51 protein-coding genes, 2 pseudogenes, 1 CRISPR repeat array and 5 riboswitches (1 of these 59 running past the window's edge) are annotated in these 56,564 nt (G+C 69.2%); of the genes and pseudogenes, 31 read left to right on the forward strand and 22 right to left on the reverse strand.

What is annotated here, in order from left to right; genetic code table 11:
- The 6 genes and pseudogenes from AB0H21_RS38505 to AB0H21_RS38530 form a co-directional block, all read left to right on the forward strand.
- Positions 1 to 234: pseudogene (locus AB0H21_RS38505) on the forward strand (hypothetical protein); the annotation flags it as partial.
- A gap of 847 nt (positions 235 to 1,081) precedes the next feature.
- Positions 1,082 to 2,815, forward strand: a complete 1,734-nt coding sequence (gene ltrA / locus AB0H21_RS38510; protein ID WP_358526643.1) for a group II intron reverse transcriptase/maturase — start codon at positions 1,082 to 1,084, stop codon at positions 2,813 to 2,815.
- Between the two features lie 546 nt (positions 2,816 to 3,361).
- Entirely contained in the window at positions 3,362 to 3,655 is a 294-nt protein-coding gene (locus tag AB0H21_RS38515; protein ID WP_358526645.1) for a hypothetical protein, read from the forward strand.
- Positions 3,652 to 4,188, forward strand: coding sequence for a hypothetical protein (locus tag AB0H21_RS38520; RefSeq protein WP_358526646.1), 537 nt, complete (start codon positions 3,652 to 3,654; stop codon positions 4,186 to 4,188). The genes AB0H21_RS38515 and AB0H21_RS38520 overlap by 4 nt, the downstream gene beginning before the upstream one ends.
- Positions 4,185 to 4,475 (forward strand): hypothetical protein, encoded by a 291-nt coding sequence (locus tag AB0H21_RS38525; protein WP_358526648.1) that lies wholly within the window; start codon positions 4,185 to 4,187, stop codon positions 4,473 to 4,475. The genes AB0H21_RS38520 and AB0H21_RS38525 overlap by 4 nt, the downstream gene beginning before the upstream one ends.
- A 132-nt stretch (positions 4,476 to 4,607) precedes the next feature.
- On the forward strand, positions 4,608 to 4,823 hold the full coding sequence (locus tag AB0H21_RS38530; protein ID WP_358526649.1) for a site-specific integrase: 216 nt from the start codon (positions 4,608 to 4,610) through the stop codon (positions 4,821 to 4,823).
- A gap of 52 nt (positions 4,824 to 4,875) precedes the next feature.
- On the opposite strand, the gene AB0H21_RS38535 is transcribed toward AB0H21_RS38530, so the two are convergent.
- Together AB0H21_RS38535 and AB0H21_RS38540 are read right to left on the reverse strand one after the other, a co-directional pair.
- On the reverse strand, positions 4,876 to 5,085 hold the full coding sequence (locus AB0H21_RS38535; RefSeq protein ID WP_358526651.1) for a hypothetical protein: 210 nt from the start codon (positions 5,083 to 5,085) through the stop codon (positions 4,876 to 4,878).
- Between the two features lie 279 nt (positions 5,086 to 5,364).
- Entirely contained in the window at positions 5,365 to 6,495 is a 1,131-nt protein-coding gene (locus AB0H21_RS38540) for an RICIN domain-containing protein (protein WP_358526652.1), read from the reverse strand.
- A gap of 575 nt (positions 6,496 to 7,070) precedes the next feature.
- Here AB0H21_RS38540 and AB0H21_RS38545 point away from each other — a divergent pair.
- Complete coding sequence (locus AB0H21_RS38545) at positions 7,071 to 8,048, forward strand: ABC transporter substrate-binding protein (protein WP_358526654.1); 978 nt, start codon at positions 7,071 to 7,073, stop codon at positions 8,046 to 8,048.
- 136 nt (positions 8,049 to 8,184) lie between these two features.
- Here the strand turns inward: AB0H21_RS38545 and AB0H21_RS38550 are convergent, their stop codons facing one another.
- Complete coding sequence (locus AB0H21_RS38550) at positions 8,185 to 8,748, reverse strand: nuclear transport factor 2 family protein (RefSeq protein WP_358526656.1); 564 nt, start codon at positions 8,746 to 8,748, stop codon at positions 8,185 to 8,187.
- Positions 8,749 to 8,861: 113 nt separating this feature from the next.
- Positions 8,862 to 9,905 carry a medium chain dehydrogenase/reductase family protein gene (locus AB0H21_RS38555; protein ID WP_358526658.1) on the reverse strand — a complete coding sequence of 348 codons (1,044 nt, stop codon included), beginning with the start codon at positions 9,903 to 9,905 and terminating at the stop codon, positions 8,862 to 8,864.
- 111 nt (positions 9,906 to 10,016) lie between these two features.
- Between AB0H21_RS38555 and AB0H21_RS38560 the strand changes: the two genes are divergently transcribed.
- On the forward strand, positions 10,017 to 10,655 hold the full coding sequence (locus AB0H21_RS38560; protein ID WP_358526660.1) for a TetR/AcrR family transcriptional regulator: 639 nt from the start codon (positions 10,017 to 10,019) through the stop codon (positions 10,653 to 10,655).
- Positions 10,656 to 10,745: 90 nt separating this feature from the next.
- Here AB0H21_RS38560 and AB0H21_RS38565 read toward each other — a convergent pair whose 3' ends face one another.
- Complete coding sequence (locus tag AB0H21_RS38565) at positions 10,746 to 11,087, reverse strand: glycoside hydrolase family 15 protein (protein WP_358526661.1); 342 nt, start codon at positions 11,085 to 11,087, stop codon at positions 10,746 to 10,748.
- A gap of 146 nt (positions 11,088 to 11,233) precedes the next feature.
- Positions 11,234 to 12,700, reverse strand: coding sequence for an Ig-like domain-containing protein (locus tag AB0H21_RS38570; protein ID WP_358526662.1), 1,467 nt, complete (start codon positions 12,698 to 12,700; stop codon positions 11,234 to 11,236).
- Between the two features lie 465 nt (positions 12,701 to 13,165).
- On the opposite strand from AB0H21_RS38570, the gene AB0H21_RS38575 reads away from it, so the two are divergent.
- Positions 13,166 to 13,921, forward strand: coding sequence for a MerR family transcriptional regulator (locus AB0H21_RS38575; protein ID WP_358526664.1), 756 nt, complete (start codon positions 13,166 to 13,168; stop codon positions 13,919 to 13,921).
- Between the two features lie 36 nt (positions 13,922 to 13,957).
- On the opposite strand, the gene AB0H21_RS38580 is transcribed toward AB0H21_RS38575, so the two are convergent.
- The gene (locus AB0H21_RS38580; protein WP_358526665.1) at positions 13,958 to 14,086 is read right to left on the reverse strand and encodes a hypothetical protein; all 129 of its coding nucleotides are present in this window, start codon (positions 14,084 to 14,086) and stop codon (positions 13,958 to 13,960) included.
- 40 nt (positions 14,087 to 14,126) lie between these two features.
- Here AB0H21_RS38580 and AB0H21_RS38585 point away from each other — a divergent pair, with 40 nt between their 5' ends.
- From AB0H21_RS38585 to AB0H21_RS38595, 3 genes are read left to right on the forward strand one after another with little or no spacing between them, the layout of a single operon-like run.
- The gene (locus AB0H21_RS38585; RefSeq protein WP_358526666.1) at positions 14,127 to 14,639 is read left to right on the forward strand and encodes an AAA family ATPase; all 513 of its coding nucleotides are present in this window, start codon (positions 14,127 to 14,129) and stop codon (positions 14,637 to 14,639) included.
- A 1-nt stretch (position 14,640) separates the two neighbouring features.
- Positions 14,641 to 15,381, forward strand: a complete 741-nt coding sequence (locus AB0H21_RS38590; RefSeq protein WP_358526668.1) for an ABC transporter ATP-binding protein — start codon at positions 14,641 to 14,643, stop codon at positions 15,379 to 15,381.
- Positions 15,382 to 15,398: 17 nt separating this feature from the next.
- Entirely contained in the window at positions 15,399 to 15,650 is a 252-nt protein-coding gene (locus tag AB0H21_RS38595; RefSeq protein WP_358526670.1) for an ABATE domain-containing protein, read from the forward strand.
- A 228-nt stretch (positions 15,651 to 15,878) separates the two neighbouring features.
- Here the strand turns inward: AB0H21_RS38595 and AB0H21_RS38600 are convergent, their stop codons facing one another.
- On the reverse strand, positions 15,879 to 16,487 hold the full coding sequence (locus tag AB0H21_RS38600; protein ID WP_358526672.1) for a superoxide dismutase: 609 nt from the start codon (positions 16,485 to 16,487) through the stop codon (positions 15,879 to 15,881).
- Positions 16,488 to 16,882: 395 nt separating this feature from the next.
- Between AB0H21_RS38600 and AB0H21_RS38605 the strand changes: the two genes are divergently transcribed.
- Positions 16,883 to 17,281, forward strand: a complete 399-nt coding sequence (locus AB0H21_RS38605) for a hypothetical protein (protein ID WP_358526674.1) — start codon at positions 16,883 to 16,885, stop codon at positions 17,279 to 17,281.
- Here AB0H21_RS38605 and AB0H21_RS38610 read toward each other — a convergent pair.
- Genes AB0H21_RS38610 through AB0H21_RS38635 form a run of 6 tightly spaced genes read right to left on the reverse strand, consistent with a single transcriptional unit; the run spans position 17,235 to position 26,088 of the window.
- Positions 17,235 to 18,185, reverse strand: coding sequence for an ECF transporter S component (locus AB0H21_RS38610; RefSeq protein ID WP_358526676.1), 951 nt, complete (start codon positions 18,183 to 18,185; stop codon positions 17,235 to 17,237). The two genes, AB0H21_RS38605 and AB0H21_RS38610, sit on opposite strands and share 47 nt — an antisense overlap.
- On the reverse strand, positions 18,182 to 19,786 hold the full coding sequence (locus AB0H21_RS38615) for an ATP-binding cassette domain-containing protein (protein ID WP_358526678.1): 1,605 nt from the start codon (positions 19,784 to 19,786) through the stop codon (positions 18,182 to 18,184). The genes AB0H21_RS38610 and AB0H21_RS38615 overlap by 4 nt, the downstream gene beginning before the upstream one ends.
- A complete protein-coding gene (locus tag AB0H21_RS38620) occupies positions 19,783 to 20,916 on the reverse strand; it encodes an energy-coupling factor transporter transmembrane component T (RefSeq protein ID WP_358526680.1) in 1,134 nt (377 codons plus the stop codon). Before AB0H21_RS38620 ends, AB0H21_RS38615 begins: the two co-directional genes overlap by 4 nt.
- Positions 20,916 to 22,196 carry a hypothetical protein gene (locus AB0H21_RS38625; RefSeq protein WP_358526681.1) on the reverse strand — a complete coding sequence of 427 codons (1,281 nt, stop codon included), beginning with the start codon at positions 22,194 to 22,196 and terminating at the stop codon, positions 20,916 to 20,918. The genes AB0H21_RS38620 and AB0H21_RS38625 overlap by 1 nt, the downstream gene beginning before the upstream one ends.
- Positions 22,193 to 23,044, reverse strand: coding sequence for a hypothetical protein (locus tag AB0H21_RS38630; RefSeq protein WP_358526682.1), 852 nt, complete (start codon positions 23,042 to 23,044; stop codon positions 22,193 to 22,195). The genes AB0H21_RS38625 and AB0H21_RS38630 overlap by 4 nt, the downstream gene beginning before the upstream one ends.
- Entirely contained in the window at positions 23,041 to 26,088 is a 3,048-nt protein-coding gene (locus AB0H21_RS38635) for a hypothetical protein (RefSeq protein WP_358526684.1), read from the reverse strand. Before AB0H21_RS38635 ends, AB0H21_RS38630 begins: the two co-directional genes overlap by 4 nt.
- Before the next feature lie 96 nt (positions 26,089 to 26,184).
- Positions 26,185 to 26,330, reverse strand: a riboswitch (adenosylcobalamin (AdoCbl) riboswitch).
- 142 nt (positions 26,331 to 26,472) lie between these two features.
- A riboswitch (cobalamin riboswitch) is annotated at positions 26,473 to 26,660 on the forward strand.
- A gap of 25 nt (positions 26,661 to 26,685) precedes the next feature.
- On the opposite strand from AB0H21_RS38635, the gene AB0H21_RS38640 reads away from it, so the two are divergent.
- The 8 genes from AB0H21_RS38640 (at position 26,686) to AB0H21_RS38675 (ending at position 32,997) form a co-directional block, all read left to right on the forward strand.
- On the forward strand, positions 26,686 to 26,952 hold the full coding sequence (locus AB0H21_RS38640; protein WP_358526686.1) for an acyl-CoA dehydrogenase family protein: 267 nt from the start codon (positions 26,686 to 26,688) through the stop codon (positions 26,950 to 26,952).
- Positions 26,952 to 27,968 carry an enoyl-CoA hydratase/isomerase family protein gene (locus AB0H21_RS38645; RefSeq protein WP_358526688.1) on the forward strand — a complete coding sequence of 339 codons (1,017 nt, stop codon included), beginning with the start codon at positions 26,952 to 26,954 and terminating at the stop codon, positions 27,966 to 27,968. The genes AB0H21_RS38640 and AB0H21_RS38645 overlap by 1 nt, the downstream gene beginning before the upstream one ends.
- A complete protein-coding gene (locus AB0H21_RS38650) occupies positions 27,965 to 28,057 on the forward strand; it encodes an NAD(P)-binding domain-containing protein (protein WP_358526690.1) in 93 nt (30 codons plus the stop codon). The genes AB0H21_RS38645 and AB0H21_RS38650 overlap by 4 nt, the downstream gene beginning before the upstream one ends.
- 217 nt (positions 28,058 to 28,274) lie before the next feature.
- A riboswitch (cobalamin riboswitch) is annotated at positions 28,275 to 28,401 on the forward strand.
- Positions 28,402 to 28,727: 326 nt separating this feature from the next.
- Entirely contained in the window at positions 28,728 to 29,111 is a 384-nt protein-coding gene (locus tag AB0H21_RS38655; protein ID WP_358526692.1) for a (2Fe-2S) ferredoxin domain-containing protein, read from the forward strand.
- 51 nt (positions 29,112 to 29,162) lie between these two features.
- A complete protein-coding gene (locus tag AB0H21_RS38660; protein ID WP_358526693.1) occupies positions 29,163 to 30,182 on the forward strand; it encodes an ABC transporter substrate-binding protein in 1,020 nt (339 codons plus the stop codon).
- 5 nt (positions 30,183 to 30,187) lie between these two features.
- Positions 30,188 to 31,318, forward strand: coding sequence for an iron ABC transporter permease (locus AB0H21_RS38665; protein WP_358526695.1), 1,131 nt, complete (start codon positions 30,188 to 30,190; stop codon positions 31,316 to 31,318).
- Positions 31,315 to 32,190 carry an ABC transporter ATP-binding protein gene (locus AB0H21_RS38670; protein ID WP_358526697.1) on the forward strand — a complete coding sequence of 292 codons (876 nt, stop codon included), beginning with the start codon at positions 31,315 to 31,317 and terminating at the stop codon, positions 32,188 to 32,190. Before AB0H21_RS38665 ends, AB0H21_RS38670 begins: the two co-directional genes overlap by 4 nt.
- Positions 32,191 to 32,292: 102 nt before the next feature.
- Positions 32,293 to 32,997 carry a (2Fe-2S)-binding protein gene (locus AB0H21_RS38675; protein WP_358526699.1) on the forward strand — a complete coding sequence of 235 codons (705 nt, stop codon included), beginning with the start codon at positions 32,293 to 32,295 and terminating at the stop codon, positions 32,995 to 32,997.
- 158 nt (positions 32,998 to 33,155) lie between these two features.
- Here the strand turns inward: AB0H21_RS38675 and AB0H21_RS38680 are convergent, their stop codons facing one another.
- Complete coding sequence (locus AB0H21_RS38680) at positions 33,156 to 34,088, reverse strand: hypothetical protein (protein ID WP_358526700.1); 933 nt, start codon at positions 34,086 to 34,088, stop codon at positions 33,156 to 33,158.
- Positions 34,089 to 34,159: 71 nt separating this feature from the next.
- Positions 34,160 to 34,252: riboswitch (cobalamin riboswitch) on the reverse strand.
- Positions 34,253 to 34,368: 116 nt separating this feature from the next.
- The gene (gene metE / locus AB0H21_RS38685; protein WP_358526702.1) at positions 34,369 to 36,714 is read right to left on the reverse strand and encodes a 5-methyltetrahydropteroyltriglutamate--homocysteine S-methyltransferase; all 2,346 of its coding nucleotides are present in this window, start codon (positions 36,712 to 36,714) and stop codon (positions 34,369 to 34,371) included.
- Positions 36,715 to 36,864: 150 nt separating this feature from the next.
- Positions 36,865 to 37,007, reverse strand: a riboswitch (cobalamin riboswitch).
- Positions 37,008 to 37,161: 154 nt separating this feature from the next.
- On the opposite strand from metE, the gene cobF reads away from it, so the two are divergent.
- Entirely contained in the window at positions 37,162 to 37,935 is a 774-nt protein-coding gene (gene cobF / locus AB0H21_RS38690; RefSeq protein ID WP_358526703.1) for a precorrin-6A synthase (deacetylating), read from the forward strand.
- Here cobF and AB0H21_RS38695 read toward each other — a convergent pair.
- Together AB0H21_RS38695 and AB0H21_RS38700 are read right to left on the reverse strand one after the other, a co-directional pair.
- Positions 37,932 to 39,206, reverse strand: a complete 1,275-nt coding sequence (locus AB0H21_RS38695) for an MFS transporter (protein ID WP_358526704.1) — start codon at positions 39,204 to 39,206, stop codon at positions 37,932 to 37,934. The two genes, cobF and AB0H21_RS38695, sit on opposite strands and share 4 nt — an antisense overlap.
- 82 nt (positions 39,207 to 39,288) lie before the next feature.
- Entirely contained in the window at positions 39,289 to 39,768 is a 480-nt protein-coding gene (locus AB0H21_RS38700; RefSeq protein WP_358526706.1) for a GNAT family N-acetyltransferase, read from the reverse strand.
- A 26-nt stretch (positions 39,769 to 39,794) separates the two neighbouring features.
- Here AB0H21_RS38700 and AB0H21_RS38705 point away from each other — a divergent pair, with 26 nt between their 5' ends.
- The 5 genes from AB0H21_RS38705 to AB0H21_RS38725 all read left to right on the forward strand — a co-directional run bounded on the left by AB0H21_RS38705 (position 39,795) and on the right by AB0H21_RS38725 (position 42,458).
- Positions 39,795 to 40,319: a CGNR zinc finger domain-containing protein gene (locus AB0H21_RS38705; RefSeq protein ID WP_358526708.1), complete on the forward strand. Its 525-nt coding sequence runs from the start codon at positions 39,795 to 39,797 to the stop codon at positions 40,317 to 40,319.
- 338 nt (positions 40,320 to 40,657) lie between these two features.
- Positions 40,658 to 41,482 (forward strand): TrmH family RNA methyltransferase, encoded by an 825-nt coding sequence (locus AB0H21_RS38710; protein WP_358526710.1) that lies wholly within the window; start codon positions 40,658 to 40,660, stop codon positions 41,480 to 41,482.
- 8 nt (positions 41,483 to 41,490) lie between these two features.
- Positions 41,491 to 41,820, forward strand: coding sequence for a hypothetical protein (locus tag AB0H21_RS38715; RefSeq protein ID WP_358526712.1), 330 nt, complete (start codon positions 41,491 to 41,493; stop codon positions 41,818 to 41,820).
- A gap of 16 nt (positions 41,821 to 41,836) precedes the next feature.
- The gene (locus tag AB0H21_RS38720) at positions 41,837 to 42,232 is read left to right on the forward strand and encodes a hypothetical protein (protein WP_358526745.1); all 396 of its coding nucleotides are present in this window, start codon (positions 41,837 to 41,839) and stop codon (positions 42,230 to 42,232) included.
- 67 nt (positions 42,233 to 42,299) lie between these two features.
- Positions 42,300 to 42,458, forward strand: coding sequence for a hypothetical protein (locus AB0H21_RS38725; protein ID WP_358526714.1), 159 nt, complete (start codon positions 42,300 to 42,302; stop codon positions 42,456 to 42,458).
- A gap of 214 nt (positions 42,459 to 42,672) precedes the next feature.
- Here the strand turns inward: AB0H21_RS38725 and AB0H21_RS38730 are convergent, their stop codons facing one another.
- Together AB0H21_RS38730 and AB0H21_RS38735 are read right to left on the reverse strand one after the other, a co-directional pair.
- A complete protein-coding gene (locus AB0H21_RS38730) occupies positions 42,673 to 46,122 on the reverse strand; it encodes a hypothetical protein (protein WP_358526716.1) in 3,450 nt (1,149 codons plus the stop codon).
- Positions 46,123 to 46,201: 79 nt separating this feature from the next.
- Complete coding sequence (locus AB0H21_RS38735) at positions 46,202 to 46,645, reverse strand: substrate-binding domain-containing protein (protein WP_358526747.1); 444 nt, start codon at positions 46,643 to 46,645, stop codon at positions 46,202 to 46,204.
- Positions 46,646 to 47,093: 448 nt separating this feature from the next.
- Between AB0H21_RS38735 and AB0H21_RS38740 the strand changes: the two genes are divergently transcribed.
- Positions 47,094 to 47,801, forward strand: a complete 708-nt coding sequence (locus tag AB0H21_RS38740; RefSeq protein ID WP_358526717.1) for a hypothetical protein — start codon at positions 47,094 to 47,096, stop codon at positions 47,799 to 47,801.
- A 19-nt stretch (positions 47,802 to 47,820) separates the two neighbouring features.
- Positions 47,821 to 48,498, forward strand: coding sequence for a DUF2637 domain-containing protein (locus tag AB0H21_RS38745; protein WP_358526718.1), 678 nt, complete (start codon positions 47,821 to 47,823; stop codon positions 48,496 to 48,498).
- A 261-nt stretch (positions 48,499 to 48,759) separates the two neighbouring features.
- Positions 48,760 to 49,092: a CRISPR direct-repeat array (repeat unit 28 nt; unit sequence GGACCATCCCTGCGGGCGCGGGGCCGAC).
- Between the two features lie 508 nt (positions 49,093 to 49,600).
- On the opposite strand, the pseudogene AB0H21_RS38750 reads toward AB0H21_RS38745, so the two are convergent.
- Positions 49,601 to 49,734, reverse strand: a pseudogene (locus AB0H21_RS38750) (ATP-binding protein); the annotation flags it as partial.
- 746 nt (positions 49,735 to 50,480) lie between these two features.
- On the opposite strand from AB0H21_RS38750, the gene AB0H21_RS38755 reads away from it, so the two are divergent.
- Both AB0H21_RS38755 and AB0H21_RS38760 read left to right on the forward strand, forming a co-directional pair.
- Positions 50,481 to 50,720 carry a hypothetical protein gene (locus AB0H21_RS38755; RefSeq protein WP_358526720.1) on the forward strand — a complete coding sequence of 80 codons (240 nt, stop codon included), beginning with the start codon at positions 50,481 to 50,483 and terminating at the stop codon, positions 50,718 to 50,720.
- A 107-nt stretch (positions 50,721 to 50,827) separates the two neighbouring features.
- The gene (locus AB0H21_RS38760) at positions 50,828 to 51,910 is read left to right on the forward strand and encodes a transposase (protein ID WP_358526722.1); all 1,083 of its coding nucleotides are present in this window, start codon (positions 50,828 to 50,830) and stop codon (positions 51,908 to 51,910) included.
- A gap of 3,889 nt (positions 51,911 to 55,799) precedes the next feature.
- On the opposite strand, the gene AB0H21_RS38765 is transcribed toward AB0H21_RS38760, so the two are convergent.
- Positions 55,800 to 56,564: the 3' portion of a hypothetical protein gene (locus AB0H21_RS38765; RefSeq protein WP_358526723.1), read on the reverse strand. The gene runs 177 nt beyond the window's last position; the window shows 765 of its 942 coding nt (coding positions 178-942); its start codon lies beyond the right edge, outside the window; the stop codon is at positions 55,800 to 55,802.

Raw genomic sequence — 56,564 nt, forward strand, 5'->3', positions numbered from 1 at the left:
CCGAACGGCTATCCGGCGGCACGAGCCGGACATTACTGGGTGGACCGTGCCCGCGCCGAAGTGTGGACGGCACGCCACGCAGAGGCGATGGAGTCTCTGGAAACCGCCAGACGAGTGGCATCCGATCAGACGCGTTATCACCCAAGCGTGCACGAAACAGTGGCGGCGCTCCTCCGTGCGAAGGCGAAAGCCCCCGACTCGCTGATCAAGTTCGCCCAGTGGTGCGGCGTGTAGTCCCACATCCGCCGGGTGGCAGTCAAGGGCCTTGGTGTTGACAACCGGTCAACGCCAAGGCCCTTCGCATGCGGCCACGATGTGACGGACAGCATCACGACGAACGCAATGCGTGAACAAGGCGGAACCCGCAGGCGTGGCGCCGTACGGGTTCCTTGATCAGGAAGGTGTGCGACACGAAGCCGCACAGTGTGAGCGGGCGCACAGGTTGGAGGATCGATCTATGTCGAGTGTGTAGCCCTGGGCTCGTGCTCAATAGCCCATCCCCGCCCCGACGTGCGCCAGGTCGTCCTGCGGCCTTGGGGTTCGAAGCTCGGGGAAAAGCCGAAGTGCTCCTGATCCATCCAGGGGCCACGGGTGAGGGGAAAGCCGGACGGGTGAACTAGTGAACCTTCGACTGATGTCTCGTAATGATCAGCCTTGGGTAGATGGAGGCCAGACCAAGGTGTAGGGCCCGGCCGTTGGAAGGCGGCGAGTGGCGGCCGTGGGATCTTTCAGCGGCCGCGGGAGCACCGCTGGCCCCGGGATATAGGAGGCACCCACCCCGGTCGCATCTCACAAGCGCGGAACGTGGAAACCCCGTCGGGGTCCGGAGTGGGCTCCGCTTCGGTAGGCCGACTGTAAGGAGGGCTCAATTCTCCGGCGGGACAGGATGCCCAAGAAGCTAATGTCGGCAGCCGAAAGGAAACAGGAAAACGGGCGAGACCGCCACTCCCTTCAGTGGTAGCTCGTATAACTGGCCGGATACCGGTTGGAACCCGGATGCGAAAGCAGGCTGACGTGGGCAGGTGAGCCTTTGAAGAGAATCGGCTCGAACCGGCGGAACCGAAGGACAAGTTAGACACCTATGGTGAACGGACCTGAGGACTTATTTCTGGAATGGGATGCCATTGACTGGCGCTCCCGCGAAGAAGAGGTACGCCGACTACGGCAAAGGATCTTCAAGGCGTCTCAGGAGCAAGACTGGGCTAAGGTCCGGAACTTGCAGAAATTGATGCTACGGAGCATGTCGAACACGCTCGTGAGTGTGCGGCAGGCGACGCAGCGTAATCCTGGCCGCAAGACAGCGGGGGTGGATGGAGAGGTTGCGTTGACCCCTTCGACCCGGGCGCTGATGGCGATGAGGGTTCATCAAAGTCGAGCGTCATGGGATCCGCTTCCGGTCAAGCGGGTGTACATACCAAAGGCTAATGGAAAGCGACGCCCACTCGGCATTCCAGTGATGATGGACCGGTGTCACCAGGCTCGGGTCCGTAATGCACTGGAACCGGAGTGGGAGGCCCGGTTCGAGCCGAAGTCCTATGGCTTCCGGCCCGGCCGTAGCTGTCAGGACGCCATCCGGGTTCTTCACACTGTCTTGGCGAACCCCAAGGCCAAGCGCGTGTGGGTGCTGGATGCGGACCTGTCGGCGGCCTTCGACAGAATCGATCATGACCTGCTGCTGGCCGCTCTTGGCTCGTTCCCCGCCAGGGAAATGACCCGGGACTGGCTGCGTGCGGGGGTGATTGAGCCAGGAAAAGGTTTCGCCACTACCGACGAAGGGACTCCTCAGGGTGGCGTGATCAGTCCGCTATTGTTGAATATCGCTCTCCATGGGCTGGAGGAAGCTGCCGGTGTCCGATACCGCGTTTCCGGCGATTACGCGGGGAAAACTCGATCGGGCAGCCCGGCGCTGGTTAGATACGCCGATGACTTCGTGGTCTGCTGTCATACAAGAGAGCAGGCCGAAGATGTTCAAAGGCGGCTCGCCACGTGGATGGCACCCCGGGGACTGTCCTTCAATCTGGAGAAGACGAAAATTGTACACCTCGACGAGGGGTTCGATTTCCTCGGGTTCACCGTCCGGAGGTATCCCAATGGCGCGACTTTGACCAAGCCGAGCAAGCAGGCAGTGATACGGGTTCGCAAAGAGCTCGCGGCAGAGATGCGTAGGTTACGCGGATCTAATGCGGGGGCGGTACTCGCCCAGCTCAATCCACTTATCCGTGGTTGGGCTGCCTATTATCGAGGAGCGGTGTCCAGTGCCACGTTCCGGGTACTGGACGACTACATGTGGAAGCTCACTTACAAGTGGGCTACCTACACCCACTCCAAAAAGCCGAAAAGATGGGTCATCGCCCACTACTTCGGCAAGTTCAACAAGTTCAGGAATGACCGGTGGGTATTCGGCGACCGCAACAGCGGAGCTTATCTCATCAAGTTTTCCTGGACCCCCATCGTCCGGCACATTGCGGTTCTGGGCAGAGCCTCTCCAGATGACCCCGCCCTGAACGAATACTGGGCCGAACGGCGGCGAAAGGTCAAACCTCCGCTTGACGGCTATACGCTTCGCCTGCTCACTGAGCAGGATGGGCGTTGTCCCCTATGCGGGGAACCCTTATTGTCCCCCGATCAACCACCACAATCTCCACAACAGTGGGAACGATGGTGGTTGCAAGTCACCCGTAAAGCGATAGCCGCCAGCTATCTCACCCACTACGGAAGACATGGCCCGCTGGACGGCAACCGGACCCGACTGGTGCACGCTCACTGCCACCGTCGAATCAAAAGGCGTGAACAGGACACAGGACGACAGACCTGAGCGCCCGATGGGGCTTGCTTGAGCCGGATGCGGTGAAAGCCGCACGTCCGGTTCTGAGGGGGGAGGGGGGCAGCAATGCTCCCCTCCTACCCGACCCTCCTGGCCCATGTCCATGACTAGAGGCATTCGCGTCATCCGCGTCCGCTGGGGCGCGGATGCTCCGCCGTTGCCGCTCGGGTGCCGCTGGTGTGGACATCCGCCGTACGCCCACGACGCCTCCAGCCTCCCGCACCGCCGTCACCACCAATGGGAGCAGCCGACCCTCGCGCAGATGCGTCGGCGCCTGGACGCCCGGCGGCGTTTGGGCCTGTGCGCGTCCCTTCCGGCGGTGGCGGCCACGCGTCCGCTGATCGTCGAGCCGCCCGCCACCGCGCGGCGCGGCAGGCACGCACGGCCAGTCCCAGCGGCCGTCCAGTACGAGCGGCGCCACTTCCCCGGCACGGCAGGGGCTGGGCGACGAGAGCCGTACCAAGGGAAGTTCGACCGATCCAAGCAATTGAGTCCAGAACTGTACCGATCTGAGCCGTACCGGCATGGAGCGGCAGCGTGAGCGGGCGGGAAGCGGGGCGGCACAGGGTCGGTGGGCCGCAGGTGCGGGTGGAGCCGCGGAGCTGGGATCCGGCCAAGAAGGCGGCGGCCTCGCAGGTCGATCAGATGGAGCCGGGGTGGTTCGTGTCGTACGGGGTCGGGAGTCGGCGGTTCGTTGCGATCGCGACGTGGCGGGCTCCGCAGCCGCTGAGGGTCGAGGCGGGCTCGGTCGAAGAACTGCGCGAGCTGATGCGTGAGGCTGAGTTGGGGGCGATGGCGGGGTTGGGGCGATCGTGGGCGTGGGTGGCGTGAGCGGTTCCGGCACGCACGCCTGCGAGCCCGTCGAGCCCGTCCGCTCTCGGGAGCCCGTCCACTCTCTGGAGTCGGTCCGATCGGTGGAGTCCGTCCCGCCCGTCCAGGCCGTCGAGCCTGTCGAGTCCGTCCGGTCTGTGGAGTGCGTCCGGTCTGTGGAGTCCGTCGAGCCCGTCGAATCCGCTGCGTCCGAGGCCGGGTGGCGTGACCCGTACGGATTGGGGCCGGACGCGCGGATCTCGGTGGGCGGCTACTTCCCGCGCGTCACCGGGCGGCCGGGGGAACCGCCGGGCTCCTGCACGACGGGAGGTGACAGGCCGTTGTACGCGGTCGCGTTCGTTGTGCCGTCCAGGGTCGAGCACGCCGTGGCCTGGGCGCTTGCCGTTCCCGGCGTGGTGGCCACTGCGGCGTGCACGGCTCAGGTCAGGGTGGCCGGCATTTCCGGGTCGCGGGTGATCTGGATGCCGGGCGTGATGATGTGCGGCGACTGCGCCGTGGTGGTCGGTGGGGCGAGGCGGGGTGGAGTGCTGTGACGCTCAGCGCGACGGACGGCAGCGCCGGGCACGGGCCTCATGTGCTGGAGCCGCAGCCGGATTGCGTACAAGTCCAGTGGCAGGCCGCGACTCAAGCCGAGGACCGGCGCAGGGTGCTGCGGTGGACGTGTGAGTGCAGGCCGATGGTGTACTACCTGGTCACGGCCGGTGGACAGGGCTACATCGAACGGACGGGGCCCGGTGCGGCGACGGTTCAGACGGCTCGGATGCGGCACGTGCAGGTGGCGGATCTGTGGGAGTTGATCTGGCTGGGACGTGCCCGATGATGGCGCGGCGTCGTGACACCACATGGCACGAGGAGTTTCTCCGCTTGGTGAACGACGGCCTGACCTTCAAGGCGGCGCTCGGCAAGCTCGGCGTGAGCCCTGCCACCCTCAACAAGCACTTCCAGGCCGACCATGCCTTCCACGCCAGGGCCAGACGCGGGCGCACCCGCCGTTTCCGCCCACATCCTGCGGCACACCTTGGCGACCAACCTCCTGCGCGCGGGCGTCGACATCGTCGTCGTCGCCGAACTCCTCGGCCACACCCGCCTCGACACCACCCGCCGCTACACCCTGCCTACCCACACCGACCTCGAAGACGCCGTCAGCCATCTCCCCACCGATCAGTAGGGCCACCGCTGAACTGGGCGAACTCAATCGCGTGTACCTGGCTGCACGAGTCTTACCGACACCCCGGGACGCGGTCATCGACCAGCGTGACGTCCAGACCTGACGCTCGGATGCGCTGTCGGACCAATTCCGCGTCCGCATCCTCCAGCGCGGTGATGTTCACTGGGGTCGAGACGATCTCGACCCCAGGCTGATTGCTGAGGCTCTGATGCACCGCAATCGTCTCATCAACACGTCGCAGCAGGTCAACGGCTTTGGTCATGTCCGCCAGCGTAGAGAATCGACACCGGCCGAGCCTCACCTTTGCGCGATGGTGGGGGTATCCGGCCACGATGTCAGACCCTGTGTGCCGCCAGTCCCACATGGCGGCCGGGACATGTTCGGGAGCGGAGGGCCCTGGAGGCTGAGACTGCGAGGGATTCTCCTCAGGCTGACTCGGTCCTTGAGCGGCAACCGAACGGCCGGTGACGAGAAGGGGGCCTGGTGGGCTTGCCTTCTGGTCGCCGGCCGTTCGGTTGGTCGCTCCGCGGTCGCTGGGCGCTCAGGTCAGGCGTGATCGGTACTGCTCGAGTTCCTCTGCGGCCTGCTCCGGCCAGGCGTCGGAGATGGCCACTTTGTCGTCGCAAACAGTCCACTCCATGACCGTGGTCCCGTCGAGGCGTTCCAGGACGTACTTGTCCTCGCGGTACCAGATCGCCTCGGCGACTCTGATGCCCGGGCCGTAGGTGCGCGTGATCGTCTTCTCCACCCAGGACTCCGTGATGTCCTCGCTGGTGGTGGTGACCTTCATCTGGTGCGCGAAAGTGGTGCTGATGGAGGAGCCGAACCCCTTGAACCCGAACGACGCCTCGGAACTGACCGACGTGCTGGTGGTCTCCTCCACCTCCGTGGAGTTACGGCTCGACAGGCCGACGTAGGTCGTCTCCTTCTTCTCGTGCTGCGAGGCGCCTCCGTGCTCGTAGTAGTAGACGCGCTTCCAGTAGCCGTACCTGCGCAGGATGTAGTACGGGTTCTCCCGCCCCTGGCGCTGTCGGTTGTATGACTGGTCGGTGATGAACGGGAACGGATAGGCGAAGTTGGCGATCTCGACGGGGTCGGTGGTGTCCGAGTCCGTGGGCGCGAAGTCGGTCATTCGGTGGATGTCGCCGATACCTACGTCTTCGAAGGTGGGCAGGTTCAGCACGCGCTCGAACTCGTCCTCGACCTCGAACACCCACTGCTGCGACTTGGCGCCGGATGGGTTGTTGGTGTCTTTGTGCTGTTCCACCCACTCCCCTTTTTCTTTGGAGTACCCGTAGATGTTCATGAGATGATTGCTCTTCTGGTTCCGCACCCGGTACGTGTCATCGGACACGTGCTCGAGTAGCCAGGTCTGGCTCGGGGCTGTACTGGGCGACTGCAGCTTGCGGTACTGCTCCACCGGCTCCGTCTGCTCGGTGCTGTTGTCGACGATCTTCATGATGAAGCCGCTGTTCTTGTTCGCGAACAGGTAGGCCCCGTAGTCCAGGGGGAAGACGTGCCAGACCTTCGCGTCATGCTTCGCCCCGCCGTCCTCCATGGGCCACTGCTCCAAACGCGCCCCGGTCTCTGTGCTGTTGGACTTGACGTTGAGGTAGTAGCCGCTGTTCACATTTTTGATCCGGTAGGACCGGCCGGCCTCGATGACGGACATGGGTGAAACTTCCCTCCACTCGATGATCACTACAATGAGAATCCAATCAGGAACATTGCGTGATCACGCGTGGGCTCGCCCGACCTCGCGGCAGGCCCCCACCCCACCCTCGCCGCCCTACGCACCCCAGGCCGCGGCCGCGAACTCCTCAGTCATCCCACGGATGAGCGCAACACCAAACCTCACGCAAGCTCTCAGACTGATGGGAAAACTGGACCAACCTGTCCCACGCGACTGCACGGTCCGGCCCCCGACACCTCCTGGCACCCTCGGCTGCCGCCGCTCCTGGCCGCCGGGCTATCGGTCGCGCAGGCGGCCAAGCGGATCGGGAAAAGCCCTATAACCGTAAGAAATCACCTGAAGCGGTTTCCTGATCTGCACACCGCTGCGAACAGGGCCGCCGGGCAAGGCCCCGGGGCTGACTTGGCGTCTCAGGGCTAACCCCCACTCAACCTACTCATGAGTTGTTGAGAAGGTGTCGGCCCGTCCGGGCGCGGAGGTTGACGAGGTGTGACGGCGGCCATACGCTTCTTGCTACCTACTTGAGTAGGTAGGTATTGGAAGAAGGAAAGCTCATGCGTCGTTTCATAGCAGCCGCTCTGATGGTCGCTCTGAGCGTCCCCGCCCTCGTGTCCTGCGGCGATTCCGCCTCCGACGATGGATCCGACGCCGGCGCCGGGGGGACCGTGCCGGTCACCTTCGCCGCCCTGTCGATCGCCCAGGCCGCCCCCCTCGTCCTGGGTGAGAAGCGGGGCATCTTCAAGGACAACGGGATCGACTTCAAGATCGAGTTCGTCGAGCCGGCCGCGGTGATCCCGGGGGTGGTGAGCGGGCAGTACGACGTCGGCCTCCTCAACGCGCCGGCGGTGCTCGCCGCCCGCGCCAACAAGGTCCCGGTCAAGTCCGTGGCCACCGCGTCGGCCACCACCGGTGACCCGGCCGACTTTCCCATCCAGATCGTGGTTCCCGTCGGCAGCGCCATCAGGTCACCGAAGGACCTTGTCGGCAAGAAGGTGGCCACGGACACCCTCTACCAGCTACCGGACCTGGGCATGCGCAGCTCCCTGATGGCGTCGGGCGTCGACCCGAAGTCCCTCGACATCGTCGAGATCCCGTTCCCTGACATGGGCACCGCCCTGCGGGAGGGCAAGGTCGACGCCGCTGCGATCAGCGAGCCGTTCGGTACCATCCTGCGCGACTCCGGCGCGATCAGAGACCTGCTGTCCACCAGCATCGGCCAGCCCGAGGGGTCCCCGCAGTCCGTGATCGTCAGTTCGGAGCGGTACATCGGCAAGAACCCGAACGTCATCGCCAAGTTCCAGAAGGCGGTCGACGAGGCGCTCAAGTACGCCGCCACCCACGACGACGAGATGCGCGCCACGCTGCCCGGCTTCACCAAGTTGGACGCCAAGCTCGCGGCCGCGATCCGGTTCGTGCCGCCGTCCGGTGACGACACCCTGGAAGGGTGGCAGGCATGGGCGGACATCCTGGTCAAGACGGGGGTTGTCAAGGCACCCATCGATGTGAAGGCCGCGTACGTTCCGGTCGGCTGAGTCATCTCCACGATGGAGGGGCCGACGCCTTCGGTGTGACACCTGTCGCCGACCGTGATCCGGTGCCGTCACCGAATCGTCGTCAAGAGCGCTTCCCTGCCGCCGAACCCGGTCCGATCAGCTCACGATCGCGGTCTCAGGCGGAGGGGGCCCAGTCCGCCGGCAGGCCGGACTGGCGCAGCACCTCGGCGCGGCTGTAGTAGTCGTCGTTGTTCTTGATCTTCGCGCCCTTCAGGCGCATGACGGTGACCGCAGGTACCGAGAAGGCCGACGGTGCTCCCACGAGGTGCCCGTTGAAGGTCCAGCCGATGACGACCTCGTCGCCGTGCCGGTAGGCCCACCTGAGGTCGCCGTGCAGGTTCTCGATGGACGAGGTGGTGATCGTCACCCATTGGGCGACGCCTTCGGGGCCGGTGAAAGAGGCGCCGAACGCGTGGTCGGTGTAGGTGCCGTCCGCCGTGAACAGGGACGCCAGCTGTTCGGCATCGCCCGCGTTCCAGGCGTTGAGCCAGCTCTTGGCGATGCGCGGCGCGGATTCCCCGTACGGGAGACGGTCGTGACCGGTCTGCCCGGCGGCGGGCGGTGGGACGGGGGCCTGCGAGTGGGCGGCGGTCGCGCCCACCGCCAGCATGGCGGCGGTGCCGAGTGCGACGGCGGCGGTGCGAAGAGAGGTACGGCGGACGCGGTAGGTGCGGGACATGGCATCTCCTGGGATGGGATGGGGGCGGAAACGGGGACGGTGACCTTGTCGGCCGTGACACGCGGGGGTACGTGCCGTCAGGTGGCGGGTGGTCGGGGCAGGGGACCGGGATGTCACGCGTCGGGCACGAGGACGACCTTGCCGGTGACGGTGCGTGATTCGGCGAGCGTCAGCGCGGACGCGGCGTCGGAGAGTGGGATCCTCGCGGCGATCTGCGGGACGAGGACGCCGTCGGCCAATAGCCGCAGCACCTGGGTGAGGTCCTCACGCAGCCGGTCGCGGAAGGCGTCGGCGCGGCGTCGGCCCGCCCAGAAGTTGTAGAAGTAGGCGCTCCTGCCGTTGGGCAGGTGGTTCCACAGGACGAGGCGGGCGAACAGCTTCAGCACCGGCAGCTGGGAGTTGCCGTCCTCGTTCTTGGTGGTGGCGGTGCCGTACGACACGAGGGTTCCGCCCCGGCGCAGTAGCCGCCACGACTCGACCAGGCCGGCGCCGCCGACGTGGTCGAACACGGCGTCCACACCGTCCGGCGCGAGTCGCCGGATCCGGTCGTACATGTGGGGGTCCCGGTAGTCGACCGGGGTCGCGCCCAGTTCGCGTACGGTCTCGTGGTGGCGCGCGGACGCCGTGCCGATCACGGTGATCCCGGCGTGGCGGGCCAGTTGCACCAGCGTCGTGCCGACGCCGCCGTTGGCGCCGAGCACCACGATCGTCCCGCCGGGGCGGACCCTGGCCATCTGGTGCAGCATCTGCCAGGCGGTGATCCCGTTGACGAGGAGGGTCTCCACGGCGGCCGGGTCCGGGCCCTCGGGTACGGGCACCAGGTCCGCGGCGTCGACCTGCAGGTGGCTGGCCCAGGCACCGATCTTGGTCACCGCGGCGAACCGCTTGCCGATCATCGTGGCGTCCACGCCGGGGCCGGCCGCGATGACCGTGCCGACCAGGTCGTAGCCGGGCACGAATGGGAAGGGCGGCTGGTCGTAGTACTTGCCGCGGCGCATCTGCTGCTCGGCGAACGAGACGCCGGTGGCGTCCATCCGGAGCACGACCTGGCCCGGGGCCGGGGGCGGCAGGGGCCGGGTGCGGACCTGCAGCCCGGTCGGCTCGACCTTGCCGGACAGGACGATCTCGGTGACGGACGCGGTGGCGGTGTCGTTCATGGGGGGCTCCTAGCTGGCGGGCTGCGATCACCTACGGCCGTAAATATACGGATGTAAACTAACGAGTGCAAGGTCTCTTGGCGGCTAACCTTCACGCTGTAAGGTCACGGCATGGAGGACACGAAGACCGCACCGAGAACGACCCGCGCCCGCAACCGCCGGGGCGAGGGCGGGCGCCTGCGCGACGAGATCATCACCGCCGCCATGGAACTGCTCGAGGAGTCCGGTGACGAGCGCACCGTCACCCTGCGGTCCATCGCCCGGCGGATCGGGATCTCCGCGCCGTCGATCTACCCGCACTTCCCCGACCAGCCGGCCATCATGCTGGCCGTCGTGCGGCAGGCCTTCGAGGAGTTGGACCGTCAGCTACGCACGGCCGGCGCGCACGTCGGCGACGACCCACGACAGCGCCTGCACGCGGTCTGCCACGCCTACCTGGACTTCGCTCGGAACCACCCTGAGCGCTACCGCACCATGTTCGGCGGCCTCTGGATGCCGACGCTCGGTGACACCCTGACCGAGAAGGACCTCACCACGCTAGGCTCGGCGAGTCTGCGACTCCTCGCCGAGACCCTCGACGACTGCGCGGCCGCCGGAGTCGCCGACAGCACCGACCCGCCCAGCGACGCGATCGCGCTCTGGCTCGGCCTGCACGGCCTCGCCCACCAACGGGCCGTGACCCGCGTCTTCCCCTGGCCGAACGACATCGCCGAGCGCCTCATCACCGCCCTCGCCCACCTGCGGGACTAGATACGATCAGGCATCGCGGCCCCCTGCACCGCTGAGATCCTGCGAGGGTGGCGTCACGTGCTCGGACCCGCCGTCCGCCCCTGGAATCCGTCATTCTTGGGCGCTGATGGTGGCGGCGGTGTTGATCAGGGCGACGTGACTGTACGCCTGGGGGAAGTCGCCGAGCTGACGCCGGTCGGTGACGTCGTATTCCTCGGAGATGAGCCCGAGGTCGTTGCGCAGCGACAACAGCCGCTCGAAAAGGCGCCGGGACTCCTCGCGCCGGCCCAGGCGGGCCGGCGCCGGCGCGTGCACGTCCCGCCCCTGGCCGGGGCCGGCAGCCACCGGCCGGCACCCGGCGCCCAGCAGAGCCGCGAAGCAGGAGTCGGAGTCGAACCGGGGCAGGCACAGCCAGTCCACGGACGGCAATGCCCAAGGAGCAGGCCTCGGCACGCCGGGACGGTCGCGGCACCCGTTGGTAGCGACCCGGCCGCCCGGCGGCGTTGGCCGGCATTGATGGCGAGCTGGACCTCTGGTCTCGTTACGGTTCAGCCCATTGCGCGATCCCCGTATGGGCGATGGTGAGGCGGTCGTTGGGGTCAGGGTGCGTAGGCGGTGATCAGTCTGGCTTGCCGGGTCGGTGTTGTCTGGGCTGGGCTCGGGCAGCGTGGGGTCTCGAAGACGACGCCGTCCAGGAGGTTGCCGGTCGCCGGGTTACCGCCTGCGGTCGACACTGACTCGAAGGAGAACCGGGTCACGGTCTGTCCCGGCGGGACGACGTAGGTCCCGGTGTAGCGGCGCCAGGCGGTGTTGCCGTCGGTGATGTCGGGTGAGGAGGCTCCGGCGGGGGTCTGGGCGACGGTCGCGCCGGGGGCGCCGATGAGCACGTGCATCGTGTCGGTGCCCGCGACGCCTCGGTGATACAGCGACCAGGTCATGACGGTTCCGGGAATGGTGGGCAGGTCCTGGTACAGCGTGGAGAACATGTTGGCGTTGAGTTCGGCGAACTGCTGCCCGTCAGCCGATGGGACCCCGCCGTAGCCGGTGCGCCAGAACTCCACCAGGTTGTCGGTGGCGGTGGTGTGCCAGCCGATGGCCGGGTTGGTCGAGGCGTCGGGGAGCAGCTGGAACCCGGTCACAGGTGGCGCCTCGAAGCTGCCGTTGGTCAAGGTGACGGGTGTGTCGGTGCACGGGACGGTGACGGTCACCTTGGCGGTGGCGGTTCCGCAGGCGGTGGTGATGGTGTAGGTGAAGGTGTCGGTGCCGACGAAGCCGGGGGCGGGTGTGTAGACCACGGTGTTGCCGGAGATGGTCGCGGTGCCACGGCCGGGGGCGGTGACGTTGCTGATCACCGGTGCGGTGCCGGTGTCGTTGGCCAGAACGGGCACGCTGACGGGTTTGCCCTGGGTGGTGGCGGTGTCGTCGGCGGCTGAGGTGGGCGAGATCGACTGGCCGTTCACGATCTGGATCGGCGGGGCGGGTGTGTTGTTCCCGAGTTGGCCCGGGGCGGCTATGACGCTGCTGATCCCGCTCGGCCGGATGGTCATGCTGCCTCCGACGGTGCCCTGGCGGACCCGGAAGGTGATGACCTTGGCGGGCGGGTCGGTCTTGGAGCCCGGTGAGGTGATCGACAAGGTGGTGCCGTTGATGGTGCCGGTCCCCGACTGGCCGACGATGTCGGCGTTGGCCAGCAGGGACGACAGGTCCCAGGTGGTGGTGTAGGTGCGCACCAGCAGCGGCCACTGCGCCGTGCGGTGGGTCAGGGTGAGGGTGAAGGTGCCGCCCGGCGTGATCTGCCCGCCCCACAGGGACGGAGAGGTGTCGACCGAGACCGACCCGCTGCCCAGCCGCATGCCGAGCGCGTTCTTCCAGTAGTAACTGACCGGGTAGGTCGCCTGCCCCTGCCGGACGCAGGGCGTGGAGGCGGTTCGGGAGACCGCATTCGTCGCTGTGGTGGCGGCCTGCGCACCGGTCCGGGCGGCCACCATCTGCGTCCCCGATACGGCCAGCAGGGTCAACAAGGCGCAGGCCAGCGCGGTGGGCGCGGATCTGGGTCGTAGTGACATCAACACTGAACTCCGCTCTGTCGTGAGGGGTGTCCTCGTAGATCGACTTCACTGCGGACGCTACTATGTGCATTCGATCAATCACCCAAAGTGCTGGACGTTGCGATCTCCGTGTCGCCCCCGGCATGACCGCGACCCGTGGAATCGACCCGTGGCTCAACCCAAGGTGCACGACACCTACGACGGCAGCCTCGGGACCCGGGGCCCTTCCTCGGCACCGAGACCGGCCCCATCGGCAGGCTCAAGGAGAAATTCACGTGATCGCGCAGGGGTGACCGGGCCGCGTCCCGGGCGGGCGGCTCACCGGCACCCGCCGCTCCGTAGCGGAGCAGCCCGTTCATGACGCGGAACACCGCTCCTCCTCCGTCGGCGGCGCCTCCAACCTTGACACTGCCCTAGGGGCATGGTTTCCACTTGAGGCGATCGGCGATCCGGCCGGCGAACGAACACACGGAGGAACCCGAGGTGGCGTGGAGCACCCGCCAGCTGGCCGAACTCGCGGGCACGACCCTGAAGGCCGTGCGCCACTATCACGAGATCGGGCTGCTCGACGAACCCGCACGCACCTCGAACGGCTACAAGCAGTACGAAGTGCCCCACCTGTTGCGTCTGCTGCAGATCCGCCGGCTCGCCGACCTCGGCGTGCCGCTGAGCCAGATCCCCGCCATGAGCAGCGCCGACGCGAACCAGAAGGATGCACTGCAGGTGATCGACGCCGAACTCGCGGTCACCATCGAACGCCTCCAGCGCATCCGGTTGGAGATCGCAGCGCTCCAGCAGCACGGCACCCCTGCAGCCGAGCTCCCGGTCGAATTCGGAGCCATCGCGAACAACATGACCGAGACCGACCGGTCGCTCATCATGATCTACTCGCGCGTCTTCACCGACGGCGCGATGCGCGCCTTCCGAGAGATCTTCCAAGCCGAGCGGAGCGAGGTCGACGAAGAGTTCGCCCAACTGCCGCCGGACGCCGACCTCGCGACCAAGCGCCGACTCGCGGAACGACTGGCCCCAGAGGTGCGGGAGCTCTACGCGAAGTATCCCTGGATGCACGACCCTGACCTGCAGGCATTCCAGGGCAACCCCGCGCTCCTGCAGAACACGGTCAACCGTGCCATCGTCGAGCTCTACAATCTCGCCCAGCTCGAAGTCATCTACCGTGCGCATCTCCTGGCCACCGGGCAGACCGACGAACGACTCGACGCACGCGAACAGAGCTGACGAGCGACCGCATCAGCCCGAAGGGAAAGGGCGATTTCACACGATGATGACCGCGGTGACCGCCACCGAGATGCCGAACGTCAGCCACCACAGGCCCGCCACCCGGCGGGCGCCCTCACCGTGCGGGTTGAGCGTCGACTGACTCGACCGGCTGCATGCGGTCACCAGCATCAGGGCGGCGCCCAGTCATCAGCCGCAGGACGCCGTGAGTGCGCCCAGGTGGGTGAACTCGGCGGTGACCGGGCGGCCCGGTTCCAGTGGTGAGAGAGTCCCCGGCGGGCCGCTCGGCGTCCGCGGTCGCGCAGGCCGCGGGCGAGCGCTCGACCAGGCGGCTACCGACGTCGGAGCGCTTCCGTCAGTTCACGTCGAAGACCTTGCCGGTCTCGACCGGCCGGACGTCCACGCCGCCGACCTGTCCTACGGGCAGCAGAAGCTGCTCGGCCTGGCGGTCGCGCTGTCGACCCGCCCCGCCGTGCTCTGCCTCGACGAGCCGCTCGCCGGGGTCAGTCCCGCCACCGTCGACCTGCTGCTCGACGTGGTACGCGACATCCGCGCCGCCGGGGTCGCGCTGCTGCTGGTCGAGCACAACATCGAGTTCGTGCGCGAGGTCAGCGATCGGGTGACCGTGCTGGCCGCCGGGGCGGTCGTCGCCGGCGGCACGCCGGACATTCTGGACGGCGACAAGCTGGTGTTCGAGACACTGATGGGAAACGCCTGAGATGGCCCAGATCGACGCCACCCTCGCTCTGCGAGTGGAGAAGCTGGTCGTGGGGTACGGCCGGGCCGCGCCCGTGCTGCGCGGGCTGGACCTGCGCGCCGACGGTGGTCAGGTGACAACGGTCATCGGGCCCAACGGCGCAGGGGAGTCCACGTTGCTCAAGGCACTGGCCGGACACGCGCGGCCCCGCTCGGGCCGGGTGCTCGTGCGCGGCATCGAGGTGCAGGACATGGCGGCCGTGACCCGGGTGCGGCACGGCGTCGGCTATTGCGGCCAGGGGCGCGTCAACTTCGCCCGGCTCACAGTGGAGGAAAACCTGGCCCTGGCGGGCTTCTCTCTGCCGCGCGATGTCCTGCGGGAACGGCTGCGCCAGGCACGGGCCGACCCGTTGGTGGACGCGCGGTGGCGGTCGAGAGTGGGCGACCTGAGCGGCGGCCAGCAGCAGAGCGTCGAGATCGCCATGGCGCTGATGACCCGCCCATCAGTGCTGCTGCTGGACGAGCCCTCGCTCGGACTGTCACCGGCGGCGCGGCGGGAGGTATTCGCCCGTGCCCGGAGCGTCGCCGACGAGGGCACGTGTGTGGTAGTCGTTGAGCAGAACGTGCGGGCGGCCACGGAGGTCACCGACCGGCTCGTTGTGCTCGACCGGGGCGTGGTCGCATTGGCCGGCCCTCCCAGGCAGATCCTGTCGGACGAGCGGCTGCGCACCGTCTACGTCGGTGGCCTGCATGCCCGTCCCTGACCCGAGGGAACAACTCAGTGACGGCGCCGTTAGCCAACGAGAGACTGCTCCGGAAGCTTCTCGTCTTCAACCTACGTCCCGGCCGGCTATGCCTGGACATGGTGGCGACCAAGGCGGACTGGACCGGCATCGGCTTCGAGCGGGTGGCCACGCCGGAACGGCTGGCGCTGTGGCTGGCGGCTGTGCGCCTGCCGCCCCTCGCCGCACCGCCCGACACGGCCGACCTGGCCGCCTTCCACCGGCTCAGGGACTCCGTCTACCGGCGCTGACCAGAGGCGCTGCGCGGTCGAGCCATTCGTCGCTGCGGTCGGGCTGCGGCCACGGCGACGCGGCGTTCGTCGTTGAGCGCTCTTGTCGGGCGGGTGGTCCGGTGACGGGCGGCCGTCGATGATTGATCGTTGGTGGCCCGGCCAGGTTCGGCGCGACGGCCTGTGGTGGATAGCGCTCGGAAGGATTGCCCCGCGCTCACAGGCCGTCGCGGTCAGAAGGGGCCTGGGTCAGGCCGTGCCACCGCGTGCGGCGTCGAAGCGGGAGATCACGTCGGTCCAGTTGATCAGGGACCAGAGCTTTTCGACGTAGTCGGGGCGGACGTTGCGGTACTGCAGGTAGTAGGCGTGTTCCCAGGCGTCGAACACCAGCAGCGGGGTGGTGTTGGCGCCGACGTTGCCGTGGTGGTCGTAGACCTGCTCGACCACCAGGCGGCGGCCGAGCGGCTCCCAGGCCAGGACGCCCCACCCGGATCCCTGGACGGTGGAGGTCGCGGTGGTGAGCTGCTTCTGGAACGCCTCGAAGGACCCGAAGTGCTCGGTGATGGCGTCCGCGAGCGCGCCGTCGGGACGGTCACCGCCGTCCGGGGACAGGTTCTGCCAGAAGATCGTGTGCAGGACGTGCCCGGACAGGTTGAAGGCGAAGGTCTTCTCCAGTCCGACCAGGCCGCCGAACTCGCTCTTGTCGCGGGCCTCGGCCAGCCTGTCCAAGGTGTCGTTGGCGCCCTTGACGTAGGCCGCGTGGTGCTTGGCGTGGTGCAGCTCCAGGATCTCTCCCGTGATCGCCGGCTCCAGGGCGGCGTAGTCGTACGGCATATCCGGCAGCGAGTACTGACCCAACAGTCTCTCCTCAGCCCTCGGTCATCCTCTATTGCATGCTTATTGCAACTACCTTAGTAGTGCAGAAGGGCTGATCGCCAAGGAGGCCGTGATGTTTCCGGGACAGGAGAGCCTGTACGCGCCGATCGGCGATCGCGAGGCCACCACCCCGGATCCTCTCCGACCTGGCCATCACCCAGCTCCTGGCCTGGTGGGCGGATGCAGAGGGGACGATCCACCGCCTGGAAGCGGCCGAACCGCCCGCCTGAGGACGCGGTGAACCGCCCTTACCGCCGACCGGCGACGGTCGCCATCGAGGCGAGGTCGTCCAGCGCCCGGCCCAGGTGTGGGTGTACGGCGAGGGCATCGCGCACGATCGGGTCGGTCGCCTGGAGAAACGCCAGGTGGCGGATCGCATGGGCCGCGACGTTGTCAACCTCGATGTGATCGGGCGTAGGAGCGGCGGGGGCCGACCCGGTGGCCAGGCGCGGGTCGGTCAGCGCGCGCTCATCCAGGCCGTACTGGACCTGGAGTCCGAGATAAACAAGTGGGCGGCCGACACCGAGGAGGACGACGGCGGTGTCGAGCAGGCGCGCGCCCTCCTGCGCGGCATGATCGCCCGCCTCGCCCTCCTGGTCGACCTGCGCGATCCCCGCGAACGGCTGACCCCTCTCGTGAACCCGCTGCTGACCTTACGCGGCGAACTACGGGTCGCGGGCGCGTACGAATTCGCCGACACGGTCCGCGACGCCCTCGCCCGCGTCGGCGTCACCGTCCAGGACACCCCCAACGGCCCGCACTGGTCCGCATCCTGACCCTCGAGACCGTGGCCGCAGGGTGGTCTCGCGTTGGGTCGGCGACTGAGGAGTGGACATGTCTTCCACCCAGGCGTGAGAACTTGTGGCCGGCGCCGAAGGACGCCTTGCGGGAGGCGCGGCGCAGTGTCGCCAGGATGGCCGGGCCGAGGACGATGATGGCGATGGTGTTGGTGATGGCGCGGCCGGTGTCCCAGCCGCCGGTGGACGTCAGCAGGGTGAAGACGGCGAAGCGGTGCAGGTTCTCGCCGACGGGGTCGCCGGGGACGTAGGAGATGTGGCCGTCGTGGTAGGGGACTTCGGCGCCGGTGATGAACGGCCAGAACCACAGGTTCATGAGGAAGCCGAACAGGTACGCCACGACGATGCCATAGGCGACGAGCATGGCGATCTCGGCCTTCCCGCTGACGCGGCGCGGCAGGAGCCCGGCGCCCATGCCGATCCAGGCCGAGCACATCATCTGGAACGGCAGCCACGGTCCCACGCCGGCGGTGAGCAGCGCGGACGCGAACAGGGAGGTGCAGCCGAGAACGAACCCGAAGCCGGGGCCGAAGACCCGTCCGGCGAGCACGAGCATGAAGAACACCGTCTCGATGCCGGCGGTGCCCGCGCCTAGGGGCCTGAGCGCGGCGTTGACGGCAGACAGGACGCCGAGCATCGCCAGCGCCTTGGAATCCATGCCGCCTTCGGAGAACTCGGCGAGCACGACGATGATGAGGACGGGCAGGATGCCGATGAAGATGAACGGCGCGTCGGGCGCGTGCTGCATGGTCTGCGGCTCGACGCGGACGAGCAGCGGCCACACGAACATCATCAGCCCGGCGATGGACGCGAGCGTGAGCACGGCCGCCGACCGCAGGCCGACCCGGATGGCCCGCGTCTCCTCGGTGGCCGGCGTCGTCATCGGGCCTCCTGGGGGAGTGCTGCGCGGACGGCGGCGACGGTCAGCCAGTCCGGGCCGAGGATCTTCGCGACCTGCGGCGCGAACGCGGGTGAGCCGCCCAGCACGTCCCGGGCCGGGCCGTCCGCCACGATCTCCCCTTCCGCCATGACGACGACGCGGTCGGCCACGGCCGCGACGAACTCCACGTCGTGGGTGGCGACGACGACGGCGCGTCCCTCGGCGGCGAGCGCGGCGATCGTGGCGGCGAGCGCGGTCTTGGCGTCGTAGTCGAGGCCGCGGGTCGGCTCGTCGAGCAGCATGACCGGCGGTGACGCGGTGAGCTGCACGGCCAGCACGAGCGCGAGGCGCTGCCCCTCGGACAGGTCGCGCGGGTGGGCGTCCGGGTCGATGCCGGGCGCGAGCCGGTCGAGCAGGGTCCGGCATGACCCGGGTGCGGCCTTCGATTCGTGGTCGGCGGCGGAGCACTCGTCGGCGACCCGTTCCAGGTACAGCAGGTCCCCGGCGGTCTGCGGGACGAGCCCGACGAGCGCCCGGGCCCGCGCGCTCGGCAGCCGTCCCGGGTCGGACCCGGCGACCGTGACCGTGCCGCCCTGGCGCGGTCCCGAGCCCTGCAGCGCCCACAGCAGCGAGGACTTGCCGGAGCCGTTGCGGCCCATCAGCGCGAGCACCGCCCCTTCGTGCAGGTCCAGGTCGATGCCGCGGACGGCGACGGTCTCGCCGTACCGGACCACGACGTCGCGGCCGGTGAGCACCGGCGCCCCGGTCGTGCCGGGAGGAACGTCCGGAACGCGGGGCAGCGCCTCGCGCAGCGGCCCGGCGCGCCTGCGGGCTTCCCGGACGGACAGGGGCAGCGGCTCCCACCCGGCGAACAGGCCCAGCGCGACGATCGGCGGCCCGATCGGCATGTCCCGGAGCACGGCGGCCGGCGGGCCGTCGACGAGGGTTCCGTCGCCCGGCAGGTACAGCATCCGGTCGGCGAACGGGACCACGCGTTCCATCCGGTGCTCGGCGAGCAGGACGGTCGTGCCGAGGTCGTGGACGAGCCGCGCGAGCGTCGCGAGGACGTCCTCGGCGGCGGTCGGGTCGAGCGCGGAGGTCGGCTCGTCCAGGACCAGCACCGGCGGATGCATGGTGAGGACCGAGCCGATCGCGACGCGCTGCTGCTGCCCGCCGGACAGGGTGCGCAGGGCCCGGCGGCGCAGGTCGGCGATGCCGAGCAGGTCGAGGGTCTCCTCGACCCGGCGGCGCATGACGGAGGGCGGCAGGCCGAGCTGTTCCATGCCGTAGGCGAGTTCCTCCTCGACGGTGTCGGTGACGAACCCGGCGAGCGGGTCCTGCCCGACGACCCCGACGAGATGGGCGAACTCGCGCGGCGGATGGGACGCGGTGTCGGCGCCGCCGACCGCGACAAGACCTTCGAGATGGCCCCCGGTGAAGTGCGGGACGAGCCCGTTGACCGTGCCGAGCAGGGTGGACTTGCCTGCGCCCGTCCGTCCCGCGACGAGCACCAGCTCCCCTTCGCCGATCGTCGCGCCGATGCCCGCGAGCACGGGATCGGCCTGCCCGTGGTACCAGAAGGAGACGTCGTTCAGCTCGATCATGCGGGCACCTTCTCCGGGAGCACCCCGGCCGGGACATGCGAGAGCTCAGGCGGCGGGGTGAGGAACGCCGGCAGCATCCCGGCGAGCACCCCGCACAGCGGAGCCCACGACAGCATCGGCCACGACAGCTCGATGAGTGACGGGTTGAGGTTCGTCGGGTCCACGCTGGACGTCGCGAACAGCACGACCGCGACGGCGATCCCGCTGCCGGCGGTGACGACCTCGGCGAGCCCCCAGCGGTCGGGCCGGTACCGGGTCCGCTGGACGCGCCGCCCGGCGAGCCGGAACCCGGCCAGCGCCATGGCGAGCCCGGCCAGCAGGACGGGCAGGGCCAGGAAGCGGGGTGTGCTTCCGTCGAGGGTGGCGTAGACGCCGACGCACACGCCGCCCAGCCCGGCGATCATCAGCAGCCCGGTGACGAACCGGGCCCGCGGCCTGGCCGTGCCGGACCGCCCGTAGCCGCGGGAGTCCATCGACGCCGCGAGCCGCAGCGACCGGTCGAGGGCGTCCTCCAGCACCGGGATGACGATCGTGCGGAGCGCGTGGAACCGCTTTCCGCGGGTTCCGCCGCGGAGTTTGCGCGCCTGCCGGACCCGCAGGACGCTCTCGGCGAGCTGGGGGAACACCGACAGCGCCACGATCACGGCCGTGCCGACCTCGTACAGGGCCGGCGGCATCGCCTTCAGCAGCCGCTTCGGGTTCGCGAGCGCGTTGCCGGCGCCCAGGCAGATCACCATCGCCGCCAGGCGCAGCCCGTCGTACAGTCCGCCGAGCAGCGACTCGGCGGACACGTCGCCGAACAGCCGGATGCCCGCCGCCCACGCCGGCAGCGGGATCTCCGGCAGGCTCACGATGATCGTCGTGCCCTCCGCACCGCCGAAGACGAACCGGAACAACACTCGGAACGTGACGATCACCGCGCCGAGCACGAGATAGACGCGGAACGCCATCGCCCACGGCGCCTCGGAGCGGCGGGCGACCACCACGTGACACACCACCGCGACGATCGTGAGCAGCAGCCACGGGTTCGTCGTGCGGCTCGCCGCGACCGCCAGGCCCAGCGTCCACGCCCACCAGGCGCCCGGGTGCAGGTCGCGCGGCAGGAAATAGGAGGCCGAATGCGAGCGCATCAGGCGTCTCGGGCGCGTCGGCGGTGGCGCGCGGTCAGCCACGTCGCCGCGCCGAGCACGACGATCGCGGCCGCCGCCACCCAGGGCGCGCGGTCGCTCGCGCCGGACTGCTCCCTGACGAGCTCGGTGACGTCCGGGGCGTCCTCCCCGCCGGTGAAGGCCACATTGCGGGAAGGGTCGTCCGGGACGGACGTCTGCCGGGTGCGGGGCAGAGGGGGCGGCACGGTTCCGTCACCGGGCGGGGAGTCCTGCCCGGACGGTGTCGCCGGCCCCGATCCTCCCGATCCTCCCGGTTCTTCTGGCCGCGCCGGGTCCGTGCCCGTGACATCCCGCGCGGCGGGGGAGTCAGGGGTGGTGCGCCGGGCGGGAGCCTGTGCGGCGGGAGAGCCGGGGTTCGCGCGCGGAGCGGGAGCCTGCGCAGTGGGGGAATCGGAGTCGCTGTGCGGAGCGGGGGCCTGCGCGGCCGGGGAGTCAGGGTTGGCGCGCGGGGCCGGATCCTGGGCCGCAGGGGGGTCGGTGCGAGGAGCGGGGTCCTGCGCCGCGGGGGAGTCGGGGTTCGCGCGCGGAGCGGGATCCTGCGTGGCAGGGGGATCAGGGGCCGGCGAGTCCTGCCGGGTGTCGCCGCCGCCCGGCCTGGGCTGGACCGCGCTCGGGTCGTTGGACGTGGGAGCGGGCTCGTCGCGGGCGTTGCACGGGCCGCCTTCCGTTCCGGGACGGACCGCGGCGATCCGTGGCTTCGGGTTGGTGTCGGCGGTCGCGTTCAGGGAGAACGACCAGCCCTCGAAACCGCCCGGGATGAAGTCGCGGTTCTTGACGCCCCACTGGCTGTACTTCCAGGCGCAGTTGTTGCCGGCGTGCCAGTACGACCAGTACCCGGCGGCGGGCGGCGTGTCGATGCACGCCTCCCGGTAGCCCTCGTTGCCCTTCACCGGTATCTGTTCCACGGCGGACGGACGGTTCTCGATCCGGCAGATGAACGCCTCGCCCCACCGCCGCACCCCGTCGATCTGGAAGCCCGCGCCCTTCAGGGCGTCCAGGCCGGTGCCGCGTTCCCGCCGCGGGTCGCAGCGCACGATCGGCGTGCCGCCCAGCCCCTGGAAGTCGACGACGACGGTGACGCCGTTGCCGTCCGGGCAGAACCCCGGCAGGCCCCGGGACGGGTCGATCGCGGACGCGCCGGCCGGCGCCAGGTGGGCGGTGACCAGCAGGACGGCTGCCGCGGCGAACACCCGGACGGCGCGCAGGGCCGTCCGGGTGCCGCGGATGGACGATAGCGTCACTGGACCGTCAGTGTCGCCGTGTTGTACACGGTCCCGCCGGTACCCGTGGCGCTGATCGTGTACGTGTAGGTGCCCTTCGCCGTCGGCGTGATCGTCTTCGTGCCGCCGGGGACGGCCAGCGCACCCGACCAGGAGCCGCCACCCGTCGCCGGCGCGACCGAGAACGCGGCCAGCGAGGTCGCGTTCGTCGACGTCCACGTCAGCGACGTGCTCTGACCCAGATTGATCTTGCGGTCCAGGTCGTCCACGGACAGGTTCACGGTCGGGTTGTTCGGGTTGACCGCCGGGTTGTTCGGAGTGACGCCGGGCGGCGGGTTCGAGGTGGCGGTCTTGTTCAGCGAGAACGACCAGCCCTCGAAGCCGCCCGGGACCACGTTGCGGTTGGACGCGCCGTAGCTGCTGTACGTCCACGTCGTGCCGGCGCCCGTGGCGTGCCAGTACGACCAGTAGGCGGCCGCCGGCGGGGTGACGACGCACGCTTCGTGGTAGTTCGGGTTGCTGGTGATGGGGATCGATTCGGCGGCCGAGGGGCGGCCCTGCAGCCGGCACACGAACGCCAGCCCCCACTGCGCGACGCCCGTCACGCTGATGCCGGCGTCCTGAAGGGCCTGGATGCCGGTCCGCTGCGTGCCCGGCGTGGGGTTCGGGGAGCAGCGGGTGACCGTCGGGGCGGGTGTGCCGCCGTTGCCGTTCAGTTCCTGGAAGTCGATGACGATGGTGACGCCGGTCAGGGCGTCGGCACCGGTGCAGATGCCGTCATAGCCGGCGGCGTGCGCCGGCGTCTGCACGGCGACCGATAACGCGGCTGACACGACGAGGCCGCAGAGTCCGGCGAAGATCCTTCTCACGTGGTGTTCCCCTTAGAAGCGGTCGGGTCCGGGGCGGGAGGTTGGATTGCGGGCGAAGTTCCGGCGGATGGCGAGCCGAATGCGGTGGCGCCCGCTCCCACGGGAGCGAGTCGGCGGAAGGCGAGTCGGCGGAAGGCGAGTCGGAGGGAGACGAATGGGCGGGAGGCGAGGTGGCGGGAGCTGAGGCGGCGGCCGGTGTAGCCGAGCCCGGCGACGGCGAGCAGCGCGGCGAGGGCGAAGATCGGCCATGTCGGCCACTTGTCCTCGGCGGCCACGCGGCGCGCGTCCAGTTGCCGGCCCGTCAGGTGCAGGCCGATCGTGACGGGCGAACCGGGCGTACTCAGCCACGAGCGGCCCGCCATCCCGGACGCCGCGGCGATGCTCGTCGGCAGGTCGCTGCCGGTTCCGGACACGCCGAGCCCGCCGTCGGCCTGGAGCAGCGCGCCGAGTGCCCGTGTGGTGTCGCCCGCGTCGAGGCCCGCGGCGCGGCGGCCCGCGGCGACGGCCGCGCTCAGCACCACGTCGACCCGGCCGCCGGACCGCACCAGGCCGTCGCCGGACGTACGAGAGGTGAGCACTGCGGCGGCGTCCGTCAGGGCGGTGACGCGGTGCTGCGACCAGCCCGCGGGCGCGCCGTTCACCCGGGTCGCGGCCTGGATCGCCGCGGGTGCGCCCGCCGCGTTCCCCGCCGCCGCGGGAGTGCTGCGGGGCTGGCCGTTCAGGGCGACGACCGCGGCGGCGGTCGCGGCCAGGTCCCCGGCCGCGCAGTCCTTGGTGTTCAGGTCCGCCGGGAACGACCCGTCCGAGCACTGGCTCCCCAGGAGCACGTCCAGCGGAGCCGCGGCCTCACCGGGAGCCCCACTCGCCGTGATCGCGAGGATGGTCCACGCCTGCCTGCGGACCGAGCCGTCCGGATCTCCCTGGGCGCCGCGGTCGGCGAACCGGCCCTGCGCCGTTCTGAGCTGGGTGAGGCCGTCCCTGAGCCGGTCGGCGGTCGTCGCGAGGTCGGCGGGCGCGGCGGGCTCGGACTGGAGGAACCGGGCGATGATCTGGAGTTTCGCCAGCGGCTCAGCGTAGGCCGCCTGGCCCTGCTCGTACGGCGCGCCGTAGGCGTACGCCTGGATCGAATCCGGCAGCAGCAGGAACAGCGACGCCTGGGTGACGGCGGCCTGCTGCTCGCCCAGGACCCGCAACGCCAGCACGAGTTCCGCGGTCGCGTCGTAGTCGACGTACGTCTCGCCGTCCTTGGTGACCTCGACATGGTCGCCGTTCACGAGCCGACCGGCCAAGTACGCGCCCAGCCGTCCGGCGGGACCGGCGTCAGCGGCCTGCGCCTGCGGCGGCGTCCCGGACTCCGGCAGGGCGCCGGGCGTCGGCGTCACGCCAGGCCCGGACAGGTCGCCGGGCGGCGGCCTCTCGTCGAGCCCGGCGGGGACGGCGGGCGGGGGCGTGTTCCCGCCTGGCTTGCCGCCCAGCGGTGAGACGGACTTGAGCGGGTGCGGCGTCGCGGTGGATCGCGGTTTCGGCTTGGGTTTGGACGTGGGTTTCGACTTCGACTTCGACTTGGGCTTGGACTTCGACTTGGGCTTGGGCTTGGACTTCGGCTTGGGCTTCGGTTTCGATTTGGGCTTGGGCTTGGGCTTGGGCGTTGGCTTCGTCGTGGGTTTCGGTGTGGGCGTCGGGGTCGGCCGTGGCGTCGGGGTTCTGGTCGGCGAAGGGGTGGCCGTGGGGCCGGCCGAAGGGGTGGGCGACGGCGTGCGCGTAGGGGTGGCGGACGGGGTGACCGTAGGGGTGGGTGACGGGCTCACTGTGGGGCTGACGGACGGGCTTGGGGTCGGGGAGGAGCTGGGGTCGGGGTCTGGCGGCGGGACCCTGCCCTGCGTCAGGTCGTGGAACCCGATCCGGGCGAGCCCGAGCGCGGCCTGGGCGCTCGCCCGGATCCACGTGTCGAGCCCGGCGATCCCACCGGTCCGCGCGGCCTGGTACTCCTCCGGCGTGTAGGCGATCGCGCCGATCTGGCCGCTGAGCGTGTTGCCGCCGTCCGCCGTGGCCGTGACCTGCGCGGACTTCAGGTAGGCGGTGCCGCGTTCGACGGCGTCGTCGGCGCCGCCCGCGTCGGCGAGCGCCTGCACGATGAGCCCGGTGCTGTTGGTGTTCGGCGCCTCGGTACTGACGCCGCCGCCCCAGCCGCCCCCGGCCTTCTGGTGCGCCTTCAACCAGGACACGGCGGCGTCGATCGGCCCGTCGAGCCCGGTCGCGCCGGCGTGCCGCGCGGCCAGCAGCGCCGACAGGGCCATGCCCGTGGCGTCGCCGTCGGGCGCGGACTGGTCGAACGGCTTGCCTTCGTCGCACGTCGAGACCTTGTTGCCGTTCGGCGTCACATGGTCGCCGGTCTCGGAGGTCGGGATGTAGCCGAAGAAGATCCGGAAGTAGCCTTCCGCGCACTGCTGCGTCACCAGCGTGTCGATGGCCAACCGGTCGTTCTCGCCGGCGCCCGCCAGCCCGATCACGCCCAGGGCCTGCCCGAACACGTTCGCGTTGTTGCTGACCGAGTCCGCGAGGTCGGGGTTCTTGGAGTAGTCGCTGACGCGCCCCTTGTCCGGGCCCGACCGCATGATCGTGCCCTGGGTCTCGGCGACCATGTCGTGGCCGCCGAAGTTCCGCGGGTCCCGTCCGGAGACCTCCGCGGCCACCAGCACCTTCGCCGTGGCCCCGCCGACGATCACCGCGTCGTAGCCCATGCCGGGCACCAGGCCGTCCCAGGTGAAGTAGTCGCTCGCGTGCCGCTCGTCGTCCAGGTACCGGACGGTCGCCTCGCCGCGTTCGCCCTCTCCGGCGGCCCGCAGCGCGAACAAGGTGTCGATCATGAGCCCGTGGTCGGGCAGCGCGCCACCCATCGGGTTCTGCAAAGTCCCGTCGGCGGCGAGCTGACGGGCCAGCCAACGCGCGTTGCTCCGCGCGGCCTCCACGCCGTCGGCCGAAGCGGCCGCGACAGGGCCGGACGCAACCATCGCCGCCACGATGCCGGCTACAGCGGACAGCACCGCGACAGTCGACCGTCGATTTCTGCGAAAGGTGCGGTCCACGCCTCGTCCTTTTGCATGAGCAGGAGAGGACGATGCGCACCTGACGGCCGGATCGTGTCCACCCCTGCTACTCGCGACAGTGGTCAGACATCACTCGTCCGCGGCACGGACCCGACTCGCCACCTTCCGGTGACCTACGGTTGCGCGACAGCGCCGGACTTTGACCGGCTTCCTCGCCACGGACGAAAGTATTCACTTGGGATAAACGGCTTGATATTAACATCGCTGGCCGAATCCGACGAGACCCGTCCGAAACCCAGCGCACACTTGCTGATTGCGCCGCCGGTCGGGGTGCCGCCCTGCACTGCCGGGAAGCGGTGCCTGGAAGCTGGACTTACTAGGACGTCCAACTATATTTGGGGTAAGTAACGCCGCGGTGCAGGGAAGCTGGTGCGAATCCAGCGCGGTCCCGCCACTGTGACCGGGGATGTGCGTCATCGCTCGACAGGGCCACTGGCGAGAGCTGGGAAGGCCGGATGACGCGCGCCGATCCGGGAGTCAGGATACCGGCCGCGGGTTCGGTACGTGTTGTCCACGAGGATGGAGCGAACACGCATGATGCGTGAGCTGACCCATATCATCGGCGGCGAGCATCTCCCCGGCACCTCCGCTTCTTCGGGCGAGGTGCACGATCCCAACACCGGCCGGGTCCAGGCGAGGGTCCCGCCGGCCGGCTCGAAGGGGCTCCACGGCGGATACGGCTACCTCACCGAGTACGGCATAGAGAAGATCGTGCGCGATCTACGGGTGCACCAGATCCTCGAAGGGACCAATGAGATCATGCACGTCATCGTCGCCCGCGGACTGATCGGGGCCGCCTGATGGACATCGAGACCACGCGCTCCGGCCACCTCGGACACATCCTGCTCAACCGGCCGCAGGCCCTCAACGCCCTCACCCATGACATGGTCCGCCACCTCGACGCCACGCTGCGCGCGTGGGAGGCGGACGACGCGGTCGACGTCGTGCTCATCAGCGGCGCGGGCGAACGCGGCCTGTGCGCCGGGGGCGACATCCGCTCCGTCTACCATGACATTCGCCAGGGAGGTGACGCCACGCCCGCGTTCTGGCGGGACGAGTACCACCTCAACGCCCACATAGCCCGATACGGCAAACCGTACGTCGCGCTCATGGACGGCCTGGTCCTGGGCGGCGGTGTCGGAGTCTCGGCGCACGGCAGCGTGCGCGTGGTCACCGAGCGCACGAGACTGGCCATGCCCGAGACCGGCATCGGCCTCGTCCCCGATGTCGGGGGTACGTACCTGCTCTCGCGCGCTCCCGGTGAGATCGGCCTGCACCTGGCGCTGACCGGGGCGTCGATCGGGGCGGGCGATGCCATCCTCTGCGGGCTGGCCGATCACTTCGTCCCCTCCGCCGACCTGGCCGCCTTCAGCCGGGCCGTGGAGGAGCACGGGGTGGCGCACGCCCTGGAGACCTACGCGCGTGCCGCCCCGGACGGGACGCTGGCCGGACAGCGTGCCTGGATCGACGTCTGCTACGCGGCCGAGAGCGTCGCGCAGATCGTGGAGCTCCTGCTGGACAGCGGCGACAACGCGGCGAAGGAGGCGGCCGAGCAGATCGTCGGCAGGTCGCCGACGGCGCTCAAGGTGACCTTGGAGGCGATCCGCAGGGCGGGGCTCCTCGGCTCGCTGGAGGAGGTGCTCGACCAGGAGTACCGGGTGTCGTGCCGGGCCCTGCGCCACCCGGACCTGCGGGAGGGCATCCGCGCCCAGATCATCGACAAGGACCGGACGCCGCGGTGGGCGGTCGCCGCCTCGCCCGAGGAGGTCGGAGCGTTCTTCGCCCCCCTGGGGGACCTGGAGCTGGGACTGTCATGAAGATCGCTTTCATCGGACTGGGCGGCATGGGCGGCCGCATGGCCGTCAACCTCGTCAAGAACGGCCATGATGTGCACGGCTCGACGTGAACGGCGCCGCGCTCGCCACGGCGGCATCACAGGGAGTGCGGCCGCGCGTTCGGCGACGGAGGGGGTCGCCGACGCCGGGCTGGTCATCACCATGGTGCCCGCCGGCCGATCCCCCTTGGCGCCGGAACGCCCTGGCCCCCGCGAGTCGGTGCGAAGAATGTGAGCTTTTGCGAACAGAGCGGCGTGTGCGACCATGGGCGGCGAAAGGCGACGGCGGAACGAGGAAGCCGGTGTGAATCCGGCGCGGTCCCGCCACTGTGATCGGCGAGCGGACCCCGACGACGCCACTGCCCCGATGGGGTGGGAAGGCCGGGGCGAGCCTCGACCCGAGAGCCAGGAGACTCATGCGGTCGCCTCCTCACGGAAATTGGGGCGGATCTCCCCAAGAGAGGAACGGTGATCGTCATGCCGCATGGCCGGCAGGTCACCTCCGCTTGCCCGCACCGCTTCCCAAGCGGGCCTCTCCCGGTGATCCGTCTCCTCGTCAGCCACGCCCGTCATCGAGGAATGGCGGCTGCGGCCTGTTCCCAGGAGACCGCCGATGAGCCTTCCTCCGCTGTGCGACGTTCATCCTCACCGACCTGATCGCGATCCCGCATCCCGACCCGGCGCTTGCCGTGCATACGTTCAGCTGTCACCCACGCCTACCTGGTAGACGGTCAAAGCGCGCATGACGAGGATCGCCGTCTGCCGGGGGTGCTGCTGCGGCAGCGCGCGCAAGGTCCCTGGGTTCGACCACGACGAGCAGCTCACCCGCCTGGCCGAGGTCGCCGAGGTACGCGTCACCGACTGCCTGGACGTCTGCGAGCAGGCGAACGTCATCGTGGTACAGCCCTCACCCGCGGGGCGGGAGGCGGGCGGGCGCCCGGTGTGGCTGGGACTGGTCAACCAGCCGGAAGCGGCCGACGACGTCGCCGCGTGGATCCGCGCCGGCGGCCCCGGCCTCGCCGATCTCCCCGCCATCCTCGCTCTCCACGTCACGGCTCCGCCGCGGCGTACCGGCACCGGCGACGTCGTGCGCGGCTCGGCGGAGAAGCCCGACCCGGCCACCTGACTCCGATATCTGCCCTTCTGTTCGAGAGGACATACGCATGAGGACATACATATGACGCGCGGACGTCTCCTGCTCCCGGCACTCGCGCTCACCGCGGCGGTGCTCGTCACCGGCTGCGGCGGTACCACCACCGGCGCATCCGCCACCGGCACCCCCACGACCGGGGCGCCCGGGACTGCTGCCTCCATCACGCCGACGGGCTTCCCGGTCACGGTGGCCAACTGCGGTGTGACCACCGTCTACGAACAGCCACCGCGGCACGCGGTGTCGCTGAATCAGCACGCGACCGAGGTGATGCTGGCGCTCGGCCTGGAGAAGTCCATGATCGGTACGGGCTATCTCGACGACCGGATCCTGCCCGAGTACAAGGCGGCCTACGACGGCATCAAGGTGCTGTCGAAGGAATATCCCTCCTACGAGGCGCTGCTGGCCGCCGAGCCCGACTTCGTCTACGGCGGCTTCAGCAGCGCCTTCGACGAGAAGGAGGGACGCGGCCGGGCCGCGCTCGCCGAGGCCGGGATCGACTCCTACCTCAACGTCGAGCAGTGCCCATCCGGGCCGGTGACCGTGTCGATGATGGACGAGGAGGTCCGCAACGTCGCCAAGATCTTCGGCGTGCCCGACCGCGCCGAGCAGGAGGTGCGCCGGCTGCACGTGACCCTCGACACCGTCAAGGAGAGGTTGGCGGATGCCGTCCCGATCAAGCTGTTCGTCTACGACAGCGGCGACAAGACCGCGTTCACCGCGGGCGGCGCGGGCATCGGCAACGAGGTGATCAAGCTGGCCGGTGGGGTGAACCTGTTCGCCGACCTGCCCAAGGCATGGGGAGACGTGTCGTTCGAGCAGGTGGCGGAGCGGGCGCCCGAAGTGATCGTCATCTATGACTACGGCGACCAGTCCGTAGATGACAAGAAGCGGTTCCTGCTGTCCAACCCCGCGCTCAAGGACGTCCCCGCGATCAAGAAGCAGAGGTTCGCGGTGCTGCCGCTCTCGTCCGTGGTCCTCGGCGTCCGGGTGCCGTCCGCGGTGGAGTCCCTCGCACGACAGCTCCACCCCGACCGCTTCCAGTGACCGACATGACCGACATGACGGAGGCCGGCGGGACTGCCGCGGGCGCCGCCTCACCTGGGCGTCCGGGGGCGGCGGAGAGCGTCGCGTCCCCGCGCGACTCCCGAACGCCTGGCCGTCCGCGGATTTCCATGACGCTCGTGCTCGCCGGCCTGGTGCTGCTGACCCTGGCGGCCGCCACGGCGGGAGTGGCCGCAGGCTCGGTCGACCTGCCGCCCGGCCAGGTCTGGGGCATCCTGCTGCACCGGATCCACCCGGCCCTGGCCGAGCAGAGCTGGACCCAGGTCCGCGAGACGATCGTCATGGACGTGCGGCTGCCCCGCATCCTGCTGTGCGGCGTGATCGGGGCCGGTCTGTCGGTGTGCGGGATGGCCCTGCAGGCGCTGGTGCGCAACCCCCTGGCCGACCCGATGCTGCTCGGCGTGTCCTCGGGAGCCAGCGTCGGCGCGGTGGCCGTCGTCGTGTTCAACGTGACCCTGTTCGGAGTCTTCTCCCTGCCGGTGGCGGCGTTCATCGGTGCCCTGGCCGCGCTCGTCGCGGTGTACTTCCTCGCCCGATCCGGCGGGCGCATGACGACGGTCCGGCTCGTGCTGGCCGGGGTGGCGACGGCCGAGGTGCTGTCCGCGGTCGCCGGCTTCCTGGTGGTGACATCCAACGATCCGCACAAGACGCAGTCGGCGTTGCGCTGGATGCTCGGCGGGCTGGCCGGCACCACATGGACCGTGGTGTGGATCCCCGCCGCCGCCGTCCTGGCCGGAACGGTGGTCCTGCTCGGAGTCTCCCGCCCGCTCAACCTGCTGCTGGCGGGCGAGGAGGCCGCCGCCGCCCTCGGGCTGGACGTCCACCGGTTCAGGGCGGGGTTGTTCGTGCTGGTGGCGATGATGATCGGGACGATCGTCGCGGTCAGCGGCTCCATCGGGTTCGTCGGCCTGATCATGCCGCACGTCGTACGGCTGCTGCTCGGCGCCGACCATCGCCGCGCCCTTCCCGCGTGCGCGCTGCTCGGCGCGGCATTCCTGATCGTCGCCGATCTGGTGGCCCGGACGCTCATCAGTCCGGAGGAGATCCCCGTCGGGCTGCTGACCGCCCTGGTCGGCGGCCCCTTCTTCCTGTGGCTCATGAGACGGAGAGCACGATGACGGCAGGAGAGGCGGCGATCGCGGCCGCACCGGGAACGACCGCCGAGGCGGCGCACGGCGACACGGGGCGACCGGCCCTGCTCAGCGTGCGGGATGTGTCCGTCGTCGTGAACGGCAGACCCCTCGTGCGCCAGGTGTCCCTGGACGTGGAGCCGGGCGAGGTGATGGGGCTCGTCGGGCCCAACGGCGCGGGCAAGTCCACACTTCTGCGCACTTTCTACCGGGCGGTGCGACCCACCTCCGGGCAGGTGCTGCTGGACGGCGAGGACGTCTGGCGGATGCCCGGCAAGCGGCTGGCGCGAAGGCTGGCCGCCGTGATGCAGGAGACGGGCGGCGACTTCGAGCTCACCGTGTACGACGTGGCGGCGATGGGCCGCACCCCGCACAAGCGGGCGTTCGAGGGCGACGACGCAGGCGACCGGGCCACCGTCATGGACGCGCTGGAGCGGCTGGACGTCGCCGGCCTGGCGCACGCCCCCTTCGACCGGCTGTCGGGCGGCGAGAAGCAGCGGGTGCTCATCGCCCGAGCCCTCGCCCAGCGCGCGGGAACGATGGTGCTCGACGAGCCCACCAACCACCTCGATCTTCGCCACCAACTCGACGCCCTCAGGCTGGTACGCGGGCTGGGCGTCACGGCGGTCATCGCGTTGCACGACCTCAACCTGGCCGCGGCGTTCTGCGACCGCATCTGCGTCATGGCCGACGGCGCGGTCGTCGCCCTCGGTGCGCCCGGCGAGGTGCTCACCCCGGCGCTGCTCGCCGATGTGTACCAGGTTGAGGCCGAGGTGACCACACACCCGTCCACCGGGACCCCGCAGGTCACCCTGATAACCCGCACCGAGCCGCGCCCAAGGAGAGATCCACCGGCCTGACCCTTTCCCGGACGACCCTTCAACGATCCGCCGTTTTCCCCGCGCACTCCACCCCGTAAGTCGGCACAGATTCACCGGATCAAGAGATCGGAGTAACGCGACATGGGTTTTCTCCGTCCGGCCTCCGCGCAATCGATCACCGCCGCTCTGGCAGACGTGGCCTCCTTCAGCTCGTTCTTCTCGATCACCGTGTCGGATGACGACGCCGGCTGGCATCCGATCGAGGAGGACTACGCCCGGGGCTTCCCCGACCTGATCACACGGACCACCGCTCGCTACGACACCCGGGAACAGCGCATCGGTGCGTCCATCGTGCAACTTGGGCACGCGGCCCGTCTGTGGTCGCCCATGCTCGCGTGCGCCGTCGTCCACGGCGTCGTGCCCGACCTGACTCCTCTGCACCGCGCCGACGACGGGCCGGCCTTGCGGCTGCCGACCCCCTCCGGCCGGCATGTCGAGGGGAATGCCCATGCCGAGCTCATCCACGTTCTCTATCGAGCGGTGGTGGTCACGCACCTGGAGGCGCTCGCCGCCGGGCTGCGCGTCAAGGTCGCACCGCGCCTGCTGTACGGCAATGCGGCGTCCGCGCTGGCAGAGGCCGGCCGAGCCGTTCTCGCCGCCCGTCCGGACCTCGCGGAACCGGCGCGCCGCCTCACCACAGACCTCCTCGTCACGGGTCGGCTGGCCGGGCTGGGCGACGTCACGGGTCCCGATCTGACTTTCCGACGCAGGACCTGCTGCCTTTATTACCGGGTACCCGGCGGGGTGAAGTGCGGCGACTGCTCTCTCGACGGCAAACAAATCTAACGACATCCGCCCGGACCACTCCGGCGCGCTGCCACCTTCCGCCCTGGATGGGCCGCTTCCGTGCACCCTTGGTGTCGGCGACTCGATGACCGGCCGGCATTACAGGACAGTTGGTTCGTACGGGCCACGGTCATCGCAGTCCGAGGTCGCGACCACGATTATTGTGGCGGTCCCACATCTGTGGAGGCGCCGAGGGCGTTCCCAAGGTTCACCACATGTTCGGCAATCTGCCTGGCCAGGCAGAGGGCCTCCGGTTGAGGCACGCCGACGGGGGGCGGACGCATCGTTGGGCATGATGCCGCCACGACCAATTGATCGACCAGGCCCAAAACCATGGCGCAGGTAGCCAGGGCGCGTGGCCTGTCCACCGGGACCCCGTTGCGCCCGTCCACCACCCCGACCACGACCCTCTTCCGAGGAAGACCCCCGACCCCGGCCAGCGCACGCAGATTGCCGGGAGAGGTGACGAAATCGAGGGCGACGCTCTCCACCTTCGATTCGGCCAGGACCGCCAGCGCCGGACCGGCCTCCCCGGAGCACAGGCACACCAGGAGCCGGGGGCGATGGCTCAGAGTGCCCAGCCAGGCGTAGGCGTAAGCCATCTTGCGAAGGACGGCGGGGGAACTCCGCGTGACCAGCGCGCCTTCGTCGAGCTGCACCTCCTGTGCTCCCGCCGTGGCCAGTCTCTCAAGCAGCTCCGCGTACGGCTCCAGCAGAGCATCCAGAAGGCGGAGAGCATCGAAGCCGGAGTGGCCTTCCCCCAGAACCTGGAGGAAGGTGAGCGGCCCCGGCAGGACCGGTCGCGTCTCCAAGCCGAGCCGTCTGGCCTTGAGGTACGCCTCAAGCGCCTTGTTGTACTTGAGAGTGAAGCGCGTAGCCGGCCCGAGCATGGGTGCCGACTCCACACCGAACAGCGCGGCTGTGCCGGCGAAGGGGTCGTCGAAGGGGAACGCCTCGGATGGGATGTCGGACAGGCCTGTTTCCTTGAGTTGCCTCCACACCTGCTCCTGCAGCGCGGAGGCGTCGCCATCGGCGTGCGCGACGGTGCTCATCTTGGGGTGGCCGAGCACGGTGGTGCGCGGTTGTCTCACGTCTGGGTCCTCTTCCCTCGCGGAACCTCAGGGGGCCGCGTACCGGCGGTACGCGAGCGGAGGCAGGTATCCGGACTCGCGGGCGTCTCGCATCTGCCTACTGGCCGTCGCTTCCCAGGCCGTGGCCCAGTGCTTACGTGGACGGCGGTCGTTCCCGCTCACCGCTGCGGACCGGCAGGCCCTCGCCTTGGCCGGTAGATGGGCGAGGGCCGCTTCGTGAGCGGCGGCGGCCGGCCGAGAGCGCCGAGGCCGGCGCGCCGCGCGGCCGGCCTCGGAGCCATCAGGCGGACGGGTGGTTGGCGACTTCGGCGCGGATCTCCTTGGCCGCCGTGACGAGGTTCTCCAGGGAGGCGCGGACCTCGGGCCAGGCGCGGGTCTTCAGGCCGCAGTCGGGGTTGGCCCACAGCCGGTCGGCGGGGATGGCGGACAGGCCCTTGCGCAGGAGGGAGGCGACCTCCTCGACGCCAGGGACGCGAGGGGAGTGGATGTCGTAGACGCCGGGGCCGACCTCGCGGGGGTAGCCGGACCGGGCGAGTTCCTCGGCCACCTGCATGTGGGAGCGGGCGGCTTCGAGGCTGATGACGTCGGCGTCCATGTCGTCGATCGCGGTGATGATCTCGCCGAACTCGGCGTAGCACATGTGCGTGTGGATCTGGGTCTCCGGTCCCACCCCGGAGGTCGCCAGCCGGAAGGCCTCGGTGGCCCAGGCGAGGTAGGCGGGGCGGTCCGCGGCGCGCAGGGGCAGCGTTTCGCGGAGCGCGGGCTCGTCCACCTGGATGACGTGCGTGCCGGCGCCCTCCAGGTCGGTCACCTCGTCGCGCAGGGCGAGCGCCACCTGCCGGGCGGTCTCCCCGAGCGGCTGGTCGTCGCGGACGAACGACCAGGCGAGCATGGTGACCGGGCCGGTGAGCATGCCCTTGACGGGGCGCCCGGTCTGCGACTGGGCGTAGGCGGTCCAGCGCAGGGTCATCGGGTGGGGGCGGGAGATGTCGCCGGCGAGGATCGGCGGGCGCACGTACCGGGAGCCGTAGGACTGCACCCAGCCGTTGCGCGTGGCGATGTACCCGTCGAGCTGCTCGGCGAAGTACTGGACCATGTCGTTGCGCTCGGGTTCGCCGTGGACGAGCACGTCCAGGCCGGCCTCCTCCTGGAAGGCGAGGACCTCGCGGATCTCGGCCTCCATGCGCGCGTCGTAGGCGTCCTGGCCGATCCGCCCGGCGCGCAGGTCGGCGCGGGCGGCGCGCAACTCGCCGGTCTGAGGGAACGAACCGATCGTCGTCGTGGGGACGAGCGGCAGGCCGAGCCGGTCGCGTTGCGCCCGGGCCCGCTCGGCGTAGGGCTGCGCGCGCCTGGCGTGCTCCGCGGTCACGGCGCCGGCGCGTGCGCGGACGGCTGGGTCGCGGGTGAGGGCCGAGGTCGCCCGGGACCGCAGCGCCTCCCGGTTGTCGGCCAGGTCGACGGCGATGGCGCGGGTGCCGCGGTTCAGGCCACGGGCCAGGACGACGAGCTCGCGGACCTTCTGCCGGGCGAACGCCAGCCAGGGCAGGACCTCGGGGCTGATGTCGGTCTCGCCGGCGGTGTCCAGCGGGACGTGCAGGAACGAGCAGGAGCCGACGACGTCGACCCGCGCCGCCAGCCCGAAGAGGGTCGCCAGGGTGGACAGCGACCTCTCAAGATCGTTGGTCCAGATGTTGCGGCCGTCCACGACGCCGGCGACCAGCCGCTTGCCCAGCAGGCCCCCGGCCGCGGCCAGGTCGCCGAGGTTGGCGGCGGCCGGGCCGGTGAAGTCGAGCCCGAGGCCCTCGATCGGCGACCTGGCCAGCACCGGCAGCGCCTCGCCGAGGCGGTCGAAGTAGGTGGCGACCAGGATCTTCGGCCGCTCGGCATCGGTTAGGGCGCCGAGCGTCCGGTAGGCGCCGGTGACCGCTTCCAGGACCGCCTCCGGCTGCTCCTGGACCAGGGCGGGCTCGTCGAGCTGGACCCAGCGGGCGCCCGCCTCGCGCAGCGCCGCGAGCACCTCGGCGTACACGGGCAGCAGCCGGTCGAGCAGGGTGAGCGGGTCGAAGTCCGGCGCGGCGTCTGGCGCCGGCTTGGCCAGCAGCAGGTAGGTCACCGGGCCGACCAGGACGGGCCGGGGATTGTGCCCGAGCGCCAGGGCCTCGCGCAGTTCGCCCACCGGCTTGGACGGATCGGCCGTGAAGACGGTGTCCGGGCCGAGCTCGGGGACCAGGTAGTGGTAGTTGGTGTCGAACCACTTGGTCATCTCCAGCGGAGCGACGTCCCGGGTGCCCCGCGCCATCGCGAAATACCCGTCGAGCGGGTCGGCGTCGACGACGGGGCGATGCCGCGGCGGAATCGCCCCCACCATGACCGTGGTGTCCAGGACGTGGTCGTAGAGGGAGAAATCTCCGGTGGGCACCTCGTCCAGCCCGGCCTCGGCGAGACCGCGCCACACGCCGGCGCGCAGCCCGGCGGCGACGGTCCGCAGCTCATCAGCGGTGAGACGACCGGCCCAGTAGCCCTCGACGGCCCTCTTCAGTTCACGATCCGGGCCCTGGCGCGGGTAGCCGTACACGGTGGCCAGCGCCGTGGGCACCTCGGCGGGCGCTGTGGAACTCTCGGCCATGAAACTCTCCTTCGCGAGTCACGGGAGACCTCGGCGGATCCCCGGGCGAAGGCGTGGCAGACCGGACGGGCACACGCCCGCAGTCGTCCCGCCGGCCCTCCCACGAGGCCGTCGAACGGTCACCGCGCGCGGTCGCGCGCGGGCAGTGGCAGGTCTTCGGACTCGTGGGCGCCCATCTCGTGCCTACTGGCCGTCGCTTCCCAGATCCTCTCGATCGGATCCAGTGCGTGTGACGGCGGTCGTTCCCACTCACCGCTGCGGGGCAGTCCCGGACTCACACCGGGTTCCCTCTTGCGACGCGCCTGCCTGGCGGGCAGGGCGAACCGACTGCTCCAGCGAGTCTAGGGGGCGTCGGCGGCTCGGGGCGAGTGCCCCCGCACCGGACGCCTGGGCATCTAGGGGTGGGCCGGGGTGCTCCGCGACTCGATGAGGGAAGGAGGCAGACTCGTGCGGGTGAAGCACATCCTCATCATCGGCATCGGCGCCGGTGACCCCGACCACCTCACCATCCAGGCGGTCAAGGCCATGGCCCGCGCCGACGTATTCTTCCTCCTGGACAAGGGCGAGGTCACGCACGACCTGGCCGACCTGCGGCGGGACCTCATCGGCGCGCACGCCCGGCACCCGTACCGCGTGGTCGAGGCCGGCGACCCCGAGCGCGACCGCACCGCCGCCGCCTACGGCGCGGCCGTCGAGGACTGGCGGGCCCGCCGGGCGCGGATCTGCGAGCGGCTCGTCCGGGACGAGCTGGCCGACGGGCAGACCGGGGCGTTCCTGGTCTGGGGGGACCCCGGCCTGTACGACAGCACGCTGGCCGTCGTCGAGGAGATCCTCGACCGTGGGGACACCCGCTTCACCTACGAGGTCGTCCCGGGGATCAGCAGCGTGTCCGCGCTGGCCGCGCGCCACCGCGTGAGTCTGACCCGGGTCGGCCGGCCGGTGCACGTCACCACCGGCCGCCGCCTGGCCGAGGACGGGCCCACCGCCGATGACGTCGTCGTCATGCTGGACGCCCACGGCGCCTTCGACGGCCTCGACGGCGACTTCCACATCTACTGGGGCGCCTACCTGGGCACCCCCGACGAGATCCTCGTGGACGGACCGGTCGCCGAGGTCGCCGGCCGCATCCGCGAACTCCGCGACGAGGCCCGCCACCGCAAGGGATGGATCATGGACACCTACCTGATCCGGCGCCTTCGCTCGGAGCCGTCAGATGCCTAGAGGGTGGTCGTCCGGTGCCGGGAGGCGTCTGGTCGATGATGACATCCGACGCGGGCCGTGACCATCAGAGCGACAGCGGTCATCGCGGAGAGCAGGCCCCAGGCTGGTGTGAAGCCGCCGGTCAGGTCCTTGAGCAGGCCGAGAGCCGGCGGCGCCGAGACGACGGCGACCTGGTTGACGGCCATGGCCGAGCCGAGGGCGAATCCCGTCCTGCCCGGAGGTGCCGATTCGGCCAGATAGGCGACCCAAGGGCCGTACCAGCCGATCCCGAAGAATCCGAGCCAGATGAACAACAGGCAGGCCGCCGCAGGCGACCGGCCCAGGGGAGTCGTCAGCGCCGTCATCCCCATCGTTACGGCGACCATACAGCTCACGACCCAGGCGTAACGTCCCGACCTGCTGCGATCGCTCCAAGCTGCCAGACAGATGCGGCCGGCGACGCCTGCCCCTTGGGTCGCCACGAGGACCAGGGCCGCCTGGCCTGCTCCGACAGAGGCGACCTCGTGGAGGTGGAGCACGGTCAGGACGCCTACCCCGCTGTGCACAGAGACCAGGCTCATCCCGGACAGGATGATCCTCATCATGGATGGTTCACGCAGCAGCCGTAGCCGTGCGCCGAGCGGCGACCTGAGCGAAGCCTGCGGCCCGGTGTCGTGGGGACCATCGTCTCGTGGAGCGCTTCGGGTAGGCGGGCTGCGGTAGAAGCACATGAAGACGACGGCGCCCAGCAGCGCGACGAGCGCGCCGGCCATGAGCGTAGCTCGCCAGCCGAGAGAAACGGCGAGGGAGGGTAGCGCGGCCGCGGCGAGTACGCCGCCCAGCGGCAGCCCTGCCTGGCGGATCCCCATCGCCAATCCTCGCTGGGACGAGTCAAACCAGGACGCCACAGATTTGCTGCCGCCGGGCTGAACGGGGCTGTATCCTGCGCCGACGATCAGCAGGACGATTAGTACCGATATGTATCCCGGAGCCAGGCTTCCCACACCCAGGCTCACGGCGATGACACTGGCGCCGATGCCGACGACCCAACGCTCGCTGTAGCGGTCCAGTAGTTCCCCGGCCACCAGCAACCCGGCCAGGGGGACCAGTTGGGCCGCTGAGAGCAAGAGACCCAGCTGAGTCGTGCTCAGGCTCAGGTCGCGTTGCAGGTGGATGCCCATCGCCCCGATGCCTTGTACGAAGAAGCCGGAGGCGGCCTGGGTGAAGGTGGCGACGCCGAGGACGACCCACCGGTATCGCCACCTGCGCTGCGTGAGTCCGCCATCGCTCATCCGGTTCCCGCCTCGGACGACGCGTCGCGGGGCTGGTCACGGCAGGCTCGGCCGGCCGATCGCTCGGTGCGCCGGGAATTCGTCACGGACGCCAGCACAGCGCGGGATCAGGGTGGTCGATGAAGCCGAGCTCGCGGTAGAGCGGTTCGCCCTCGCGCGAGGCGTACAGGTCCACTCGGACGGCCTGCCGTTCCCGGAACCAGTCGAGAAGGCCCCGCATGATCGCGCGACTGAGGCCGCGCCGTCGATACGCCGGATCGGTGACCACGCCGATCACGTGTCCGATCCGGCCGTTCCGCGAGTGCGGACCCGGGAACCACTGCTCTATGGTGCCGATACCGCAGGCGGCAAGGCCGTCGTCGCCGTCCACGACCAGGATCCGCGCATCCTCCTCCATCAGCTTTTGCTTCAGAACCGTGGCAAGGGCGTCCCGCCAGCCGTTTTCTGCTGAGGAGGGGTTGAAGAAATCGCCGCCGAGGTCCTCGAACAGCAACGCCCGCAGGCGGACAAGTTCCGCGACGTCGTCCTCCGACGCCTGCCGTACATCGGTGTGGTGTGTCATGGCGACCAGACTGATGTAATGGTCTTGTGCACCTCAACCCTTACGGCGAGGATGCCGTGAACCTGGCCGCGGCCCTGGCCAACCGGCGACCGGAGACCGCCGGGGAACTCGCGGAGCGCTGTCGCGCGGCCGGGCTCGTGCTGGAGCACCCGGTCACGGCGCAGGACCTGGATCGTGTCCATGCCGTACTGGACGCGTGGGAGAAGGTCGTCGACGCCACCGACGAGCACGAGCGTGCCGGACTGGTCAACCGAATGCTGGCGGAGTCCGCGGCCTACCCACGGCTGACCGACCACGCGGGTAGCGGCTGGCACCTCCACTACCGCGACGATCGGCAGACGCTCGGCTCGGTGCTGTTCGCACTCATCTCCGTGGGTACCGCGCTGCACCTGGTGGGGCGGGGCATGCACCGCCTCCGGCGATGCGCCGTGAACGAATGCGCCACGATCTTCGCCGACACCTCCCGTACCGGGCGGCAGCGCTACTGCTCCCAGCGGTGCGCCAACCGCGACGCGGTACGCCGGCACCGTGCGAGCCGCGCGGCCGGTTGACTCGCCGAATGGATGCGATCACTCGATGCGGACGGGGACCATTCCACAGCCTTCCGCCCACCCAAGCGCGTCACAGGCGTCAGCCCTCATTACGTACTGGTCCACCCTCCGGCTGCGGTCACGGGCGGGAAGGATCCGATGGACGGCCGTCAGGCTGCTGATCTGTTATGTGCGTTCGATGCCGTAGCTGCGAGTAGCACCAAAGCGGGCAAATGGAGTTTAAGGGGAAGTGTGGCGCGCGACCTCCGGGACTGCTTTCCGAGAAATGGAATCAGCCACTAGGTCGTGGTGTGGGAAACTGGGCGTTTGCTGGTGGAAGACGAAGATTGGGGCGCCGGGTGGGGGGTGTGCTGCGGGTTTCGCGGCCCAACGCGCAGTTTCAGCAGTGGGAGGCGCTGTCGCGGAACCGGAACAGGCGGCAGCGGGCGGGGGAGTTTCTGGTGCAGGGCGTCCGGCCGATCAGTCTGGCGGTGGAGCGCGGCTGGCCGGTGCGGGCGCTGATTTATGACGCTGAGCGGCCGTTGTCGCGGTGGGCGGCCGGGATGCTGGAGCGGGCCGGGGCCGACCGGGTGGCGATGGCGCCCGAGTTGCTGCGCCAGCTGAGCGGCAAGGAGCAGGAGGTCCCCGAACTGGTGGCGGTGGTGGCGCTGCCGACCGATGATCTGTCGCGGATCGCGGTGGTGCCGTCATTCGTGGGAGTGGTCTTTGACCGGCCGACCGGGCCGGGCAACATCGGCACGTTGGTGCGTTCGGTCGATGCGTTCGGCGGCGGGGGGCTGATCGTCACCGGGCATGCCGCTGATCCGTACGATCCCAAGGCGGTGCGCGCCTCCACCGGGTCGCTGCTGGCGGTGCCGGTGGTCCGCGTCCCCTCGCACCGCGAGGTGCTGGAGTGGGTGCACCGGGAGCGGGCGGCCGGTCATCGGCTGAGCGTGGTCGGCACCGACGAGAACGGTGCCGCCGACATCGCCGAGGTCGACCTGACCGGCCCCACACTGCTGGTGATCGGGAACGAGACCTCCGGGCTGAGCGCGGGCTGGCGGGAGGGCTGCGACGTCATGGCACAGATCCCGATCGGTGGCGCGGCCAGTTCGCTGAACGCCGCATGCGCCGCCACGGTGGCGCTGTACGAGGCCGCCCGCCAGCGTGGCCGCCGGTCTTAGGGGAGCCAGTGGCCTACCGTTACGCGGTCGTCCGGGAGAACCACGAGGATCCGGCCAGCGGCGGGGTGCTGCATTCGGCACCCGGGTTTCCCGCTTTCCCGGTGCGGCTGGCCAGCGAGATGTTCCAGCGCGCCTTGGCGCTACACGGGAAGAGTGCGGCCCTGGTGTGGGACCCGTGCTGCGGCAGCGGTTACTTGCTGACCGTCCTCGGGCTGCTGCACCCCCGGCAGATCACCGGAGTGCTCGCCTCCGACATCGAACCCGAGGCGTTGCGTCTGGCGGAACAGAACCTCGGCCTCCTGAGCCGCGCCGGGTTGTTCTCGGGCCGCCGATCTTGACGAGCGCGCCGGACGCCTGGACAAGCCCTCCTATGCCGCGGCGGCGCGTGCGGCCCGCCGGCTCGCACGCGGACTGCCGACCGAGGGCGGCCAGGTGCCGCACGCCGTGCGCCAGGCCGACGTGTTCGACCCCGACCAGCTTTGCCGGGTGCTGGACGGCCGCCGTCCCGGCCTGGTGGTCACCGACGCCCCCTACGGGGAGCAGACCGCCTGGCGTGGCCCCGACGGCGAGTCCGGGGTCGCGGGCATGCTGCGGGCGTTGGGGGCGGTGCTGCCCGAGGAGGCCGTGATCGCCGTCGCGGTCCGCGGCCGCCGGCTGCGGTTGGACGACGGACCGCGTGCGCAGGCGTCGTTCCGGATCGGCACCAGAGCCGTCGGGCTGTTCCGCGCCCGGTCCGCCGCAGCCCGCTGATCGCTCGGCACGTCGACCGCCCGGCGTGCCGGAAAATCCGGTGGACGGCGCCGATAACGTTCCCAGTATGCAGGTCATCGATATCGATCGCTTCGTGACGGACGGGTTCGCCAAGGTGGAGGCGGTCGTGCCGCGCGAGGTCGGCGACGCGGCCCGGGCGCTGCTGTGGCAGCGGATCGGGCTGTCGCCGGACGACCCGGCGGGGTGGTGTGGGCCTCGGACCTGACCGGCGAGCGGCCGTTCGGACAATTCGTGGCCAGCCCGCGCCTGCACGCGGCCCCGAGACGGTGCTCGACGTGCTCGGTACCTTCAGCGACACGGTCAAGGCGAACAAGTCGAAGATCGACCTCGGCAAGACGTACACCACCGAGTTTCACCAAGGCCGCCCAGTAACGGCAGACGGCCCCGGACCGTCGGGTCCGGGGCCGTCGTCGGCTCTGCTAGACGGTGTGCCGCAGGACGATCGTCAGGTTCTTGGTGCTGGCCGGAACCCGGACCGTACCGGCCTTCTGGTCGATGACCGCACCCTTGGCCGACACGTTCACGATGTTGTCCCGCAACGCCGGCAGCTCGACGCTGTACGCCGCGACGTCCGACACGTCACCGCTGAACTGGATCAGCACCGCCTTGCCGGCCGTCTTCAGCTGGTAGCCGACCCGGCCGCCGCTCTGCACCGGGTACCGGTCGAGCCCGATCTTCTGGCCGGTCCGGAGCCACTCGTTCGGTACGCCGCGGCCGATGATCAGCGACCCGTCCGACTTCTCGGCGATCAGCGAGTCGAACAGCACCTTGGTGGCGGTCGACTGACCCCACATGTGCTGGTTCGAACCGCCGCCGCCCCGGGCGTGGTCGATGTCCCACGGCGAGCTCGCGCTCGGGTAGTCGACGCCCTCCCACCAGCCGAACGGACCGCTCATCGCCTTGTCGATCATGTACTGGTAGGCCTTGATCCCCAGGTCCCGGTACTGCTCACCGCGCAGCGCGGAACTGCCGTACCCGGCGTTGTACGCGCTGGAGAAGTACCCGTGCGGGTAGCCGCCGAAGTTGTAGATCGAGTCCGAGATGTCCTTACGCCGGTCGAAACCGTGCGTGTAGGTGGCGTCGATCTTGTCGATCATCGTGCCGGTCTGCTCGGCGCCGAACAGGTAGCCGTCCCAGGCCCACCGGCCGAACAGGAACATCGAGGCCCAGTTCGCGTCCCGCGGGTCCTTGCGCGGACCGGTCTCGTTCGGCTCGACCATCGAGATCGGGATGTAGTCCAGCCCGTACTGCTGCATGGTCTGGTCGATCCGGTCGGTCGCGACCTTCAGCAGGTCGTCGTACTCCGCCTTCGCCCACGCCGCCTCGTCGGTCTCGCCGAGCGCCGTGGCCAGGTACCGGTAGGTGGTCAGACCAGTGAGCGCCGACCAGTTGTCGATCGTCCAGTACCCGCGCGAGTCGATCGCGTCGGTCTGCTTGATGATCCCCTTGCCGCCGTCGATCCGGTCGGTCTCGATCGTGTGCGTGTTCTTCTTGATCGTCTCGAACCGGCTGCGGACGAAGTCCTTGTCACCGGTGCGCTGCAGGTACAGGGCGTACGGCCAGCTGTACTTCCACTTCGCGTCGTCGTACTGCAGCTGTGCCGGCAGCGTGGACAGGTAGTCCTTCGCGTACGTGAAGTCGCCGATCGTCAGCAGCGTCGACACGATGCCGATCGTGTCGTGGTCGAACATCGTGTCGTACCCGTTCTCGCCGACGTGCAACTGCTTCTCACCGTTGACGTCGTCGCGGATGATCAGCGTGTAGATGTAGCCGGCCTTGTACGCGTTGATCAGCCGCTTGTCGGGCAGGTCGGTGATGTCCGCGATCGCCGACAGCCGGGTGTTCCAGTACTGGCGCATGTGGGCGTAGTGCTGGTCGAGGCCACCGAGCTGCTGCAGCTGTGTCGCGGTCGGCCAGTCGTACGTGCCGTCGAACCGGTCGGCGGCGACCGCGTAGTCGCGGACCACGGTCCGGCCGGCGTCGATCGTCGTCACGGCCGGGTCGGCCGCCGCGTTCAGCGGGGTCAGCTGGTTCGAGACCCGGGGCAGCCGTACCTGCTTCGCGGTCGTGTTGGTGACCGTCATCCGCGAGTACGCGACCTCGAAGCGATTGCCGCCGACAACGACCAGGTCGGCGAAGTTCTGCACCTTCAGGCGGAGGCCGTCCTTGGCGTACTCACTGACGAACGCCGGCAGGTAGCCCTCGGCGTTGTACCACTTGATCTTGCCCGGGATGTTCGGGACCCCGAAGGTGATCATCGCGTTGCCCCGGCTGCGCAGCCGGTAGCTGCCGTCGATGAACGCGATCGGCGCGTTCAGGTCGCCCTCCCAGCCGAACGACGAGGTGAGCCCCGGGTTCGTCACGCTGGTGTACTCGGCGTTGGCCGCCGACGACACGGCCTCGTCGAAGGCTGCCTTGAACAACAGGTACGACAGCCGCAGCTCGTCGCGCTGGGCCGAGTTGTTCGCGAGGGTCGACTTGGCCGAGGTGATCTCGCTGTCCAGCTGCTTCAGCGCGGACGCGGTCGCGGCGTACACGTCGGCGGCACCGGCCTGGGTGAGCAGGTCCTGGGTGAGGCGGCGGTAGCCGTCGGCCGACGTACTCGCCTGGGCCACGCCCGCGAGGGTGACGTTGCCGGAGCCGTTCGTCTTGCGGAGCAGCTGCGCACTGATCTTGGCGGAGTCGCCGGCGCCGAGGGTGAGGTCGAACATCCTGGTGACCGAGGCGTCGGTGCTGACCAGATCCGTACTCACGAACGTCGGCGTGGTCGCACCGTTGAGGTAGACCGAGATCTTCGCCGTGGCGCGCCAGGCGCCGGAGACGAAGCGCACCGTACGGCCTTCGGCCGCGGCCGGGACGGTGAGGTCGTAGCCGTATGGCGCGGTCAGGTCGACGTTCTGGCTCGCGCCGTCGGCGAAGAAGATGCCGCCGTGACGCGTGCCCGGCTCGGCCGCGGTCGGCGTACCGTTCGTCCACGAGTAGCTGACCGGGTTGTCGTTCTGGGCGCCGATCGCGCCGCCGGCCTGCCGGTTCGTGACTGCCAGCCGGGGCGTCGAGTCCGGGACGCCCGTACGGCGGTTCACCGTCGAGCCGTCGAGGTGCAGCCAGTCGACCGGGCCGTCGGCGGTCAGGTTCATCGAGACCGGTGCGGCGGTCGCGGTCAGGCTCGGGTCGGCCGCGGACTTGACCAGCGAGAGTGCGGCGGCGGACAGCGACAGGTTCCCGGCCGCCTGGAGCTTGGAGGCGAACTTGGCCGTGACCATGACGCCTTTACCCGGGCGGATGGTCACGCTGTAGCGCTTCACGGCCGCTGTCCCGCCGGCGGTGATCGGCGTGGTGTACGCCGTACCGCTGCCGTCGGCCGCTGCGACGGTGACGGCGCCGGTGGCCTGCCAGATCCCACCCACGAACACCAGGCGCCGTGGCGAGTCCGCGGCGGGCACCGTGATCCGGTAGCCGGCGTCGTGGGCGGTCGTGTCACCGACGGTCGTGGTGTCGTAGTTGAAGACACCGCCGGTGGTGACGCCCGATGCCGAGGTCGGTGCGGCACCGTCGGACCAGCCGAACGCGACCGGGCTGTCGCTCAGCTGGGTCCGGCCGCCGACGGGGTTCAGGTCGTCGACGGTGATCGACGGTGTCCCGGCCTTGCGGTCGACGCCGGACCCGGTGACATGCACCCAGTCCAGGTCGCCGTACGTGGTCAGGTCCATGGCGCCGGCGTTCGCGCGGCCGCTCGGGAGGTTCTCGACGTTCACCACGAACGGGTCGGCCGGCGGCGCTGCCGCCGAAGCTGTGGAGGTGGAGACCACTGAGGTCACCACGAGTGCCCCAGCGGCGACGGCCGCGAGCACTCTGGGTCCGGCTCTCATCTTGTGTCCCTTCAGGCGGTTGGCACAGTGACGCGCGCCGGAGCAGCGACTCGGGCGCGTGCCGGGAGTTCGGTCGGTACTACGGCTCGCGGGTGCGCGGTCCGGGGAGGCTGGAGCCGCGGACGATCAGCTCCGGTTCCAGCAGTACGTGCTGTGGGTCGCGGGGATCGCCGGCCATCAAGTGGTCGACGGCCTGGATCAGGTGCCGGCCGACCTCGTCGATCGGCTGGCGGAGCGTGGTCAGGCCCGGACTCACCAGGGCGGCGGTCGGCGAGTCGTCGTACCCGGTGATCGCGACGTCGACCCCGGGCCGCAGGCCGCGCTCGTGCAGCGCGCGCATCACGCCGAGCGCGAGCGTGTCGGACGCGCGGACCAGTGCGGTGGCGGGGGGGTGTTCAACGCATTCGACACCGACTGCGCCGACACCCCCGCCCGCTGTGCCACCTGCACCAACGTCACATGCCCATGCGGCGCGGGCCCCCGAGACGTGTGCTGCGGAACCATCGCCATCCCCTAGCCAGATATTTAACGTTAAAAAGACCTAAAAAGTCTGGCAGCAAGCTAGTGAGTCCTCCCTGCGCCGTCAAGGGGTCGACCCAGAGCCTGAAGTTTTAACGCTAAACAGTACAGAGCAGTCAGCTTCACTCACACACGCATCGACGTACGCCGGCCGTCGATCACGACCGGCGGGCCGGCCGGACCCCCAACTGCTCGACCGCGATCGTCATTCCGCTCCCCGGCTCACTCCCCGCTTCCGCAACAGCTCGATGACGGATCTGCTCACCGCTCCTTCGTAGCGTGTTCACGCGCGCCGGCGCGGCGGGTGATGAGCTGCGCGAGGATCGTGGCGTCGTCGTGTGGGAGGGTCCCAGTCGGCTCCGCCGGCGCGGAGGAGCAGGGCGGGGCCGGGGCTGCTGAGGGGTGGTTTGTCGGTTGCGAGGGGGTAGGTGAGCTGCTCGGCGCCGGAGAGCATGACGTCGCTCGTTCCCTCGACGGCGGTCAGGAGGTACGTCGTAGCGCGCGTACTCGTGCTGTCGCCTTCGGTGGTTCTGATCCGGATGCTCGTCTGGAGGCTGATGGTGCGGTCGTCGAGGACCAGTCGCAGCCTCGCCCCGCCGCGCATCTACCTGCGCGAGGACGCCATCCTCCAGCGCGTCGACCGCTGGCTGTGCAAGGCGTTCGCTCCGCATCGTGTCGCCCAGACGATCGACGACATGTACGCGGACCAGGTGGGCACCGGGCACGACGCGAAGGCCGAAATCGCCCGAGCGAAGATCGCGCAGGCCGAGACCAAGATGGCCCGCTACCGAGCCGCCCTCGAAGCCGGAGGCGACCCGGAAGAGATCGGCAAGTGGATCGCCGAGGCCAAGGTCGAGCGGGTCAGGGCCGAGGCGGAACTCCGCACGACCACGAGGAGCACCCGCATGTCCCGGGAAGAGATCACCACTCTTGTGGCCGAAATCGGCGACATGGCCAGAGCCATCGCAGAGGGCCCCACCGACCGTAAGAGCGAGGTCTACCAGCGACTCGGCCTACGGCTGACCTACCATCCCGGCAAAGCAAAAGTGAGAGCCGAGGTGAATCTCAGCCCTCACATGGTGAAAAGGTTCGTGTCCGAGGGGCGACACCCTCGCTTCGTACACGCCGTTCACGGCCTCGACGACACTCGTTCTGCCTGACCGGGACAGGTAAGCAGCGATGTGCGCATCCCAGGCCGAGCGATGGATCCGCTGGACCACCACCGTCACCGTGCTTCTGCTCGCGGCGATCGCTGCGGTCGTGTCGTGCCGGCACATGTACGAACTCGCTGTTTCCCATGGAGAGGGCGCGTGGACGGCCGCGTTGGTTCCTCTCTCCGTGGACGGCATGATCGTGGCCTCGTCGATGTCGCTGCTGCTGCGTAGCCGTGCCGGGTTGTCCGGTGGCTGGCTTGCCTGGTTTCTGCTGGTGGCTGGAAGTCTTGCGAGTCTGGGAGCGAATGTGGCCGCCGCGGAGCCGACGCTGATCGGCCGTGTCATTGCGGCGTGGCCGTCGTTTGCGTTGATCGGCGCCTACGAGATGCTCATGGGTCAGATCCGGGCGTATGCCCGTACGCCCGCTCGGGTTGAGGAGCCGGGTCCCGGAGCGGGTGAGACGGGGCTGGTTGTCACCGCGGAGTTGCTCGACCTCTCACAAGGCCAGGATTTGGAAGACAGTGAGGACGAGCATGGGTCTGACGTTGCGCATCTTCACCGGGCAGCTTGGCGCTGGGCGTTGGCCAATCGGCAGCCTGATGGTTCGCTGCCCTCTGGCACGTTGATCGCCCGCCGGTTCGGCCGAAGCCCCCGGTGGGGCCGCTGGATCAAGAACGCCGGACTAGGAGGGGGCATCCGTTAATTGTCGACCACAGTGGCACAGCCTGTGTCAGCGGCGTGCTGGACCCCTTTTCCCAAAGGTGACCTCTGCGCTGGGGACTGCCGGTGGAGCTGGGATCGTCGCCATGGGCACGGGGGCGGCCCGACAGGTAGCGAGAAAATGGCTGCGAACCCACTACCATCCCGCGCCCACAGGGACTATGTGATGCATGGCGGTTGGCTGGAGGACCATCCCCGGTACGGGGTCGACGGTCCAGTTATCGGTCCTCTGCGGAACCGAGGGGACCGTCCCCAACGGGCGCGGGGCCGACGGGGATCGGCCTGTTCAGGGCCGGGAAGCTTGCGGACCATCCCTGCGGGCGCGGGGCCGACGCGTAGTTCCGCCAGTCCCTGTTCGGCCGCATGGGACCATCCCTGCGGGCGCGGGGCCGACGCAGAGTTGGCTCGACAACCCGGCGTGCAGGAGGGACCATCCCTGCGGGCGCGGGGCCGACTACGGGCACGGGACGTTGTATTCGCGCACGCTCGGACCATCCCTGCGGGCGCGGGGCCGACGTAGGGCGACGACGACCAGGACCCCGCCCCCGAGGACCATCCCTGCGGGCGCGGGGCCGACACTTACTGACCTGCGCTTTCATCGGGCGGACAGGCCATTTCCATTTAGTTGATTCGAGGCCGGGTTGGGAGTTTCAGACCGTCATCTTCGCTGAGTACCTGGCCAACGCTCCGGCCGGAGTTGTTCGCATTGACCATGAAGCTTGCGCTGGCGATAAGTGTGGCGCCGCCACCGTGGTTGCGGATGCTGTTCGCGGTGCCCAGGCCGGTTCCATCCGCGTCCATGGTGACGAAGGTGCGGCCCGGCGACTTGGGGAACCCACGTCTGCCTGCCCTGGGATTCGGCGGTGTTCCGATCCCATGAGATCGTCTCACCGGTTCGCACGATGCCCTCCATGAATGCCCACATCCCGGGCCAGCCGCGCGGCATCACCTCTTGGACCAGTATGGGTCATCCAGGTAGGGGCCGAAACCGAGTTGTGGATAGTGAAAAGTGAACAGGCCGAACCCCCGAACTACATGTCGCCTCGCGAACCGATCATGTGATCCACGGGCAGGCCCTAGCTTTGCTAGGCTGCGCGGTTCTGTACGAGGCCGTAGGAGTCGGTGCCGGTCTCGATGATGTTGCTCCGAAGGTAAGGCGGTCGACGATGGCGGCGCTGAGATGTGGGTCGGTGAAGGTCATGGTCCAGCCGCTGAAGGAGGCCGCGCTTGGGCGTCGGTGCGTGCTTGCGGAAGGCGTCGTTAGAGGGTTCAGCGTGCTGCATCGGGCATGCGGACCGTTATGTACTCGTGTTCCTGTTTCAGCCATTTCCTTGTCAGCTTTGCTCCTGTGGTGTGATCGATGACCGCGAGCCAGGCGGCAGTCCTCGTCGCGTTCCTCGAAGTCGACGAAGAAGTCTGTCATCGCCTGTAACTCAGGCCATTGGCCGATGCCTGGATGGTCTTCCGGGCGCCCTGGGAAGAGCGCGTCGATCGTCAAGATGAGTTCGCCTCCGGCCGCGAAGCTCAGCCCCGATTGGGTTTGGCCCACTTTTCGGATGCTCTTGGTGATCTTCGTTCGTTGCAGACATGACCTTGATGTCGTGTTTCGCTGGAGGGCCCGGGGTGGTCGGGCGAGGAGCGAGGCGGCGATGTCGATGGGGCGTAGCCCGGGACGGACGATCCCGGCGCAGACGGTGCGAACGGCGTGGGCGAGTAACCCGAAGGGCACTCCCGCGATGTGGATCCGGGATCGGCTGGACGGGTTGTTCACCGGCGATGACTTCGCCGACTGGTATCCCGCCGACGGTCGTCGGGGGCTGTCTCCGGCGATGCTGGCGCTGTCGTTTCGCTGTTGCAGTACGCCGAGAACCTGACCGATCGCCAGGCCGCTCAGGCTGTGGCCTGCCGGATCGACTGGAAATACTGCCTGGTCTGGAACTGACCGATACCGATTTCGATCACTCGGTGCTGAGCGAGTTTCGTGATCGGATGGCGCAGGGGGATCGGGCTGATCGGCTGCTTGTGGTGATGGTGGATCGGCTGGCGGCGGCCGGGCTGGTCAACCGGCGTGGGCGGGTGCGCACCGATTCCACCCATGTGCTGGCTGCGGTTGGCCGGTTGAACCGGGTGGAGTTGGTCGGTGAGACGCTGCGGGCCGCGTTGGAGGAACTGGTCGCCACCGATCCGGCTGGCTGGCGGATTTGATCACGCCGGAGTAGGCGCACAGGTACGGGCGTCCTATTCGCTATGACCGGCTGCCGCGCGGTCAAGAAGATCTGGCCGCCTACACCCTTGGGGTCGGTCAGGACGGGATGACGATCCTGCGTGCGGTGTATGCCGCCGATGCCCCGCCGCGGTTACGCCGATTACCGAAGGTCCAGATTCTGCGGCAGGTGTGGGTGCAGCAGTATTGGACCGATCAGGACGGCACGCTGGGCTGGCGCGGGCCCAAGTCCACCCGGGACCGGCAAAGCCGCCGGACCAAGCAGCGCAGGTCGGTCACTGCCCCGGCTGCCGGCGGGCGGCCGGATCCTTCCTTGGCTCAGGTGCCGTGGTCGGGGATGGAGATCGTCACGCCGCACGACGCCGAGGCCCGCTACTGCCACAAGGCCGGGAAGGCCGAGTGGATCGGCTACCGGGATCACCAGAGTGAAACCTGCGAGGCGAACGGGCCGAACGTCATCGTGCACGTGGCCATCCGGCCGGTACCCGAGCAGGACATCGACGCCGTTGATGCCATCCACGCGGCGCTGATCGCTCAAGGCCTGGCCCCGGCCGAGCATGTGGTCGACGGCGGCTACGTCACTCCCGACGTGATCCACCACGCCGCAGCGCGGTGGGGCATCTTTCTATTGGGACCGGTCCGCTCAGAACCGCGCCCGCGGCCGGGCTTCACCAAGGAGGACTTCCACATCGACTGGCAGGCCCGCACCCTCACCTGCCCTCGTGGGATCACCAGGCCGCCATGGAAGCCGACGTTCGACGGCGATCGCCCGCGCTTTTCGGTGCTGTTTCCCCGCAAGGCATGCCGGGCTTGTGAGGACCGCCTGGCCTGCACCGGCAACATCGACGGCAAAGGCCGGCACGTCACCCTGCTGCCTCGGCCCCAGCAAGAGATCCAAACCCGCGTCCGAGCCGAGCAGCAGACCCAGCAATGGCGGGCACGCTATGCGATACGCGCCGGATGCGAAGCCACCGTTTCTGAGACCGTCCACGCCCACGGCCTGCGCCACTGCCGCTACCTTGGCCTGGCCATGACCCACGTTCAGCACGTCCTGACCGTCGCCGGAACCAACATCATCCGTCTCAGCCAGTACGACACGCCGAGATCAAAGCGCCCCGCTACCCCCTTCCAGCGACTGTGCAACCGCCTGCCCCCGGCATCCCCCAACTGAACGCCACAGAAAGATCACCAAACAGCATCCGAAAGTGGGCCAGAACGAAGTTTTTTCACACGTCGTCGACACAGCGGCCGGGTGAAATGCCAGGGCCGAGACGCGGCACGGCCACCGCCTGCCAGCCGCAGTGAGTTCCGACCGGTGGGGCCGGGTGAAACTGGAGAGCTGAGGAGGTGGCGAACGAGCCGGAATGGGGCCCGGCCGCTGAGGCCGGGTGAGACGACCGAGTGCCCCGGCCAAGAGCTGACGGACTGGATGCCGTAATCAGGTCCCGCTCCTGAGACCGGGCGAAAAGCGCGACCGTGGCTGTGCCGGAGCCGCCCGTGAGATTGCTGCAATGAGGCCTGGCCGGCGATGGCGCAACGAGGCTCGGTATGGGGGCCGGGCGAAATAACTGAGGATCGGTCGCTCAGTTCAGCCTGTCCGGCGTGCCGCAATGAGGTCTGGCCGCTGATGCCGGGGGAGACGGGCGGGTCCGCCGCGGTGGCGACGGTGGTGGCGCCGCGGCGATGGGGTTCGGTCGCTCAGGCCGGGTGAAAGCGACGGTCGCTGTGCCGGAGCCGCCGGTCAGATCGCCGCAAGGAGGCCCAGCTGGTAGCGGGCGGGTGCAACGGCCGATGCCCGGAATCGGGGACTACGCCCCGGCACCCCAATGAGGCCCGGCTGTTGAAACCGGGTTAAATCCTGATGCTTTCAGCGGCAGGCTGCGCGCGGCCATGGGGCCGCAATGAGGCCCAGCTGGTGGAGCCGGGTGAAACGCGGACGCCTGGGCCAAGGCGTCGGTCCACCGGATGCCGCAATGAGGAACGGCTGCTGGGGCCGGATGAAAGTGGGGACCACCCAGTTCTTCGGCAAGCAAGTGATGCCACGATGAGGTCCGGCCACAAGGCCAGGTGGAACCAGCGACATGACCGCCGACTGCTCGACGGGCTTCTCGCCGCGATGAGGCCCAGCCAGTAAGGCTGGGTGAAACCGACGAGGACGACGGGGTCCGCAGCACGTTCCAGGAGCCGCAAGGAGGCCCGGCCTCAGCGGCCGGGTGAGAGGAGCTCGATCCGGCGGCCCGTTGCCGCCGTCCGCAGGCCGCGATGAGGCCCGGCTACAGCGGCCGGGTGAAAGCGGCGGGTTCTGCGGCGACATCGACAAGCTGTACGAGCCGCGATGAGGCCTGGCTGCTGAGGCCGGGTAAAACCTCCATTATGCGTGCCAGCCCCAAGATCTTGCACGCCCCGCAATCAGGCCCAACTGGTAAAGCCCAGGGGACATGCGGTCGGCTGTCGGCGCCACCCAGTTCTGGAGGCTGCAATGAGGCGCGGCCACTGGGGCGTAAACGGGACTCGGCGTGGGCCAAGATGCTGGTCGGCGTGCCGCCGAAATGAGGCGCAGCGGGTGGCGGCTAGGTGAGACGAGGTGGAGTCGGAATAGGCGCGACATCAACGACGCCGCAATGAGGCCCGGCCGTGGAGGCTGGGTGAAACGCGCCGGGTACGGAAAGATGTGCGGGGAGCTGGTCCCAGCCGCAATGAGGCCCAGCTGGTAGAGCCGGGTGAAACCCAGTCCCTGGCCCACAGGTCCATGAACCCACGGCGCAATGAGGCCCGGCTGCTGAGGCCGGAGGAGACCGTGAGGAAACCCTTGCCAGCATTCTTGCCCGCGTCACCGCAATGAGGCCCGGCAGCTGGGGCTAGGTGAAATGTCTCGTACGCCAGCTCACCCGTGCTGGGGATGCGCTTGCCGCTATGAGGCCCGGCCGGGTGAAACCCGTGGATCCGGGGAAGGTCGTCGCCTGCCTGCGGGAGCCGCAATGAGGCCCCGCCGGGCGAAACTTTCCGGGGTGATCGGGATCTCCCCGGTGGCGCCGCAATGAGGCCCAGATGGTAGAGCCGGGTGAACGTCCGAGAGATTGGCCACTATGAGCACGTGCACAACCCGCAATGAGGCCCGGCCGGTAGGGGCGGGTGAAACATCTGTGGGTCTTCCGCGACCTTCAAGCGGTCGGGGCCGCAATGAGGCTGGCCGTTGAGGCTAGGTGAAACACCGTACAGCGCGATTTCCTGCGCCACGGCCTTCAAGCCGCGAACTTGCCGCCTTGCCATCGGGACCGGCCCCCGAGCGCGCCGCAATGAGGCCCCGGCCACTGAGCCACGCCAAAACGTCGGCTAGATCATCAAGCTCCGCACGTTGAAGAAGCTGCAATGAGGCCCAGCCACCAAGGCCGGGTGAAACGGCAACTCTCCCTGCCGGACGGCGGGGTGATGCTGTCACCGCGGTGAGGCCCGGCCACGGGAGCTGGGGCAGACACCTTGTGGGGCCGGTAACCGCACGCAGACGGGGCGCCTGGGCGCAGGTGTGCTCGGAGTACGGGAGTAGTCCGCAATGAGGCCCAGCCACGGAGGCCCGGGGGAGACGGGTCACTCCCGGCGCGGTCGCGGCCCAGTACGCGGCCCCGAAATGAGGCCCAGCCACGAGAGCCGGGTGAGATCTCATCCAGCGCGGATGGACGCTGAGCTGCAAGGGGCCGCAATGAGGCCCGGCCGCTAAGACGGGTGAGACGCGAGCGGTCAGCGAAAACTGGTGCATGGCGCCACGGAATGGGGCCAGGCCGCAAGCCGGGTGAAACCGATGCGCTCTCTGCGAGCCTGCGCGCCGCGATGGGGCCGTAATGAGCCCCGGCTGAAAGGTCCGGGTGAAACGCGATGCTTTCAGTGGCTCGCTGCGCGCGGCCATGGGGCCGTAATGAAGCCCGGCCGCTGTGGCCGGGTGAGAGAGGTGCTCCAGATCGTGTTCATGGACCAGGGCACGCCGCGGCAATGAAGCCCGGCCCTACCAGCCGGGTGAAACCCGCGTTGGGCCATGCGCACGCAGCGCCTATCGCTGGCCTCTGCCTAGCAGGGCCGCCACCTCGGCAGTTGTGGCCATGAGGCCCGGCCGATAGGGCCGGGTAAATCGAGGTCGTCATGCTGCCGAACCGCATAGGCTGTGTCACCGCGATGGGGCCTGGCCTCTAAGGCCAGGTGAAATCGGTGGGGCTCCCAACGGCGGGGATGGTCAGGCAGCCGCAATGAGGCCCGGCCGCTGGGGCCGGGTGAGTCAGTACTCGCGAGGACGTTTCCGGCGATGGTGCCCTCGTCGTCGCAATGAGGCCCGGCGGCTTGGGCCGGGGTGAGAGCTGGCGGATGGACCCGTCCTTGGGATGGCCTCGGTAGCCGCAATGAGGCCAGCACTGGGCCGGGTGAGACTGGCGGCGCTAAGGTCGTGAGGTCGAACACGACGGCACCCCGATGAGGCCCGGCCCCGGAGGCCGGTGAGATGCAACCCTGGGCCACAACATCATCGTCGGTCTGTGGCCGCAATGAGGCCCGGCCACGAGTGCCGGGTGAGACGCGTAATTACATCGACATCGTGTGGGCCGACCACATCCCACAATGAGACCCGGCCACGGAGGCCGGGGAAACACTCCGCCCGGGGCCGGTACGCCCGGTCGTAGGGGATGCCGCAATGAGCCCCAGCCGCCAAGGCAGGGTGAAACGTCGATCTGGTCGGCGGTACCGGCCACGACCGACACGCCGCAATGAGGCCCGGCTGCTAAGGCCAGGTAAGACCTCGACCCCGTCCTTCGCGAGAGCCGTGGTGAAATGGCCGCAATGAGGCCCGGCCACGCCGGGTGAGACTCGGTTACCGGCTCCTGGCGCACACTGTCCGGGTCGCCGCAATGAAGCCCAGATGCCAAGGCCGGCTGAAACCAGTACGTCGTCGGCTGCACCGTCACCATTTCGAAGCCGCAATGAGGCCCGGCCGATTAACCCAGGTGACACGTTCGAAGCTCGTCTGGCCGCTGTATCACGCTGTGCTGTTGTCAAGGTACGACCACGCTGATTGGTCAGGTCTATCGCACGTGGACGGGGAGGGGGGAGAGAACTCCGTCGAAGTTGCGTCCGGCGATGCGTTGGCGGTGGGCGCCGTGGACGCTGAACACCCCGAGGGGTTGCCATTGCTCGGTGGTGACGGTGGGTTGGTCGTCGATTGGTTTGAGGGTGGGGTGTTCGAGTAGGCAGCAGACGGCGTCAACGTCGAGGGAGGGTTTCCACAGGGGCCAGATCATGACGTGGTCGCCAGCCACTCGGTGCCAGAGGGTGCTGCGTACTTTCTGACCGTCCCCGGTGAGGCGGAACAGCGGGAGTGCCATAGTGGCCAGCCATGTGGCTCCGGGGACGCCGATTTCCCTCCCGGCTCGTCCCTCGGGGTCGTCGGCAGTGCTGCGCAAGACACGATGGTCGAGGTACTCGCCCGTGAAGCCCTCGATGCGACGCCACCGGATGAGAGCCTCGTGCAGGTACTCGGGATTGTCCCGTACGGCCTTGAGCGGCATTTCGAAGAAGGTGCGTATTTTCTGCTGGCCGGAGGGGGCGATGAAGGGCGACAGAGCGCCACGGCCTTGCGCGTCGATGGCCAGGTCGGTGGTGAGGCTGGGGAGCCAGCGGTCGGCCGCGAGAGGGTGGGTATGGCGTATGTCCGAGGCTCGTTGCCGGTACTCCTGCCGAGGCCACCGCAGCGGGTCTTTCCCTATCCCGGAGGCAGGGGGAAAGCCTGGTCCGATGCTCGGCAGTACGGCCGTTTCCTCGATCGAGCGCACGACCTCGGCCAGAGCCTC

Origin of the sequence: Sphaerisporangium sp. NPDC051011 (assembly GCF_040653595.1) — a bacterium.
Lineage (GTDB): Bacteria > Actinomycetota > Actinomycetes > Streptosporangiales > Streptosporangiaceae > Sphaerisporangium.

Coding starts and splice junctions, on each gene's coding strand:
- AB0H21_RS38745 (WP_358526718.1), top strand. CDS start 47,821: ATGTGCGCATCCCAGGCCGAGCGATGGATCCGCTGGACCACCACCGTC.
- metE (WP_358526702.1), bottom strand. CDS start 36,714: ATGGCCGAGAGTTCCACAGCGCCCGCCGAGGTGCCCACGGCGCTGGCC.
- AB0H21_RS38530 (WP_358526649.1), top strand. CDS start 4,608: ATGCCTTCCACGCCAGGGCCAGACGCGGGCGCACCCGCCGTTTCCGCC.
- AB0H21_RS38620 (WP_358526680.1), bottom strand. CDS start 20,916: ATGCGCTCGCATTCGGCCTCCTATTTCCTGCCGCGCGACCTGCACCCG.
- ltrA (WP_358526643.1), top strand. CDS start 1,082: ATGGTGAACGGACCTGAGGACTTATTTCTGGAATGGGATGCCATTGAC.
- AB0H21_RS38670 (WP_358526697.1), top strand. CDS start 31,315: ATGACGGCAGGAGAGGCGGCGATCGCGGCCGCACCGGGAACGACCGCC.
- AB0H21_RS38535 (WP_358526651.1), bottom strand. CDS start 5,085: ATGACCAAAGCCGTTGACCTGCTGCGACGTGTTGATGAGACGATTGCG.
- AB0H21_RS38555 (WP_358526658.1), bottom strand. CDS start 9,905: ATGAACGACACCGCCACCGCGTCCGTCACCGAGATCGTCCTGTCCGGC.
- AB0H21_RS38590 (WP_358526668.1), top strand. CDS start 14,641: ATGGCCCAGATCGACGCCACCCTCGCTCTGCGAGTGGAGAAGCTGGTC.
- AB0H21_RS38605 (WP_358526674.1), top strand. CDS start 16,883: ATGGGCCGCGACGTTGTCAACCTCGATGTGATCGGGCGTAGGAGCGGC.
- AB0H21_RS38725 (WP_358526714.1), top strand. CDS start 42,300: ATGCAGGTCATCGATATCGATCGCTTCGTGACGGACGGGTTCGCCAAG.
- AB0H21_RS38655 (WP_358526692.1), top strand. CDS start 28,728: ATGACGAGGATCGCCGTCTGCCGGGGGTGCTGCTGCGGCAGCGCGCGC.
- AB0H21_RS38560 (WP_358526660.1), top strand. CDS start 10,017: ATGGAGGACACGAAGACCGCACCGAGAACGACCCGCGCCCGCAACCGC.
- AB0H21_RS38645 (WP_358526688.1), top strand. CDS start 26,952: ATGGACATCGAGACCACGCGCTCCGGCCACCTCGGACACATCCTGCTC.
- AB0H21_RS38570 (WP_358526662.1), bottom strand. CDS start 12,700: ATGTCACTACGACCCAGATCCGCGCCCACCGCGCTGGCCTGCGCCTTG.
- AB0H21_RS38615 (WP_358526678.1), bottom strand. CDS start 19,786: ATGATCGAGCTGAACGACGTCTCCTTCTGGTACCACGGGCAGGCCGAT.
- AB0H21_RS38730 (WP_358526716.1), bottom strand. CDS start 46,122: ATGAGAGCCGGACCCAGAGTGCTCGCGGCCGTCGCCGCTGGGGCACTC.
- AB0H21_RS38760 (WP_358526722.1), top strand. CDS start 50,828: ATGACGATCCTGCGTGCGGTGTATGCCGCCGATGCCCCGCCGCGGTTA.
- AB0H21_RS38545 (WP_358526654.1), top strand. CDS start 7,071: ATGCGTCGTTTCATAGCAGCCGCTCTGATGGTCGCTCTGAGCGTCCCC.
- AB0H21_RS38695 (WP_358526704.1), bottom strand. CDS start 39,206: ATGAGCGATGGCGGACTCACGCAGCGCAGGTGGCGATACCGGTGGGTC.
- AB0H21_RS38610 (WP_358526676.1), bottom strand. CDS start 18,185: ATGACGACGCCGGCCACCGAGGAGACGCGGGCCATCCGGGTCGGCCTG.
- AB0H21_RS38700 (WP_358526706.1), bottom strand. CDS start 39,768: ATGACACACCACACCGATGTACGGCAGGCGTCGGAGGACGACGTCGCG.
- AB0H21_RS38550 (WP_358526656.1), bottom strand. CDS start 8,748: ATGTCCCGCACCTACCGCGTCCGCCGTACCTCTCTTCGCACCGCCGCC.
- AB0H21_RS38540 (WP_358526652.1), bottom strand. CDS start 6,495: ATGTCCGTCATCGAGGCCGGCCGGTCCTACCGGATCAAAAATGTGAAC.
- AB0H21_RS38660 (WP_358526693.1), top strand. CDS start 29,163: ATGACGCGCGGACGTCTCCTGCTCCCGGCACTCGCGCTCACCGCGGCG.
- AB0H21_RS38640 (WP_358526686.1), top strand. CDS start 26,686: ATGATGCGTGAGCTGACCCATATCATCGGCGGCGAGCATCTCCCCGGC.
- AB0H21_RS38650 (WP_358526690.1), top strand. CDS start 27,965: ATGAAGATCGCTTTCATCGGACTGGGCGGCATGGGCGGCCGCATGGCC.
- AB0H21_RS38675 (WP_358526699.1), top strand. CDS start 32,293: ATGGGTTTTCTCCGTCCGGCCTCCGCGCAATCGATCACCGCCGCTCTG.
- AB0H21_RS38665 (WP_358526695.1), top strand. CDS start 30,188: ATGACCGACATGACGGAGGCCGGCGGGACTGCCGCGGGCGCCGCCTCA.
- AB0H21_RS38740 (WP_358526717.1), top strand. CDS start 47,094: ATGACGTCGCTCGTTCCCTCGACGGCGGTCAGGAGGTACGTCGTAGCG.